This window comes from Sphingomonas bacterium, assembly GCF_028292945.1.
Taxonomy (GTDB): Bacteria; Pseudomonadota; Alphaproteobacteria; order Sphingomonadales; family Sphingomonadaceae; genus Sphingomonas.
This window is the reverse complement of the sequence record NZ_JAQGLJ010000044.1, coordinates 1-50,845: the sequence shown is the minus strand read 5'-3', so window position 1 is coordinate 50,845 and position 50,845 is coordinate 1. Positions and strand designations below refer to the sequence as shown.

The following is a 50,845-nucleotide window of genomic DNA, read 5'->3' as shown; positions in this document are numbered from 1 at the left end:
ACCACGCCCGCCTCGCCGCTGCGGCCGCCGGCGTTCAAGCCGTCTTCCATCTCGCCGCGCAGGTCGCCGTCACCACGTCCATGTCCGATCCGGCGGAGGACTTCGCGATCAACATCGGCGGCACCTTTGCGCTGCTCGAAGCCTTGCGCGCCGGGGGCGGCGGGACCCCGTTGATCTTCGCCTCGACCAACAAGGTTTATGGCGACCTTGCCGACCTCGATTTCGCGCTTGAGGACGAAGCGTATGTCCCGACCGATCCCGCCATCCGCGCGCATGGTATCGGCGAGGCGCGACCGCTTGACTTCCACACCCCCTATGGAGTGTCGAAGGGCGCGGCCGACCAGTATGTCCTTGATTATGCGCGCAGCTTCGGCGTGCCGACCTGCGTGCTGCGGATGAGCTGCATCTACGGCCAGCGTCAGATGGGCACCGAGGACCAGGGCTGGGTCGCGCACTTTCTCATCCGCGCGCTCGAGGGCAAGCCGATCACGCTTTTCGGCGACGGCTATCAGGTCCGCGACATCCTCGACGTGTCCGACGCGGTGGAGGCATATCTCGCGGCGTGGCGGCGCATCGACGCGGTGAGCGGCCGGGCGTTCAATCTGGGCGGCGGTCCCGACAACGCGGTTTCGCTGCGGCAGCTGATCGCGGAGATGGAGACGCTGGTCGGCCACGACGTCGACATCGACTGGAGCGACTGGCGCGCAGGCGACCAACGCTATTTCGTCGCCGACACGCGCGCCGCCGAGACCGCGCTCGGACTCGGACCCAAACTGCCGTGGCGCGAAGGCGTCGCGACCCTGGCGAAGTGGCTGGCCGCCGAACGCCGCCTCAACCTGCTGATCGCCCCCGAAGGCCCGGCCGAATTGGAGCGGCTGGCGTCATGAAGGTCCTGATGACCTGCGACGCGGTCGGCGGCGTGTGGCAATACGCCAGCGACTTGGCCGGCGCGCTGATGGGGCAGGGCGTCGAGGTCGTGCTAGTGGTGCTGGGGCCGTTTGACGAAGCCCGTCATCCGGGCCTTGAGCCGGGGTCCAGCGTGGTTCCGAGCGACGAGCTCGGCAACGAAGTACCGCGCTCCGGTCGGGCCTGGATGCCGGCTCAGGGCCGGCATGACGGTATACAGCTGATCCGCACCAATCTCCCCCTCGATTGGCTCGCCACCGGCCCCGACGACGTCCTCAACGCCGGTCGCGCCATCGCGGCGCTCGCCGCCGACCATCGCGTCGATCTCGTCCACCTCAACGCCCCCGCGCTGGCCGCCGGCGGGCCGTTTCCCGCGCCCGTCGTCGCGGTCGCGCATGGCTGCGTCGGCACCTGGTTCGCCGCCACCGACGGCAGCGCGCCGCCCGCGGAGCTGGCTTGGCACCGGCAGTTGATGCTCGCGGGCCTGCTCGCCGCTGACGCGGTGATCGCCCCCAGCGCCAGCTACGCCGCCGCCGTTCAACGCCACTACGACCTGCCCGCCACCCCGGTAACCGTTCACAACGGCCGGGCATTGGCGATGGCACCGTCCGGAGCGTCGGCCGACCATGTCTTCACCGCCGGGCGCTTGTGGGATCGGGCGAAGAACGCAAGCCTGCTCGACGCCGTCGCCGCGCGGCTGCCCGCGCCGCTGCGCGCCGCCGGTCCGGTCACCGGACCCCATGGCGAGAGCATCGCGCCCGAGCATCTCCACCTGGTCGGTACGCTCGACGTCGATGCGTTGGCCGGCGAATATGCGGCCGGGCCGATCTTCGTCTCCGCCGCCCGGTTCGAGCCATTCGGACTTGCGGTGCTGGAAGCTGCGCAGGCCGGCTGCCCGCTAATCCTGTCCGACATCGACACGTTCCGCGAGCTGTGGACGGGCGCGGCGCTGTTCGTTGGCGGCGACGATCCCACCGCCTGGGTCGCCGCGATCGAGCGCGTACGCGCCGATCCCGGCCTGCGCGCGCATCTCGGCGAGGCCGCCCGCACCCGTGCTGCGCGCTACACGGTCGAGGCGATGGCGGCGGGAACGCTCGCGATCTACCGCGCGCTGCTCGCTGAGCCGGTCAGGGCGGCGGCATGAGGATCACCTACCTCACTCACTCGCTGCGCTCGTGCTGGAACCACGGAAACGCGCATTTTCTGCGCGGTGTGCTCCGCGAGTTGCAGGCGATGGGGCATCAGGTCCGCGCCCTTGAACCGGAGACGAACTGGAGTCTCGACAATCTCTTCGCCGATGCCGGTGAGGCAGGTCTGGTCGCATTCCGTAACGCTTACCCGGATCTTGTGCCGGAAACCTACGCCGCGGACGCCGATGCGGCCGCGTTGGTGGAAGGTGCCGATCTCGTCATCGTTCACGAATGGAACGAACCCGCGCTGGTTGCGGCGCTCGGCGGTTTGCGAAAGCGCGGCGGCGGGTTCCGCCTCCTGTTCCACGACACGCACCATCGTGCCGTCAGCGCCCCGCACGAGATGAAGGCCTTTGATCTCAGCGGTTATGACGGCGTGCTCGCCTTCGGTGAGACGTTGTCAGAGGTGTATCGCGGCTGGGGGTGGGGTGGCCGGGTCTGGACCTGGCACGAAGCGGCCGACACTCGCCTGTTCCAGCCGCCTGTTGTCGAACAGACGCGGGAAGGCGTCGTCTGGATCGGCAACTGGGGCGATGGCGAACGCACCGCGGAGCTCGAGCAATTTCTGCTGAACCCGGCACAAGCTGCTGGAATGCGGCTGGATGTCTACGGCGTCCGCTATCCTGACGAGGCCAAGGCGCTGCTCGCGCGCTACGGCGCAGGCTATCACGGCTGGCTCCCCAACGCCCGTGCGCCGGAGGTGTTCGCGCGCGCTTTGGCAACCGTCCACGTACCTCGCCGCTACTACGCCACCATCCTGCCCGGCATCCCCACCATCCGCGTCTTCGAGGCGCTGGCCTGCGGCATCCCGCTGATCTCTGCACCGTGGGCGGACAGCGAAGGTCTGTTCCGCCCCGGTCAGGACTATCTGGTTGCGCGCGATGGCGGCCAAGTTCGGGACGATCTTAATATGTTGCGTGAGGATACCAACTCACGCGCCGAACTAGTCGCCTCGGGTCTCGAAACAATCCTCGCTCGCCACACCTGCGCCCATCGCGCCGCCGAGCTGCTCGCCATCGCCGCCCGGCTCGATCTTCCCGAAAGAAGCGCCGCATGAACCCTTCGACAGGCTCAGGACGGCGGATTGCCTTCTACGGCTCCAGCCTCCTATCCTCCTACTGGAACGGCGCCGCCACCTATTACCGCGGCATCCTGCGCGCGCTCGCCGGACATGGCTACGACATCACTTTCTACGAGCCCGACGCCTTCGATCGCCAGCAGCACCGCGACATCGATCCGCCCGCTTACGCCAAGGTCGTCGTCTACCCCGCCACCGCCGACGGCTTGCGCTCCGTTCTGGCGGAGGCGGGCAGGGCGGACATCGTCGTCAAGGCCAGCGGCGTCGGCGTGTTCGACCGCGAGCTGCTCGAGGGCGTGCTCGACCAGGCTGCGTCCCATGCGCTGAAGATCTTCTGGGATGTCGACGCCGCCGCGACGCTCGACGAGATGCGCAGCGATCCCGGACACCCGGTGCTGGGCGCGCTCGACGAGCTCGACATGGTGCTGACCTATGGCGGCGGTCCGCCGGTGATCGACGCCTATCTCGGCTTCGGCGCCAAGCAGTGCATCCCGGTCTACAACGCACTCGACCCGCAGACCCACCACCCAGTCGCCCCGGACGAGCGCTTCGCCTGCGACCTCGCGTTCCTCGGCAACCGTCTCCCCGATCGCGAGGCGCGCGTCGAGGAGTTCTTCCTCCGCGCCGCCGCCGCGCTGCCAGACCGGCGCTTCCTGATCGGCGGGAATGGCTGGGAAACCAAGGCGATGCCGGCCAACGTTCGCCACCGGGGTCATGTCTACACCGCCGAGCACAACGCCTTCAACTGCACGCCGGCCGCCGTGCTCAACGTCGCGCGCGACTCGATGGCGCATATCGGCTTCTCGCCAGCGACGCGCGTGTTCGAAGCCGCCGGTGCCGCGGCCTGCCTGATCACCGATGCCTGGGAGGGCATCGAGCAGTTCCTTATCCCGGATCAGGAGGTGCTGGTCGCGCGCGACGGTCAGGATGTCGCCGAACACCTGCAACGGCTTACGCCCGAGCGCGCCCGCAGCATCGGCCAGGCGGCGCTCAAGCGCGTCTTGGCCGAGCACACCTACGATCTGCGCGGCGTCCAGGTCGACAAGCTGTTCCGTGAGCATGTCGCCCGAGCGCGGGAGGCCGCATGAAGCTCGTCGTCCTTGGTCTTTCGCTGAGCTCGTCCTGGGGCAACGGCCACGCGACCACGTTCCGCGCGCTGCTCAAGGCGTTCGCGGCGCGGGAACATGACGTGCTGTTCCTCGAGCGCGACGTGCCCTGGTACGCGCCGCATCGCGACCTGCCCGATCCCGATTGGTGCCGGCTGGAGCTGTACCGCGACCTCGACGAGCTACAGTGCTGGAAGAGCGAGATCGCGCGCGCCGATGCGGTGATCGTCGGCTCCTACGTGCCCGATGGCGTCGCGGTCGGTCGCTTCGTGCAACGTACCGCGACCGGCGCGATTGCGTTCTACGACATCGATACCCCCGTCACGCTGGCCAAGCTGGCGCGTGGCGACGCCGAATATCTCTCGGCCGATCTCATCCCCGGCTATGACCTGTATCTCTCGTTCACCGGCGGTCCCACGCTGGCGCACCTGGAGTCGCAATACGGTTCGCCCGTCGCGCGCGCGCTTTACTGCTCGGTCGATCCCGCCGAGTACCGGCCGACCGGCGCGGCCAAGCGCTGGGATCTATCCTATCTCGGCACCTACAGCGACGATCGCCAGCCGACGCTGACCCGGCTACTGATCGACGTCGCCCGCCTGGCCCCGCACAAGCGCTTCGTGGTCGCCGGGCCGCAATATCCTGCCGACATAGACTGGCCCGTCAACGTCGAGCGCATCGACCATCTCCCCCCGGCCGAGCACGCCGCCTTCTATTCCGCGTCGCGCTGGACGCTCAACGTCACCCGCGCGGACATGATCGCGCGCGGCTGGTCGCCATCGGTGCGGTTATTCGAAGCCGCCGCCTGCGCGACGCCGATCGTCTCCGACCGGTGGGACGGTCTCGACCGGCTGTTCGAACCGGGTCGCGAGATCGTGCTGGCCGACACGACGGCCGACGTGCTCGCCGCGCTCGATCGCCCCGATGCCGCCGCCGTCGGCGAAGCAGGGAGAGCTCGCGTACTGGCCGAGCACACCGCGATGCACCGGGCGGCCGAGCTCGACGATCACCTCACCGCCGCTACGGCGCGGCCGCGTCGCACGCTCGTGCGCGCGGCATGAACAGCAAACAGGGGAACGCTCGCTTGTCCAATCCACTCACGCTGGTTGCCGGTGGCGCCGGGTTCATCGGCTCGCACCTGGTCCTGCGGCTGCTCGATCAGGACCACGAGGTCATCTGCCTCGACAACCTCCAGACCTCGCGCCCGTCGAACCTCAGTCTGCTGCAGGGGCGGCCGGGGTTCCGCTTCGTCGAGGCGGACATCGTCAACCCGCTGCCGACCGCCGTCACGGGAGAGGCAGGGCGCCTCACCCGCATCTACAATCTCGCCTGCGCCGCCTCGCCACCGCAATATCAGGCCGATCCCGAGCACACGATGCTGACCAACGTCGTCGGCACCAACCACCTGCTCCGCCTGGCGGAGAAGAGCGGCGCGCGGCTGCTGCTCACCTCGACGAGCGAAGTCTATGGCGACCCGGAGGTGCATCCCCAGCAGGAGGACTATCGCGGCGCGGTCAACTGCACCGGCCCGCGCGCCTGCTATGACGAGGGCAAGCGCGCCGCGGAGGCGCTTGCGTTCGACTATGCGCGCATGGGCCGGGCGGAAGTGCGCGTCGCGCGCATCTTCAATACCTATGGCCCGCACATGAACCCCGACGATGGCCGCGTGGTATCCAATCTGATCTGCCAGGCACTCTCGGACGAGGACATCACACTGTACGGCGACGGATCGCAGACGCGGTCGTTCTGCTACGTCTCCGACATGGTCGACGCGCTGACCGCGCTGATGGAGAGCGACGGCGACGGCTTGGCGCCGGTCAATGTCGGCAACCCGGTCGAGTTGACCGTCGCCGAACTCGCGGAGCGGGTCGTGGCGATGACGGGCACCCGCAACCGCATCGTCTATCGCCCTCTGCCGCAGGACGACCCCCGCCGCCGTCGCCCGGACATCACCCGTGCCCGGGCGTTGCTCGGCTGGGAACCGCGCGTCGGACTCGCCGAGGGGCTGGAGAAGACCTGCGCCTGGTTTGCGCGCGAACTGGCGCGGGAACCCGAATCGCTCGCGGCGGAGTAAGCTTCAGCCGAGCTGAGCCACCAGCGCCAGCACCCTTGCCGCCAGCTCCGGTCGGCAGATCAGCAGATCCGGCAGCAACGGGTCTTCGCGGTTATAACGCAGCGGCGTGCCGTCGATACGCGACGCATGCAGCCCCGCCGCCAGCGCCACCGCGACGGGAGCGCAACTGTCCCACTCATATTGCCCGCCGGCATGCAGGTAGATGTCGGCGCGCCCGTCCAGCACCGCCATCGCTTTGGCGCCCGCCGACCCCATGCTGATCACCTCCGCGTCGAGCGCGTTCGCGACGCCATGAACGACCGGAGGACAGCGCGTGCGGCTGGCCACCATGCGCAGTCGGTCTGTAAGCGGCGCAAGACCAGGCTGAGGATCGTCGGACGCGAACACGCGGCCCAGCGTCGGCAACGCCACGGCGCCGATGCGCGGCTCGCCGTCGATCGCCAGGCCGACATGGACCGCCCAGTCGTCCAGCCCGTCGGCATAGTCGCGCGTTCCGTCGAGCGGATCGATCACCCACACCCGGCTCGCCGAACAGCGCCTGCGATCGTCGGTGGTTTCCTCCGACAAGATGAAGTCGTCCGGCCGCGCCACGCGCAGTGCCGCTAAAATCAGATCGTCCGCCTCACGGTCGCCCCGCGCGCCCAGCGCAGCGCCGGTCACGCCTCCGCGCGTACGGATCGCGAGCAACAGCGCGCCAGCCTGCACCGCGAGCTCCCGCGCCAGGGCAGCATCGCCTAAAGGTCGTAGCTCCATATCCCGATCACCTGCTCCACGATCCGCGCCGCCGCCGCTTCCGCGCTCTCACGCGTGGTGTCCACCCGGATGTCGGGGCTGTGCGGCGCTTCATACGGACTGGAGATGCCGGTGAACTCCGCAATCTCGCCGGAGCGCGCCTTGGCGTACAGCCCCTTGGCGTCACGAGCTTCCGCCACCTCCAGCGGCGCGTCGACGAAGATCTCGATGAACGCGCCCGGCGGCAGCAGCTGGCGCACCGCGTCGCGTTCGGCCCGGAACGGCGAGATCAGCGCGGTCAGTACGATCAGCCCGGCCTCGGTCATCAGCTTGGCCACCTCGCCCACCCGGCGGATGTTCTCTGCGCGATCCGCGGGGGAAAAGCCCAGATCGCGGCTGAGGCCGTGGCGAAGGTTGTCGCCGTCGAGCAGGAAGCTGTGCCGACCCAGCGCGTGCAGCCGCTGTTCGACCAGGTTCGCGATGGTCGACTTGCCCGCGCCGGACAGCCCCGTGAACCACAGCACCTTCGCGACCTGGCCCTTCTGCCGGGCATGCGCCTCGCGTGTCACCTGCGCCGCTTCCCAATGCACATTCGTCGCGCGGCGATGCGCGTGGCGGATCATGCCGGCGGCGGCGGTCGCGTTGGTATCGCGGTCGATGAGGATGAACCCGCCCAGGTCAGCGCCCTCGGCATAAGGCGTGAACGCGATCGGCTGGTCGGTACGCACGTCGGCGATGCCGATGTCGTTGAGGCGCAGCGTCGTCGCGGGCAGCTCGGCTTGCGTGTTGACGTCTACCACGTAAGCGGGCGGCGCGATCGTCGCGCCCACCGTCTGTGTACCGAGCTTCAGCAGATAGCCGCGTGCCGGCACCAGCGGCGCATCGTCCATCCACACCAGCGTCGCGGAGAAATGGTGCCCCGATTCCGGCGCGTCGTCGGCGGCGGCGATGACGTCGCCGCGCGAACAATCAACCTCGTCGGCAAGCAGCAGCGTCACCGACTCGCCCGCGCGAGCAAACTCCCGGTCGCCGTCGAAGCCAGCGATCCTCGCCACCGTGCTCATCCGTCCGGAAGGCACCACCCGAATTGCATCGCCCGGCCGCACGGTGCCGCTCGCAATCATCCCGGCGAACCCGCGAAATTCGGGGCCAGGTCGGTTCACCCATTGCACGGGCATCCGGAACGGCCCGGCGGCGGCGCGGTCGGTGTCCACCGGCACCGTTTCCAGATGCGCCAGCAGCGTCGGCCCGGTGTACCAGGCCAGTTCCGGAGAGGGCGCGATCACATTGGCGCCCGTCAGCCCCGATACCGGGATCGCGGTCACCGCCGCGATCCCGATCGAGTCCGCAAAGGCGCGGTAATCGGCTACGATCCCGTCGAAGCGCGCCTGATCGTGGCCGATCAGGTCCATCTTGTTGACCGCCAGCACCAGGCTGCGGACGCCGATCAGATGCGCCAGCCAGCTGTGCCGCCGCGTCTGCGTCAGCACCCCCTTGCGTGCGTCGATCAGGATGATCGCCAGGTCGGCGGTCGATGCGCCCGTCACCATGTTGCGTGTATATTGCTCGTGTCCGGGCGTATCGGCGACGATGAAGCTGCGGCGCTCTGTGGAGAAGTACCGGTAGGCGACGTCGATCGTGATGCCCTGCTCGCGCTCGGCCGCAAGCCCGTCGACCAGCAGCGCCAGGTCGAGCGCGTCACCCTGCGTACCGACCCTGCGCGAGTCGGTCGCCAGCTGCGCCATCTGGTCCGACGCGATCGCGCGCGTATCGTGCAGCAATCGCCCGATCAGCGTCGACTTCCCGTCGTCCACCGAGCCACAGGTGATGAAGCGGAGGAGAGTGCCAGCCGTCCCCCTGTCGCTTGAGGGAGCAGGTAGGTCGGCCTTCCTCGCGAGCGGGAGGGGAGCAATCATCAGAAATACCCCTCGCGCTTCTTCTTCTCCATACTCGCGGCCTGATCACGATCAATCGCCCGCCCCTGACGTTCGGACGTGGTGGAGGCGCGCATCTCGGCGATGATGGCGGGCAGGTCCGCGGCCTCGCTCTCCACCGCGCCGGTCAGCGGATAGCAACCCAGCGTCCGAAAGCGGATCGAGCGCTCGACCGGCACCTCGCCGGGGCGCAGACGAAACCGATCGTCGTCGACCATCAGGATCATGCCGTCACGTTCCACCGTCGGGCGCGGCGCGGCGAGGTATAACGGCACGATCTCGATGCCCTCGGCCGCGATATACTGCCACACGTCCAGCTCGGTCCAGTTCGACAGCGGAAACACACGCATGCTCTCGCCCGGATTGATGCGCGCGTTGTAGAGCCGCCACAGCTCGGGCCGTTGCGCCTTCGGGTTCCACGCATGCGCGGCCGAGCGGAACGAGAAGATGCGCTCCTTGGCGCGGCTCGCCTCCTCGTCGCGCCGCGCACCACCGAACGCCGCGTCGTAGCGGCCCGCCGTCAGTGCCTGCTTCAACCCTTCGGTCTTCCACAGATCGGTGTGGCGCGAGCCGTGGTCGAAGGGATTGATGCCATCGGCCTCGGCCTGCGGGTTGCGATGGACGATCAGCTCCATCCCCGCACTCGCCGCCGCGCGATCGCGCAGCGCGTACATCGCGCGGAACTTCCAGGTCGTATCGACATGCAACAGTGGAAAGGGCGGGCGGGCGGGGAAAAACGCCTTCTTGGCCAGGTGCAGCATGACCGCGGAGTCCTTGCCGACCGAGTACAGCATCACCGGCCGCTCGGCCTCCGCCACCACCTCGCGCAGGATGTGGATGCTCTCCGCCTCGAGGCGCTGGAGGTGGGTCAGGGCGGTCATCGCGGTGGGACATAAGGCGGGTGGCCGCGGGGACCACGAACTTATCCTGTCGCCCGCGATAGCTCAGCCCTCGCGCGATACCTCGACCGAGTGGAGGATGCGCGTGCCGGCCATGAAAACTGCCACCGGACACAGCAGGAACAGCAGCTTGCCGCCGACACCGGGGTATTGCTGCATGTAATGCACGCCGCGTTCAACCGCGCCCACGCCAAGGCCATAGATGATCAGGAAGGCCTCGAACTTGGTTTTGATAGTAAACAGGCGGGCGATGCGGGCGAACATGCTTCGTGATTAGCAAGGAAGGGGCCACCCGCGGTTTTCCGCCGATCCGGTGTTAACGAACGTGGTTACGTGTAAGTTAATTCGACAAGGTCCAGCGCCTCCAGCAGCGCTCGCCGGGCGTTTTCCGCCGCCGGCCACGCGCCCAGCGTGCGATGCTCCTCCGGCCCGACACGCTCCGGCCAATGCGCCTCGATCACGCGGGAAATCACGTCCAGTCGCACTCCGTCGACCAGGAACCGCCGGTCCACCGTCGCCGGATCGCACACGACGCGCAGCCTCAGGCACGCCGGCCCGCCACCATTCGCCATCGACTCGCGCACATTGACGGGAACAAGTCGCCGGATCGGCCCATTGCCTGCCACCAGCGCCTCCAGCCACCGCCAGACGCGGTTGTTCTCCTGAGCTTCGGAAGGCAGGATCAGCGCCATGCCCCCGGACGGCAGCGTGACTAACTGCGCGTTGAACAGATAGCTCGCCACGGCATCGGCCAGGCTGAGGGCGCTCGCGGGCACCTCGATGATCTCCACACATGGCAGCCGCGCCCGCAGCGCGTCGTAGAACTGCACCTTGTCCGCGAACGCCTGTTCGTGCGCGAACAGTACGCGCTCGTTGGCGACCGCGACCACATCATTGTGGAACGCGCCGGCGGCGATCGCCTCGTCCGATTGGCGGACGAACAGCGCATCGACACCATGACGTCGCGCGACCGCCGCACTCGCCTGACGATGCTGACGGGCAGGGAAGGGGCCGCCGCTCTCGCCATAGACGAACACCTCGACGCCCGTCTCACCATGCCGCTCGCTCAGCCGCATGTGGTTCGCCGCCCCCTCGTCGCCAAAGGGCGGCGGCACGGGTCCATGCACCGCGAACGCTGGGTGCGCGAAGGCCAGCCGCAACTGCGCGAGCGTCTCGGGCCATTCATGACTGCGATGCGGCATGGTGACGAGGTTCGCGACCGAAAGGTGACAGCGCCCGTCCGCGGTATCGGGCGCGGGCGAGACCGTCGCCGCATTGGCCGCCCACATCGCGGATGCCGAGGCCGACGCGGCCCACAGCGACTGCGCCTCGCCGGCGTCGGTGCCCAGCTCGGCCAGCCACACATCGTTGGGTCGTCGATGCGGCAGCAGCACGCCCTGCACCAGGCCGAGCCGGACATTCGCGCGCATCTTGGCGAGTCCCTCCAGCGCGGCCGCGCGCGGAAAGGAGGGTCGGCCGGCGTTCGCCGTCGCCGCCAGATTGCCCAGGCTCAGCCCGGCATAGTTATGCGTCGGCCCGACGATGCCGTCGAGGTTGACCTCGACGAGGGTCACAAGCGAGGAACGTGGCGCACCTGGTCACCGGCGGCCAGGCCGAGCGCCTGAGCACAAGTGGCCGATACCGAAACGCCACCAGTTTGCGCGTGGATCCTGCCGAAGGCGCAGCGGAAGTCCGCGAGTCGACCGGTCGCCACCAGCTGCTCGTCACCATCGCCCGCGTCCGTTGCGATGACGGGGGCAACCTGTGACTGCGCCACCGATCGCACCCGATCGGTATGGGCGGTCATCGTCGGGCCGCCGTCGAAGATGTCGACATAGCGTTCGTAAGCGAACCCCTCATTCTCCAGCATCCGCATCGCCGCGCGACCCGACGGGTGCGGCAGGCCGATCGCAGCGCGCGCGGTCTCGCTCAGCATCGCGGTATAGATCGGGTGCTTGGGCATCAGATCGGCGATGAATTGGTGCCCGTGGATGGCGTTGAACTGGTCGGCGTCCTGGAAATTCATCCCGAAGAACCGCCCTGCCAGCCCGTCCCAGAACGGTGAACCGCCCGCCTCGTCGATCACGCCACGCAGTTCCGCCAGGATGCGACCGGCGAACCGCGAACGATGCGCGGCGATGAACAGGTAGCGAGCGCGGGCGAGCAGCAGCCCGAGTCCGCCTGCACGTTCACCGGGGTGGAGAAAAAGACCGCCGACCTCGCAGCTGCCCTCAAGATCGGTCGTCAAGCTCAGCATCTCGGCGCGAAATGTACGCCCCAGCCGGTCGCTATGCTGCGTCAGCGTGCCCAGCCGATAGGAATAGAAGGGCAGCTTGCGTCCGACTTCGGTGAACAGCTGGCACGTCCCGCGAACTTCTCCGGTCTCGGTGTTCTCCAGCACCAGCACGAACAGCTCGTCATCGATCGTATCCGCATCGCGCGCGAATGCGGCGCGGCTGCGGTCCAGCTTGGTCTGCAACGCACGGCGATCAGGCGGCAGGTTGGTGAACCCGCCGCCGGTCAGCTTTGCCATCTCGTATAGCGGCTGGAGGTCGCGATCGGTTGCTGCCCGGACGACGAAGCTCACAGATGCGCCTGGAAGGCGGCGAGCACGTCGCAATACAGCTGCTGCTTGAACCGCACGATCAGCGCCGGCACCTCGGCCGGATCCACCCAGCGCCACGCCCGGAACTCGGGTTCGGCGGTGGCGATGTCCACGTCGCTGTCCTCACCGATGAAGCGGAAGAGGAACCATCGCTGACGTTGACCGCGCCAGCGGCCTTTCCAGATCGTCTTCGCCAGCTCGGGCGGCAGGTCGTAGAAGAACTCCCCCTCCGCCTCGGCGATCAGCTGGAGGTGCTCGGGCGCGATGCCGGTTTCTTCGCCGATTTCGCGCACGGCGGCGGCCAGCGCATCCTCACCGGGGTCGATCCCGCCCTGCGGCATCTGCCACGCCTCCACCACCGAATCGAGACGCTGGCCGACGAACACCTGACCGTCGCGATTGAGCAGCATGACGCCCGCGCAGGGGCGATAGGGCAGGGCGCTAATGTCCGTCACCCCGCCGCCTGCGCCATGACCCGAGCGCCCTCGACCTCGGTCACCGCTGCGCGCACGGCGGCCAGGTAGCCCGCCACGTCGCCCGCCGCCGACGGGATTGCCCGACGAAGCGTGATGAAGCCATGCACCGTGCCCACCGCTTCGCGATAGGTCACGGGCACTCCCGCCGCGATCAGCGCACCGGCATAGGCGCGGCCCTGATCACGGATCGGATCGAGGCTGGCGGTGACGATCACGGCGGGCGGCATGCCCGCCAGGTCCGCGTTCAACGGCGAGCCCCGCTGATGCTGCAGGTCGGCGGCATAGCAGTCTGCAAACCAGTCCATCGACTCAGCCGTCAGCAGGTGCCCGGTGCCGAACTGTTCGTAGGATGGGTAATCGCCGCCGAGGTCCGCGGCCGGATAGATCGGCGCCTGCACCAGCACCGGCACCGCCGCGGGCCGATCGCGCAGGTCGAGCGCGGCGACGATCGTCAGCGTGCCGCCCGCGCTGTCGCCCATCAGCACCAGCCCCGTCACCTTGCGCCCCAGTTCCGCCGGGCTGTCCGCCACCCAGCGTGCCGCAGCCTCCGCATCATCGGGTGCGGCGGGCCACTTCGCCTCCGGCGAGAGGCGATAATCCACGGCGATCACGGGCAGATCCAGCTGCCGCGATGCCTCCGCGCAGAAGCCGGCATGGGTGTCGAGGTCGCCGATGACGAAGCCGCCGCCATGAAAGAACACGACCGCCGGCCCCGGTGGTCGTGCTGGGCGATGGTCGAACAGCCGCGCCGGGATCGCACCGGCAGGGCCGGGGATGGACAGGTCGGAGATCGTCGCCAGCTCGCCCAGCGGCAGGTCGGCGACGTCCTTCATCGCCCGATACATCGCCCGCGCCCCGGCCGCGCCCACTTCATGGGTTTTCGGCCCCGGCAGCGCGTTGAGGTAATCCAGGAACCCGCGCACGTCGGGCCGGACATAGGGCTGCACGTCGGCTTGCGATCCTGCCACATCTGTTCTCCCGACATCCACGCCTGTCCGTGCCTAGCGAACGGAAGTTGGTTCTGTCTCTCGGCAGCCTACCTATGCGCGGTGATCCCGGTCGTCCACCACCCCGCCTATGTGGCCGGTCCCGATCCCGGCGCGCCGCCCGGCGCCAGGATGGCACAGTCGAGCAAGAACGGGCTGATCCGTGACCTGCTGCTGGGCAGCGGCGCAGCGATCGACTGGCACATGCCAGAGCCCATGCCGCGCCGCTGGCTGGAGGAGGTGCACGACCCGGACTATGTCGCGCAGGTGCTCGCCGCCGCCGTGCCACGCGACAAGGAGCGCCGTATCGGGTTTCCGGTGACGCCTGCCGTCGCATCCCGCGCCCGCGCGGTGCCCGGCGGCACCTGGCTCGCCGCCCGCATGGCTTTACGCCACGGGTTCGCGGCGAACAGCGCGGGTGGAAGTCACCACGCGCTGGCGGAGACGGGGGCGGGCTATTGCGTCTTCAACGATCTGGCGGTGGCAGCGGTGCGGCTGATCGAGGAGGGCACGGTCGAGCGGCTGCTGGTGGTCGACGTCGACGTGCATCAAGGCGACGGCACCGCTGCGTTGACCGCAGGCCGGCCGGGCATCGCCACCTATTCGATTCACGCCGCCAAGAACTTCCCCGTGCGCAAGGCGCGGTCGACGCTCGATGTCGAACTCGCCGACGGAGTCGGGGACAACGAGTACCTCCACACGCTCGAGACCACGCTGACGCCGTTGCTCGACGAGATGCGACCACGGCTCATCCTCTACCAGGCGGGCGTCGATCCTTTCGAGGGCGACCAGCTCGGCCGCCTGGCGCTGACCGACGCCGGACTGCTTGCACGCGAGGGCCTCGTCGCGCGGCTGGCGAGAGCGCGTGGCATCGCGCTGGCGAGCACCGTGGGCGGCGGTTACGGTCCCGACAAGCCCGCGATCGCGCGGCGACACGTCGCGGCGATTTTGACGCTGGGCGAGGCGTTCGGGTTGAATGCTACTGCCGGGGGCGTGCTGAGGTAAGCGCACGTAAAGCCTTTCTTCTTGGCCCCGCCCCCTCGACGGGCCTAGAGAGCGTGGAGGAAAGAGGAACATCCATGGCGACAGCCGCCCACCAAGTTACGCCCGCCGAGGCGGCCGCCCACCCCGCGCCCGAGTCGGTCGTGGTCCGCTTTGCCGGCGACAGCGGCGACGGCATGCAGCTGACGGGCGGACAGTTCACATTGTCCACCGCGCTTGCGGGCAATGATCTGGCCACCTTTCCCGATTTTCCTGCCGAGATCCGCGCGCCGCTCGGCACGCTGTTCGGCGTCTCTGCGTTCCAGATCAACTTCGGCTCCACCGACATCGAGACGGCCGGCGACGAGCTGGACGTGTTGGTCGCGATGAATCCCGCCGCGCTCAAGACCAATCTCGACGCGCTGCGCCCGGGCGGTCTTATCATCGCCGACGCGGGCGAGTTCAACGCGCGTAATCTCGCCAAGGCGAAGTACGACGCGGATCCGCTGACCGACGACAGCCTCGACAAGTGGCAGCTGCTGGCCTTCGACATCTCACAGCTGACGCTGGATGCGGTGAAGCCGTTCGGGATGGGCAACAAGGACGCGCTGCGCTGCAAGAACATGTGGACGCTGGGGCTGGCGCTGTGGATGTTCGACCGCGATCGCGCGCCGATCGTCGACTGGCTACAGACCAAGTTCGCCAAGATGCCGACGCTGGCGGAGGCGAACATAGCCGCGCTCAACGCCGGTCATGCCTATGGCGAGACCGCCGAACTGGCGGGGCCGCTCAAGCAGCATCATATCGGCGTCGCACCGGCGGAGGCCGGCCTGTGGCGGACCGTGACGGGCGCGGACTCGATCAGCCTCGGCCTGGTCGCGGGCGCGCAGCTCGCGGGGCTGCCGATGTTCTTCGGCGGCTATCCGATCACGCCCGCGTCGGCGATCCTGCACTCGCTTTCGCGATTGAAGGAGTTCGGCGTCACCACCTTCCAGGCGGAGGACGAGATCGCCGCGATCGGCTCGGCGATTGGCGCCAGCTACGCGGGTCAGCTCGGCGTCACCTCGTCGTCGGGGCCCGGCATCGCGCTCAAGGGCGAGGCGATGGGGCTGGCGATCATGACCGAGCTGCCGCTGGTGATCATCAACTCGCAGCGCGGCGGGCCATCGACCGGACTTCCCACGAAGACCGAGCAGTCCGATCTATACCAGGCCGTTTACGGCAGGAACGGCGACGCGCCGATGCCGGTGATCGCCGCGCGATCGGCGGCCGATTGCTTCGATGTCGCGATCGAGGCGGTGCGAATCGCGACGCAGTACATGACCCCCGTCATGGTGCTGACCGACGGTTATATCGCCAATGCCGCCGAGCCATGGAAAGTGCCCGATTTCAGCAGCTACGAGCCTTTTCCTGTGACGTTCGCCGAGAAATCAGGCGAGGGGTTTCATCCCTATGCCCGCGACAACAAGCTGGCGCGACCCTGGGCAAAGCCTGGTACGCCCGGCCTGCTCCACCGCATCGGCGGGATCGAGAAGAAGCAGGGCACCGGCAACATCGACTACAGCCCTGCCAATCACCAAGAGATGACCGACACCCGACGCGCCAAGATTGATGGAGTGGTGGTGCCTGACCAAGAGGTCGAACTTGGCGAGACCAGCGGTAAGCTTGCCGTAGTCGGCTGGGGATCGACGTTCGGCCCAATCCACCAGGCCGTGCGTCGCGCGCGTCGCCGCGGGCAAGACGTGCACCACATTCACATCCGGCACATCTGGCCGATGCCAAAGAATATGGCTGTCCTACTTCGCGGCTATGAGTCCATACTCGTGCCCGAGATGAATACGGGCCAGCTCAAGACGGTGCTGCGCGACCAGTTCCTGGTCGACGCCAAGCCGCTCAACAAGGTGTCGGGACAGCCGTTCCGCATCTCGGAGATCGAGGCCGCGATCGACGCGGCGTTGCGCGGGCCCGTGGGCGGGGAGGTGCCGGCCGACAATACGCAGGTGACGAACCCCGTCGCCGGTCACGACGATGGCAGTCTTGCCGACCATCTCTCGCCACAGTCGGTGTGATTACGCCTGAACTTCCATTGAACTTCCGCCGCGTGGACGCAAAGCAATGAACGACATGACCCCCTTCCTGACAAAGCCCAAGGACTGGGAGACCGATCAGGAGGTCCGCTGGTGCCCGGGCTGCGGCGACTATGCGATCCTCAAGGCGGTGCAGCGCACCATGCCCGAGATTGGCGCGCGGCCGGAGAATACGGTGTTCGTCAGCGGGATAGGCTGCTCTTCTCGCTTTCCCTACTACATGGAGACGTACGGCTTCCACACGATCCACGGCCGCGCGCCGACGATCGCGACGGGGGTGAAGCTCGCCAATCCGGAGCTCGACGTGTGGATCATCACCGGTGACGGTGACGCGCTGTCGATCGGCGGCAACCACACGATGCACCTGCTGCGGCGGAACCTGAACTGCCAGTTCCTGCTGTTCAACAACGAGATTTATGGGCTTACCAAGGGCCAGTATTCGCCGACCTCGCGCGTCGGTACGCGCTCGCCGTCCACGCCGCTCGGTTCGGTCGATCGTCCCGCCAACCCGTGCGCCTTTGCGCTCGGCAGCGGGGCGCGGTTCGTGGCTCGGGGGATCGACGTCAGCAAGCACCTCGTCGGCGTGCTCAAGGCCGCCTATGCGCATCAGGGTGCGGCGTTCGTCGAAATCTTCCAGAACTGCATCGTGTACAATGACGACGTGTTCGCGCCCTTCACCGACAAGAAGCAGGGTGCCGACCAGAATCAGCTGTGGGTCGAGCATGGCAAGCCGTTGATCTTCGCCGGCGGGACGAAGGGGCTGGCGCTCGATGTCGCCACGCTCCAGCTCAAGGTCGTCGCCGCCGACGATCCCGCCGTCGCCGTCCACGACCAGACCAACCGCGGCCTAGCGCACATGCTGGTCGAAATGCCGTTCGGCGAGTTCCCGATGGCGCTCGGCATCCTCTACGACGATCCCGCGCCGACCTTTGACAGCGCGGTGATCGAGCAGAACGCGGCCGCGGCGGCGGGCAAGAAGCCGGACATGCAAAAGCTGTTGAGCAAGGGCCAGACCTGGATGGTCGACAAGCAGCCGCACCTGGTCTGAGCCGCGGCCGGCACGCTCGCAGCGTAGCTGCGCGCGAGACCGGCAAGGCCGGCCGGCGGGCAATGCCCGTTCGACGTCACGGGATTTACTCCCGTGACGGCCTCGCGAAGAGAGCCTGATGTTCAATCGCCTGTTCGTGCCAATGTTTCACCGCATCCTCGATACCATCGACGCAGGGCTGGACGAGGGCGGCATCGACGCGACGTTACCGGACGGCACGCACCGTGTGCTGGGCGGCCGCGCGCCTGGGCCGATCCCCATAGTCTCGGTCCACCGCTGGCGCGCGCTGACCCGGCTCGTCACCGGCGGGTCGATAGGCTGGTATCGCGGCTGGCGCGACGGCGACTGGTCCAGCCCCGACCCGGTGCCGCTATTCGACCTGTTTATGCGCAACCGCGTCCCGTTGGGCCGTACGGCACGGTCGGGTGGCCCGGCTCGCCTCGCCGCTCGTGCCTGGCACGCGATGCGCCGCAACACGCCGCGACGAGCGCAGGAGAATATCGAGGCGCATTACGACCTCGGCAACGACTTCTATCGCGAATGGCTGGACGCAAGCTTGACCTATTCCAGTGCGATGTTCGCCGGGGAGCTTGGGGGCGAGGAGACGCTGGAGGCAGGACAACAGCGCAAGCTGGCGGCGATCCTCGCGCGCACCGGCGCATCAGCCGGGGACGAGGTGCTCGAGATTGGCTGCGGCTGGGGCTCGTTCGCCGCTGTCGCTTCCGCGGCAGGCGTCCGCGTACGCGGCCTGACGCTCTCCACCGAGCAGCAGGCATTCGTCCATGCCCGTGCGCTGCCCGGCGTCACGGTCGCTCTCGCCGACTATCGCGACGAGCAGGGCCGCTACGATGCGGTCGCGTCGATCGAGATGGTGGAGGCGGTGGGGCAGGAGTATTGGCCCGCCTATCTCGACACTATCGCGCGCGTCCTGAAGCCGGGCGGCCGCGCGGCGCTGCAGTTCATCAGCATCGCCGACGACGTGTTCCCGGCCTATGCCGACAGCGTCGATTTCATCCAGCGCTACGTCTTCCCTGGCGGGATGCTGCTGTCTACCGAACGCTTCCGCGTACTCGCCGAGGAGCGTGGACTGGTCTGGACCGACCACCACGCCTTCGGCCCCAACTATGCCGAGACACTCCGCTGCTGGCGAGAGCGGTTCGACCATGCGGTGACCGAGGGCCGCCTGCCCACTCGGCTCGACGCCAGCTTCGTTCGGCTCTGGCGGTATTACCTGATGTATTGCGAAGGCGGCTTCCGCGGCGGTGGCATCGATGTCGCCCAGGTCACGCTGGTGAAGCGCTAACCCGTTCGAAGTGCCCGGCGTCGAACCCCGCCTCCGCAAGTGCTACGATCCGCTCCGCGACCACGGCGGGGCCCTTGACGGACAGCGGGTCCTCGCCCGGAAAGGCGCGCGCGCGCATCGCGGTGCGGGTCGCGCCGGGATCGACGATCGCGGTGCGGACCCGGCTGATGGCGGCCATCTCGTCGCCATAGGCACCCAGCAGCGTCTCGAACGCCGCCTTGGAGGCACCGTACAGTCCCCAATAGGCGCGTGGGGTTCGCCCGACCGATGATGTGATGCCGATCACCTTGCCCGCCGCAGCGCGCCGCAGCAGGGGATCGAACGCAGCGATCATTGCGCCTTGCGCGCTGACATTGAGGGTCAGGACGCTCGCCATCTCCTTGGGATCGATCGCCGGGACCGCACCCAGCTGACCCAGCGTGGCCGCGTTGAGCACGAGCAGGTCCAGCGCGTTCCAGCGCCCCTCCACCGCCACCGCCAGCTTGGCGATCGCATCGGTCTGCGTCAGGTCCAGCGGCGCGATCGTCGCCGATCCGCCCGCGTCGAAGATGCGCTGCTCCACCTCCTCCAGCCCCGCTGCCGTACGCGCGGTCAGCACCACATGCGCACCGCGCGCGGCCAGCGCCTCGGCGGTCGCCGCGCCGATGCCCCGGCTCGCGCCGGTCACGACCGCTACCTGTCCCTTCAGCGACGTCGTCATGCGATCAGTTCACCCGCTCCGCCAGCAGCGCGAACTGGTCGACATCCGCCGACTCGTCCTGGTCGGTCAGCGTCGTGGGATAATCGCCGGTGAAGCAGGCATCGCAATGCTTGGGCCGGATGTCGGCGCGCTTCGGCTCGCCCAATGCTTTGTAGAGCCCGTCGATCGAAACGAAGGCCAGGCTGTCGCAGTGGATGAAGTCGGTCATGCCGCCGAGATCGAGCTTGGCAGCAAGCAGCTTCGTTCGCTCGGGCGTGTCGACACCATAAAAGCAGCTGTGTCGGGTCGGCGGGCTGGCGATGCGCAGGTGGACTTCCGCCGCGCCCGCCTCGCGCATCATCTGAACGATCTTCAGGCTGGTCGTCCCGCGCACGATCGAATCGTCGATGAGCACCACCCGCTTGCCTTTGATGAGCGCGCGGTTGGCGTTGTGCTTCAGCTTGACACCGAGGTGACGGACACCGTCCCCCGGCTGGATGAACGTGCGGCCGACATAGTGCGAGCGGATGATGCCTAGCTCGAACGGGATGCCGCTTGCCTGCGCATAGCCGATCGCCGCCGGCACGCCCGAATCGGGGACCGGGATGACCAGGTCGGCGTCGACCGGCGCCTCGCGCGCCAGCTCGGCGCCGATCCGCTTGCGAACGTCGTAGATGGACCGATCGTCCACGATCGAATCGGGCCGCGAAAAATACACCCATTCGAAGATGCAGGGCCGCGGGCTCATCGGCGCGAACGGCTTGATCGAGCGCACCTCCTGACCGTTGGGCGTGTCCTGAACGATCACCAGTTCGCCCGGCAGCACCGAGCGCTCGAAGGTCGCGCCGACTACGTCCAGCGCCACCGTCTCGCTCGCGAACACGACCGCGCCGTTCAGCCGGCCAATCACCAATGGCCGGATGCCGAGTGGATCGCGACACGCGATCATTCCCTCGGGCGTCATCACGATCAGCGAATAGGCGCCTTCGATCTGCTTGAGCGCGTCGATAAAGCGGTCGAGCAGGGTGCGATAACTGGACGTGGCGACCAGATGAATGATCGTCTCGGTGTCGGACGTCGACTGAAAGATAGACCCGCGCCGGACCAGTTCCTTGCGCAGCCGCTGGGCGTTGGAGATGTTGCCGTTGTGCGAGATCGCGAACCCGCCCGACTGCAGCTCGGCATAGAGCGGCTGGACATTGCGCAACACCGCCTCGCCCGTCGTCGAGTAGCGGACGTGCCCCGCAGCGACCGACCCCGTCAGCGCACGGATGATGTCATCGCGGTCGAAATTGCCGGCGACATGACCCATCGCGCGGTGGGTATGGAACGAGCGACCATCGAACGAGGTGATCCCCGCCGCCTCCTGCCCACGATGCTGCAGCGCGTGGAGCCCAAGCGCGACCAATGCCGCCGCCGAGTCGCTGCCGGACACGCCGAAGATGCCGCACTCCTCGCGCAGCTTGTCTCCGTCTGGATCGAAGGGTTCGAAAGGATTGGTTGTCAGCATGGGCGCTCGCGTCGTGCGTGGCCCCTATAGGTCAGTCGTCCGTGAATGTCGCCCCTCACTCGGCCGCTGTTGGCGCAAGGCGCGGTTGCGCTAAGAAGGCCTATGACAAACGATCGCGAGACGGGTGACCGGCTGGACCTCCGCTGGGATGTTGCCGGGCTCGTCACCGCCGTCGTCACCGATCGCGCGGGCGCGGTGCTGATGGTGGCTCATATGGATCGTCAGGCACTGGCGGCGACGCAGGCGAGCGGCGACGCGCATTTCTGGTCGCGATCGCGCCGGCGGCTGTGGAAAAAAGGGGAGACGTCCGGGAACGTGCTGCGCGTGATCGAGATGCGCGTCGACTGCGACCAAGACGCGCTGTGGCTGATCTGCGAGCCCGCCGGACCGGCCTGTCATACCGGCGCGCGCTCCTGCTTTTATCGCAAAGTCGACGGTGATCGGCTGTGCGCGTCCTAAGGGCCATCGCCGCCGTGCTGCTGCTCGCGGCGTGTCAGCAGAGCAAGCCTTCGGCCGACACGCCGGGCGCACGTCTGGAGATCGCGGCAGTGGCGCGGGGACTGGTGCCCGACCCTGCCGGTGGCACGCTGTTCGGAATCTGGGCGAACGAGACCGATAGACTGTGCGTCGTTCCCGGCGGGCGCGCGGATCGGATCGGCGCGCGAGTCGACTATGGCGAAGGTCAGGGCTGCTCGGCCGCCGGCACGGTGGAGCGCGACGGTGCCGCGCTTCGCATCACCTTCGGCGAATGCCGATTCGAGGCTGAGTTCGACGGGGAGCGGATCGCTTTTCCGGCCGTGCTGCCGGCGGCATGTGGTCGGGTCTGCTCGGGTCGTGCGTCGCTGACCGCGCTTACGGTGGAGCGGCTGAGCGAGTCGGTTTCCGAAGCGGCGATGCTCCGGGGTGCCGACGGCAAGCCGCTCTGCGCAGGTTGATCTAGGGAGATTGCGTATCCAATTCGGTGTGCACGCGGGTCGAAGACCACGTAACGCTGCTGCCAAGCTCAACACTGTCGTCACCTTGCCCCTGAGCCGGTGACGTTCAAGACCAGGATCATCGACGATGCCCAGCTATACGCCCCCCGTCCGCGACACCCGCTTTGTGCTGGAGCACGTGGTCGGGCTCGATCGCTACCTGGACCAGCCCGGGTTCGAGGCAGCGACGCCTGATGTGGTCGACGCTGTGCTGGAGGAAGGCGGCAAGTTCGTCGCCGAGGTGTTGTTTCCGCTCAATCAATCCGGCGACCAACAGGGGTGCACGCGACATTCCGATGGCAGCGTCACCACGCCGGACGGGTTCAAGGAAGCGTACAAGCAATTCGTCGAGAGCGGCTGGGCGACGCTTGGCAATCAGCCCGAGTTCGGGGGGCAGGGCATGCCGCACGTCGTCTCGACGGCGTTTCAGGAGTACATGATCTCAGCCAACATGGCTTTCGCGATGTATCCGGGTCTGACCCACGGCGCGATCGCCGCGCTGGTCGCCAAGGGTTCGCCCGAGCAGCAGGCGATGTACGTTCCGAAGCTCGTGTCGGGTGAATGGGGTGGGACCATGAACCTGACCGAGCCGCAGTGCGGCACCGACCTTGGTCTGATCACGACGCGGGCGGAGCCGCAGGCCGACGGCAGCTATGCGATCACGGGGACGAAGATCTTCATCTCGTCGGGCGAGCATGACTTGACGGAGAACATCATCCACCTGGTGCTCGCCAAGACGCCGGGTGCGCCGAACTCGTCGAAGGGTATCTCGCTGTTCGTGGTTCCCAAGATCATGGTCCAGGCGGACGGCTCGCTGGGTGCGCGCAATGCGGTCTCGTGCGGCTCGATCGAGCACAAGATGGGCATTCACGCCAACTCGACGTGCGTGATGAACTATGATGCTGCTACCGGGTGGCTGGTGGGTGAGGAGATGAAGGGCCTCGCCGCCATGTTCATCATGATGAACGCCGCTCGGCTGGGCGTCGGCCTGCAAGGCTTGGGCATCGCGGAGACCGCGTATCAAAACGCGGTCGCCTATGCCCGCGACCGGCGGCAGGGGCGGGCGCTGACGGGCGCCAAGGAGCCGGCAGAGAAGGCGGATACGCTGTTCGTTCATGCCGACATCCGGCGCATGCTGATGGAGAGCAAGGCGCTGACCGAAGGTCTGCGCGCTATGTGCTTGTGGGCGGCGTTGCAGGTCGATCTGGAGCACCTCGCCGACACGGACGAAGCGAAGCAGCTGGCGGGCGACCTGATCGGGCTGTTGACCCCGGTCATCAAGGGTTTCGGGACCGATATGGGGTACAAGATCGCGACCGATGCGCAGCAGGTCTATGGCGGGCATGGCTACATCGCTGAGTGGGGGATGGAGCAGTATGTCCGCGATGCGCGGATCGCGATGATCTATGAGGGCACCAACGGCGTGCAGGCGATGGATCTGGTTGGGCGCAAATTGGCGCAGAATGGCGGGAGGGCCGTGCAGGCGTTCTTCAGGTTGGTGGGGGATGAAATTGCGGCGGCGAAGGGGGTCACTTCTCTTGCCGAAGTTGCGGTTGGTCTGGAAACTTCGCTGGGCGATCTGCAGGGGGCGACTATGTGGTTCATGGCTAATGGCATGAAGAACCCCGACCATGTCGGCGCGGGGGCGGTGCCCTACATGCACCTGACGGGGCTGGTCGCGGTGGGGCTGATGTGGCTGCGCATGGCGAGCGCGGCGGCGCGGCTGAAGGCGGCCGGAGAAGGCGACGCGGCGTTCCTGGACGCCAAGCTGGTGACCGCGCGTTTCTATGCCGAGCGGCTGCTGCCGCAGACCGGCTCGCTCAGGAAGCAGATCGAGGGCGGGGCGGAGTCGGTGATGGCGCTGCCGCCGGAGATGTTCCTGGCGGCCTGACCGGCGTCGGGGAGGCCGCAGGAGCCGGCGTCGCCGGGCGGCGGCGGACGCCGTCGAGCTCGGTTGGCCCTTTCGGCGCGACGACTGGCACCGGCGTCGGCTCGGGCGCGGGGGCGAGCACCTGCACCTTCATGCACTGGCGCTTGTCGGCGCGGGGAACCTGCTGACAGTTCCACAGCGTCCGTTCCACGCCGCCGGTGCGGTCGCGCAGGTACGCGAACGTCATCGTCGCGATCTGTTCGGAACGAAGCGGCAGCGCCGTCGGCGTCTCGCGCGGGTCGAGCCAGGCGTGGTAGGAGCAGCGCGTCCGCGCCCCGCAGGCGGTCTCCGCCAGGGACGGGTACAGCGCCGGCGCGGTGGTGGGTCTGAGCGTGACGAGGAAGCTGTCCGGCTCGCCCGCGGCGGCGGGGGCGGCCTCCATCTCCTCGTCGAGGGCTTCCGCGACGACCCCGGCAAGCATCTCGTCGGGCAGTCCTGCCGACGCGCGATGCACGGGGGACAAGGCGGCCATCTTCGCCAGCGCGGGCTCCGCCTGCGCGCCGGGGTTGCGGAACGCGCCTGGCGTGCCCCACCAGCCAGTCCAGCGGAAGAACAGATGCGTGCCGACCTTGGCGAGCTTGTCGAGGCTGGACTGCCAATACGGGACGACCCAGTCGGTATGGTAGTGCGTCGCCCACCCGACCTGCTTCGACACCGCGCCGTTGAGCGCCGCCGCCGCCATCGCCTGCGCGCGCAGCCAGCCGGCCGGCGACGGCGACCAGCGGGCGAGCGCGCCGTCGCAGGTGAAGGTGAACTGGCAGCCGGTGCGCCGTTCCGACCCTTCGAAAACCACGCCGCACACCGTCTTGGGGAAGGCGGGATGGCGAAGGCGGTTGAGGATGACCTGAGCGACCGGGCGCTGATCGTCGACGCTGTCGCCGGCCTCGTAGATCAGCGCGGCAGCCAGACAGTCGACGGCGCGCGCGCGGTCGATGTCGCTGCCGACGAACCGGTAGGGGCGAGCGGCCGGGTTCGGCCCGGTGACGTAGGGCACCTCGGCATTGTAGGCGCGCGCCGCATCGGTGGTCAGCGCGATCAGCGCCAGCGGCTCTACCTTGGGCAGCTCGGCGGCGGGCACGACGCGCTGCGGCGGCAGCGCGGCCGGGCGGAAGCGCGGCGCGATCGGCACGGGTGGGGCGTATCGGACCAGCAGCGCAGGTACGAGGAGGGCAAGCGCGGCGACGAGGAGGAGGATGGGGCGCAGCCACCTGCCGCCCCCGTCACCCTGAACCTGGTTCGGGGTCCATGCGATTCGCTCAGCCACGGGCGTTCCGTCCGTTACCGACGCGCGCGCATGGATGCTGAAACAAGTTCAGCATGACCAGAATCTGTAATCTCACGCTTCGGGCAGGAAGTCCGGGACCGACAGGTAGCGCTCGCCGGTGTCGTAGTTGAAGCCGAGCACGCGGACGTTTTCGGGCAGGTCGGGGAGCTTCTGCAGGATCGCCGCCAGCGTCGCGCCGGACGAAATGCCGACCAGCAGCCCTTCCTCCCGAGCCGAGCGGCGCGCCATGTCCTTGGCGACGGCCGCGTCGACGTCGATCACGCCGTCGAGCAGGTCGGCGTGCAGATTGGCTGGAATGAAGCCCGCGCCGATGCCCTGGATGGGATGCGGACCCGGCTGACCGCCAGCGATAACGGGCGAAAGTGACGGCTCGACGGCGTACACCTTCAGGTCCGGCCACTCCTTCTTGAGCACCTGTGCGACGGCAGTGATGTGCCCGCCGGTGCCGACGCCTGTGATGATCACGTCGATCGGCGTGTCGCGGAAATCCTCAAGGATCTCCTGGGCGGTGGTGCGGACATGGACGTCGATGTTCGCCGGGTTCTCGAACTGCTGGGCGAGCCATGCACCGGGGGTCGCGGCGACGATCTCCGAGGCGCGCTCGATCGCGCCCTTCATACCCTTTTCGCGCGGGGTGAGTTCGAACGTCGCACCATAGGCGAGCATCAGGCGGCGACGCTCCAGCGACATCGATTCGGGCATGACGAGGATCAGCTTGTAGCCCTTCACCGCCGCCACCATCGCCAGGCCGACGCCGGTGTTGCCGCTGGTCGGTTCGACGATCGTGCCGCCGGGCAGCAGGCGGCCGGAGACCTCCGCGTCCTCGATCATCGCCAGCGCGACGCGGTCCTTGATCGAGCCGCCGGGATTCGACCGCTCCGACTTGATCCAGACCTCCGAGTCGGGAAACAGCCGCTGGACGCGGATGTGCGGCGTGCGGCCGATCGTGTCGAGAACGGTATTCGCCTTCATGGCACGGCTCCTGGAGCAGGGTTCGGGGACGGCATGTCGGGGGGCGCGAACGTCTTGGCAAGCCTGAGTTCGGGAAACAGCCCCGACCAGGCGAGCGTCACCGCGATCGCGCCGACACCGCCGATCACCACCGCCGCCTCGGGTCCGACCAGTGCCGCCGCCAGCCCGCTCTCCGCCTCGCCAAGTTCGTTCGAGGCAGAAATTGTGAGCTGCGACACCGCACTGACGCGGCCGCGCATCGCATCGGGGGTATGGAGCTGGATCAGCGAGGTGCGGACATAGACCGACACCATGTCCGCGCCCCCGGCGACGATCAGCGCCACCAGACTGAGGATGAAGGCCGGCGCGAGCGCGAGCGCGCCGCCGCCGAGCGAACCGGGCAGGCCGATCACCGGGGTCGGCAGTCCGAGCAGATCGGCGATCGGCGTCGCGAGTCCGAACACGATCGTCGCAATGCCGAAGATGACGACCGCCCAGAGCATCTTGACGCCGACGTTGGTCTTCATCGGCCGCCAGGAGTAGAAGAAGGCGACAACCGCCGCACCGATGCCCGAGCCGGCCGCCAGCAGCCCCAGCCCGTGCGGACCGACATGGAGGATGTCGCGCGCGTAGATCGGCAGCAGTGCGGTGGCCCCGGCCAGCAGGACGGCGAACAGGTCGAGCGTGATCGTCGCCAGCACCAGCCGATTGGCGCGGACGTAGCGAAAGCCCTCCACCACGCGCGCGAACGGGCGATGATCGGGTTCACGCGGCGGCTGTGGAACGGGGCCGATCAGGAACATCGTGCCCAAGGCGAGGCCCAGCAGCGCCGCGGCGACGGCATAGGCGAGGAGGGGGGCGAACCCGAACATCAACCCGCCCAGACTGGGGCCGATGATGGAGCCGAGCTGCCAGGCGATCGCGCTAACTGCGATGGCCGTGGGCAAGCTCTCGGCGGGGACAAGGTTGGGGGCCAGCGCCGAGTAGGCCGGGCCGCCGAAGGCCCGCGCGACGCCGATCAGTACCGCGCCCGCGAACAGCGCGGGAATGGTCAGCGCCCCGGCCCAGGTCAGCAGCCCGAGCGCGACGACGGTCGCGAGCAGCAGCGCGGTGGTCGCGCGCACGATCCAGCGCCGATCGAAAGTGTCCGCGGCCAGGCCGACAACCGGGGTCAGCAGGAAGAGGGGCACGAACTGCGCCAGGCCGATCATGCCGAGCAGGAACGCGGCATCGCGGATGCTCATGCCCTCGACCCCGCGGGCGATCGAATACACCTGCCAGCCGACGAGGATGCCGAACGAGGTGGTCGCGACGGTGCCGGCGACGCGCGAGAGGAAGTAGGCGCGGAAATAGGGGATGGTGAGGGGGTGTGGAGGTTGCGCCATGTGCGGGGGGCTTTGGCGGGTGGAAAGGGCGAGGGCAACCGCTGCTCTCTTCCTCCCTTTCTCGCTCGCGCCGAAGGACAGGGGCTTGATCCTACCCAAGCTCTTCCCCGGCGAAAGCCGGGGCCCAGATGCGCGCTGCGACGGGGCATCGTGCTTGATCCCGGCGCGGCCGACCTGGCCCCGGCTTCCGCCCGGGAGGTGCGTGGAGGTGCCTGGAGGTATGTGGAAGTAGGTGGAGCAACTACACTCCCTTTCCTGCACGCGGGAGAGGGTTGGATTGCTCCCGCTCGCCGTCCGCGCCTATAGCGGAGCAAATCTCCGCAGGACGCATGCTTCCCTATGGCCAAAGCCGCCGTCGCCCGCACCGCTCCCCCGCCCGCACCCAATCGCGAGCGACCCGACGAGCCGCAGCCCTATGCGGCGTCGAAGGAGGAGCTGATCGAATTCTACCGCCAGATGCTGCTGATCCGCCGCTTCGAGGAAAAGGCCGGGCAGTTGTACGGGCTGGGGCTGATCGGCGGGTTCTGCCATCTGTATATCGGGCAGGAGGCTGTCGCGGTCGGGCTGCAATCCGCGCTGGATGGCGAGAAGGACTCGGTCATCACCGGCTATCGCGATCATGGTCACATGCTCGCCTACGGCATCGATCCCAAGGCGATCATGTCCGAGCTGACCGGGCGCGGTGCCGGCATCAGCCGCGGCAAGGGCGGGTCGATGCACATGTTCTCGACCGAGCGGAAGTTCTATGGCGGTCATGGCATCGTCGGGGCGCAGGTCTCGCTGGGCACGGGGTTGGGGTTCGCGCACAAATATCGCGGCGATGGCGGCGTGTGCATGACCTATTTCGGCGATGGCGCGTCGAACCAGGGGCAGGTGTACGAGAGCTTCAACATGGCCGAGCTGTGGAAGCTGCCGGTGATCTTCGTGATCGAGAACAACCAGTACGCGATGGGCACCAGCGTCAATCGCGCGTCGGCCGAGGACCAGCTGTATCGGCGCGGCGAGAGTTTCCGTATTCCCGGGCTGCAGGTCGACGGCATGGACGTACTCGCCTGTCGTGGAGCTGCCGAGACGGCGCTCGCCTGGGTGCGCGCGGGCAAGGGACCGATCATCCTGGAGATGAAGACCTATCGCTATCGTGGCCATTCGATGAGCGATCCGGCCAAGTACCGCAGCCGCGAGGAGGTGCAGGCGGTGCGCGAGAAATCCGACCCGATCGAATATGCCAAGAAGCTGCTGGGCGAGCAGGGGGTCAGGGAGGACGAGTTGAAGGCCGTTGAGCAGGCGATCCGCAAGCAGGTCAACGAGGCGGCCGACTTCGCCGAGAGCACGCCGGAGCCGGACGCCGCCGAACTGTACACCGACGTGCTGGTGGAGCGTTACTGATGGCCGTCGAGATCAAGATGCCGGCGCTGTCGCCGACGATGGAGGAGGGCACGCTGGCCAAGTGGCTGGTCAAGGAAGGCGACGCCGTGAAGTCCGGCGACATCCTCGCCGAGATCGAGACCGACAAGGCGACGATGGAGTTCGAGGCGGTCGACGAGGGCACCGTCGGCCGCATCCTGATCGCCGAGGGCACGGACAATGTGAAGGTCGGCACCGTCATCATGGAGATGGCGGGCGAGGACGGGGCGGAGCCAGCTGCGACCGGCGAGGGCAAGTCTGAAGCCGAGCCGCCCAAGCCCGAGCAGGGTCAATCCGCCGACCAGAAGACGGAAGCGACGCCCGAGCCCAAGCAGGTCGAGACGGGTGCGCGGCAGATGTTCGACGCGGCACGGCTCGACGCCCAGGTCGCCGATCCGGCGCTCCCGGCGGGCACCGAGATGGTCAGGACCACCGTGCGGGAGGCCCTGCGCGATGCGATGGCCGAAGAGATGCGCGCCGACGATCGCGTGTTCGTGATCGGCGAGGAGGTCGCGCAATATCAGGGCGCGTACAAGGTGACGCAGGGGCTGCTCGACGAATTCGGCGAGCGGCGCGTGATCGACACGCCGATCACCGAGTACGGATTCGCCGGCGTCGGCGCAGGCGCGGCGATGGGCGGATTGCGGCCGATCGTCGAGTTCATGACCTTCAACTTCGCGTTGCAGGCGATCGACCACATCATCAACTCGGCCGCCAAGACCAACTATATGTCGGGCGGGCAGATGCGCTGCCCGATCGTGTTCCGCGGTCCCAACGGCGCGGCGTCGCGCGTCGGCGCGCAGCATTCGCAGAACTTCGCGCCCTGGTATGCGAGCGTACCGGGGCTGATCGTGATCGCGCCCTATGATGCGGCGGACGCGAAGGGGTTGCTCAAGGCGGCGATCCGTACCGAGGACCCGGTCGTCTTCCTGGAGAACGAGCTGCTCTACGGGCGCAGCTTTGACGTGCCCAAGCTGGACGATTGGGTGCTGCCGATCGGCAAGGCGCGGATCATGCGCGAGGGCACCGACGTGACGATCGTCAGCTATTCGATCGGCGTCGGGCTGGCGCTGGAAGCCGCCGAGACGCTGGCCGGCGAGGGGATCGACGCGGAGGTGATCGACCTGCGCACGCTGCGGCCGCTGGACCGCGGCACGGTGCTCAAGAGCCTGGCCAAGACCAACCGCATCGTCGTGGTCGAGGAAGGCTGGCCGACCTGCTCGATCGCCAGCGAGGTCGCGATGTTCGTGATGGAGCAAGGGTTCGACGACCTCGACGCGCCGGTGCTGCGCGTGTGCGACGAGGACGTGCCGCTGCCCTATGCGGCCAATCTGGAGAAGGCGGCGCTGGTGAGTGCCGCCAAGGTGGTGGCGGCGGTCAAGACGATCGTCTGAGGCCTCAGCAGGTCGCGATCGGCGCGTTTTCCGTGTTGTAGATCTGGGTCAGGTCACGGCGGTCGCGGACCGCCATCGAGGCGACTTCGATCATCGTCGTGCTGGGCGCGCGCGAGAGCGCGATGATCGGCGTGTAGACATAGTAGACCTCGACGAACATCGTCGCGTTGTCGTCCTGCGCGGTGATCTGCTGGTTGGCGGGTCCGACTCCGGCCAGGTCCGTGTCGCCCGAGCTTCCGTAGCTCGAGGAATGGGTCGTCTTCGAGCCGTAGCAGCGCTGCCAGGCGATCTTGTACTTGCCCGTCGTGTTGGGGTTCGCGACCGGCTCGACGTCGGAGAGGATGACGCGGCCGTTGGCGTTGAGGTTGAGCTCGCCCGACTGCAGCTGCGCGCCGGTGAAGAGGTCGTTGATGTCGGTCTCGCTGATGACCTTGGCCGTGATCTGAGTGCCCTTGCCCATGCGCGCGGCGTTGTCGGCGATCTGCAGCGCCATCTGGCTCACGCGCATCCGCGTGGTGGTGTAGTTGAGCAGTTCCGCGCCCGTCAGGCTCAGCAGCAGCAGGATCGGCACGGAAAAGGCGAACTCCAGCAGCGCCAGGCCGCGGGTGTCGCGGGCGAGCCGGACCGCGAAGCGACGAACCCGCCTCATGGGCAATATCCCGTCGTCGCCGCGCCATAGCTGCCCTGATCATTGTAGGGCTGGTTCTGGAGGATGGTGCTGGCGGTGATCTTCGTCGTGCCGGAGCCGCCGATGAACTTGTCGAGCGGCAGCATGCGGGGATAGTTCACCGTGACGGTGTAGAGCGACCGGTCCATCGCGCCGCCCTGGCCGCTGTCGCCGCCGTCGAGATCGCGGACGCCGTTGTTGTTGCGGTCGGTGAACGGCTCGCCCGCGTCGCAGACGCCGTTGCCGTTGGTATCGACGGTCCACACCTCCGCCAGCGCGGCGGCGGCGGCGGAGAAGGTGCGATAGAAGCGCCGGCTGAAGGTGACCGCCGCGCCCTTGTGAAGCGCCAGCACCTGGTCGCGGACCCGATTGTTGAACGCGGTCTGCGCCGACGCGCTGGTGCCGGTTTCAAGACTGGAGTCCCGGGCCATCTTTTGCACGATGCCTTGCAGGACGCCGCGCATGTACAAGGTGTGCCCGATGTCGAACGCGCCGACGAGGAACAGCGCCATGACCGGTGCGACGAAGCCGAATTCGACGATCGTCGCGCCGCGGCAGTCGCGGCGCAGCCGGCGGAACGACCGGCGCATCATTGCGTGAGCCTCAATTGCGAGATCTGGTTGGCAATCGACTGGAACGTCGACTGGAGCGTGGCCGCGTTGGTCGCCGAGAAGTAGCGGCCGGGCGAGGCGCAGTTCGTCATCCGCGTGTTGGTGTTCGCATCCAGCGTGCCGAAGGTGATCACCCACAGCGTGATGTTCTTGTTCTTGATCGCGGAGCACAGGGCCTCGGTACGCGCGTTCACCTGTTGGGTGAGCGTGCCATTGGTGGTGCAGCCGTCGCTGGGGACTGCGGCCGGATCGGTTTGACGTCGATCGTAATAAGGGAAGCCATAGGCCTGGTAGTTGGCGATGCTGGTGCATGGGTCGCCGTCCGTCATGAAGATCAGGTTGCGCTCGATGGCGCCGCCCGCGGACGTAAGCGCATTCTCCGACGCGAAGATGCCGGTCGGCGACATCAGCCTGCCACCCCAGATCAGCCCGATATCGTGGTAGGTGTTGCCGCTGGGGCTCAGCGAATCGACATAGCTGTCGAAGAGGGATGCATTGGTCCAGGCCTGCAGCTTCTTGGCGGCCGTGGGGCAGGAATAGCTGGAATCGTTGGTGTATTCGGTGGCCGTGTACTGGTCGGTGAGTGTGTAGTTGCCGCTGCTGTCCTTGCGCGCGTACAGCATGCCGGGCAGCGCCGGACCCCACAGGCTGCTGGCCGTGCCGGACGTCGGGACCAGATCGATGTTGAGGTCGTAGGCGCCGCTAGGGATCGGGTTGTAGCTGCTCGCCCGCACCGTCTCGCGCTCCTCGATGCAGCCGTCCCAGCCGATGTACTTGGCTGTTCCGCTGCTGCCGATCGGCAGGGTGATACCGGAGTTCCAGGACGTGCCGTTCTTCAGCCCGGCGATGTTCTGCGCGATCTGACCGTAGTGCCAGCGGCTGAAGCTGTTGGTGGTCGTGGGCACCCCCTGCGACGAATAGTTGGTCGAGGTTGTGCTGGTATCCGTCTTCGAACTCTTCTTGATCTGACAATAATAGCGCCGGTCGGAACCGTAGCCGCTCTGCACCGAAGACGACGTATAGCGATTGTACGTTGTCGAGACAGTCGTGGTGCTGGTGTAGGTGCGCGTTGTGCCGCTTTGCGCGACCGCCGAGTTGGTCGTGCTGGAGCTTTGCGACTGGTCGTCCGCCGGCGCCGTGCAGGTCTGTGCGCTGGTCGTCTGCCCCGTGGTGGAGCTATTTGCGTAGGCGCTCCACGTTCCCGTGGTGCTCGAAGACGGACCCGGGGTGCCCGAGTACGGTGGGTAGGTGTAAGTGGTCGTCGCCGTCCATTCCGGTTCGCGCGACTGATATTTCCAGCTGTCGGCGAGCCATTCGGGCTTCAGCAGATAGCCGACGTTGACGTTGGTCGCGTAGGGCACGAACCCGAAGCGGATCTGCGTCTGCGAACCCGTGCCACCCGCGGGCGCGCCGGTGGTGCAGTTGGCTGCGGTGTCGAGCTTCGCGACGATCTCGTAGAAGCATTTCACCGCGACCTTGAGGCTCGCCATCTTGGTCTGGGTGTCGCCCGTGGGCGTCTCCGCCATCGACCCGGTAGTGTCGAGGACGAACATGATATCTGTGTTCGGCAGACGCATCTCGCTGGCGCAGGTGACGGACAGCGGCTGCGTGTCGATCGAGAAGACCCGCATCAGCGTCATCGGCAGATTGACCGATGCGGTGCCGGAAACCTTTCCTCCGGCTTCGGTGAAGCTTTTCGCCAGATCGGCGGACCCGTAGGAGCCAGCCTTGTAGTTCGCGTCAAAGAAGCGCTCGGCCGATACGCGGGGGTATTCGGCGACCCCGTTGACCGTCTGCGCCCACGTACCACCGCCCATCGCCTTGCGCCCGGCGAGGGCGCCCGCGTCGCAGGCGTGTTGCAGCCGCGTCTTGGCGATGTACATGCGGCCGACATCGATGCCGCCACCCACGACGCCGCACAGCGGAACAAGCGTCGCCGCCATGATGGCAAGCGTGTTGCCGCGCGTGTCGCGCCGCAAGCGTTGGAGGAAGGTGCCGTCGTTCATGCCGCCGATTGTCCCCGACCGTCCGCAAAGACGGGTTTCAACGTGACGCCATGCGCGTCGACGCGATAAGCGGGGGTAGCGGAATGAGGTTAACGCGGCGGTAAAATGGATCCTGAGCGCGCCCTTGCGTTGAGCTATGCGCCCGCCCATGCCCGCGACGGGCTGGCGGCGCTGTTCGCACTCGACGACCGGCTGCGCGACATCGTGCGCGCGGCGCGTGATCCGACGATCGGGCTGATGCGGCTGACCTGGTGGGGAGACGCCCTGATCCGGCTGGATACCGCGCCGTGCCCTGCCGAGCCGGTGTTGACGTCAGTCGCGTCCCTCGTGCTGCCCGCCGGGGTGGGCGGGGTGGACCTGGAGGTTGTCGTCGACGCCTGGGCGCGGTTGCTGGAGCCTGAAGAGGTGGACTTGGAGGCGTTCGCGAAGGAGCGGGGCCGGACCCTGTTCCTTGCCGCGGCGCGGGTGCTTGGCGGTCCGGTGGATGAGCGGATCGGGCAGGCGGGGGAGGGCTGGGCGCTTGCCACGCTCGCGCAGGAACGCCCGGCTTTGCTGGACGCGGCTCGCCCGTTGGCGAGCGAGCGGTTCGCTGCCGCGTTTCGACAGCCTTGGTCGCGCGAGTCGCGGGCGCTGGGTGCGCTGGCTTTGTTGGCGCGCTTCGATGTGGCGGGAATGACACGGCCGGGCAGCCCGCGCCGGGTCGGGCGGCTGCTGATGCATCGGCTCACGGGATGGTAGTCGGTTGCGTCGCGCGTTCGGGGCGTTGGCCTTTGCTCCCAGGTAGCTAAGCCAGCCCCTTCCCTGCCGAAGCCGGGACCCAGTCAGCCGCGCCGCGAACTGGCCCCGGCTTCCGCCGGCGAAGGGCTTGGTCTGGGCTGAATCAAGTTCTAGCCTTGCAGCGCGGCAACGGGGGAAAGCGGACGATGTGGCGGTATCTGGTGGGTGCGGGCGCGGCGCTGGCGCTGGCTGGCGCGGGCATGATGGCGTTCGGGGGGCAGACGACGCAGCGAGCGCTGCTGCCGCCCGCGCCCGCCGCCGCGCCGGTGGGAGAGCAGGACGTGGACGTGCAGACGCTGCCCGACCGCGTACCCGCAGCCTCCGCCAAGACGCGCGAAGAGCGGCGGTTCGGGCGGTACGACAAGGATCGCGACGGCGCGATCACGCGCGACGAGTATCTCGCGCAACGGCGCAAGGCCTATGCCAAGCTGGACACCAACGGCGACGGCCGGCTGTCGTTCGACGAATGGGCGATCAAGGCGACCACCAAGTTCGGCGGCGCGGATCGCGACAAGTCCGGCGCGATGAGCGCGACCGAGTTCGCAACCACTGCCGTCAAGCGTAAGCCGCGGGCTCGGGTGAATTGTCCGCCGGTCCAGGCTGCTCCGGCGGAGGAGGAGGGCTAAGCCATCCCGCCAACGCCGCACGGGCGCGATCGGTGTACAGGCGCTTGCGGTCGGCCTTTTTCCTGCGGCCGCCTTTTCCGGACTCGGTGATCGGCGGGAACAGCCCGAAATTGACGTTCATCGGCTGATAGGTGTCGGCCACCGCCGCGCCGGTGATGTGGTTGAGCAGCGCGCCCAGCGCGGTCTCCGGCGGCGGCGGCGCGAGGTCGCGCCCGGCCAGCTCCGCCGCCGCGAATCGCCCGGCGAGCAGGCCGATCGCGGCGCTCTCGACGTAACCCTCGCAGCCGGTGATCTGGCCGGCGAAGCGGATGTTGGGGCGGGAGCGCAGCCGCAGCGTCGGGTCGAGCAGCTCGGGCGAGCGGATGAACGTGTTGCGGTGCAGCCCACCAAGCCGCGCGAACTCGGCGTTCTGCAGGCCGGGGATGGTGCGGAACAGCCGGACCTGCTCGGCGTGCTTGAGCTTGGTCTGGAAACCGACGATGTTCCACAGCGTGCCCTGCGCGTTGTCCTGGCGCAGCTGGACGACGGCGTGGGGCCAGCGGCCGGTCTTGGGATCGTCGAGCCCGACCGGCTTCATCGGGCCGAAGCGCAGCGTGTCGAGGCCGCGCGACGCCATGACCTCGATCGGCATGCAGCCCTCGAAATAGGGAACGTTCTCCCATTCGCGGAACTCGGTCTTCTCGCCGTCGAGCAGGCCCTGGTGGAAGGTGGCGTATTGCTCCTTTGTCATCGGGCAGTTGATGTAATCCTTGCCGCCCCCCTCAGCGGTGCCCTTGTCCCAGCGCGCCGCCATCCACGCGATGTCCATGTCGATGGACTCGTGGTGGACGATGGGGGCGATGGCGTCGAAGAAGGCGAGCTGGTCGCGTCCGGTGGCGGCGCCGATCGCCTCGGCGAGACCGGGGGCGGTGAGTGGGCCGGTGGCGATGATCGTCGGGCCGTCCGGCAGCGCATCCACGCGCTCGCGGACGATCTCGACGTTCGGGTGCGCGGCGAGCGCCGCGGTGACGGCGGCGGCGAAGCCTTCGCGGTCGACGGCGAGTGCGGAACCGGCCGGAACGCGGTGCCGGTCGCCTTCGCGCAGAATCAGCGAGCCGAGCGTGCGCATCTCCTGATGGATCAGCCCCACCGCATTGCTGTCCGCGTCGTCGGAGCGGAAGGAGTTGGAGCAGACCAGCTCCGCGAGGCTGTCGGTGTGGTGCGCGGGCGTGCTCTCGCCGGAGCCGCGCATCTCAGACAGGCGGACGCGGTGACCGGCCTCGGCGAGCTGCCAGGCGGCCTCGGAGCCGGCCAGGCCACCGCCGATGATGTGGATGTCGTGCATGGGCATGGCCGGGCTATAGACGGGGAGCAGGGCGGCGTCATGCGGAAGGCGGCGTGTCGTCGCACGGGCGGACCGCAGCCGCGACGAGCGTGTCACGCCGGCAGCGCCTTCTGCTCAGCCAGCCAGCCGTTCACCTTGTGTCGGTGATCTGCTCGGCGTGCATCGGCCGCTCGGACAGGTAGAGCCGCGCATGGATCTGCGCGACCGAGCGATTGACGCCCCATTGCGTGCCCATCTCCCCCCGATGGAGAATGAAGGCCTTGGCGTCGGGACGATCGTACAGCGTCATCGACTCACCTTGTTCTGTAAGGACAGAAACCACGAAACTCGCTGACGATCATGTCCGCCTGCGGTAGAAGGTCGGAGTGCGGATATTCACGATCGGCTATGAGGCGGCGACGGTGGCCGAGGTAATTGCAGCGCTGCGGGCTGCCGGTGTGCGGCGGGTGATCGACGTCCGCGCGCTGCCGCTGTCGCGGCGACCGGGCTTTTCGAAGACCTCGCTCGCCGCGGGGCTGGCGGAGGTCGGCATCGGCTATCGGCACCTGAAGGCGCTCGGCACGCCCAAGGCGGGTCGCGATGCGGCGAAGAAGGGCGATGTCGCGACGCTACGGGCTGTTTACGCCGACCAGCTGGAGCTGCCGGAGGCGCAGGCGCAGGCGGCGATCATGATGGAGCTGGTGGCGGAACAGCCCAGCGCGCTGCTCTGCTTCGAGCGCGATCCTTGTCACTGCCACCGGACGCTGTTGCTGGCGGCGGTGGGCGAGGGGGCGGAGATCGTCGACCTTTACGCCTAGCCGGCGACCGGGAGCCTGACCGCGCCATCGTCATCGCGTGCGAGCGGCGAGTAGGCGACGATGGCGTCGAGCGGCAAGTCGCCATACAGGTGGGGGAAGTCATCGCCGCCACGTGCCCGCTCCCAGCGGATCGCTTCACCCAACGCGTCGAGATCGACCTCCGCGACGTGCAGGTCGGTCTGGCCGGCATAGTGTTTGTCGACCGTGGCGGTGAGCTGCGCCGCGGTCGAGAGGTGGACATAGCCGTCGCGCAGGTCCGCGGCCGAGCCGGCGAAGCGACCGTCGCGCTCCAGCGTTGCCAGCTCGGCGGCGGTCAGCACCTTGAAGGCGATCACGTCCCTCATTCGCCGTCATCCTCTTCCTCGACACGTTCGTCCATCGTCTGCGGGCCGGTGCCGTCGTCCAGCGTCAGTGCATCGTCGGCAGGGAGCGCGTCGCCGTCCGGCAGTTCGGCGGCGATCAGCGCCTCCGCGTCGTTGGCGGGCGCCTCGTCCTCCTCGTCGATGCGTGCGGCCGAGACGACGTGTTCGTTGTCGGCGACATTGAACAGCCGCACGCCCGCCGAGCCGCGCCCGATCACGCGCGTGTCGCCGACGGATTGGCGGATCAGCTTGGCCTGGTCGGTGACGAGCATCAGCTGTTCGCCGGCATGCGCGGGGAAGCTCGCGACGACCGGGCCGTTGCGCTCCAGATTGCCGATGTTGGTGATGCCCTGCCCACCGCGACCGATGCGGCGGTACTCGTACGCCGACGAGCGCTTGCCGTAACCGTTGGCGCAGATCGTCAGGATGAACTCCTCCGCGGCGCGGAACTGCTCGAACCGCTCGTCGGACATCTGGCGGGGCGGGGGCGGCGGGGCGTCGGCATTGCGCTCGCGCCAGGGGGCGTGGCGCAGATAATCCTCGCGCTCGTCGGGCGTGGCATGGAAGGTCCTGAGCACGGACAGTGAGATCACCTCGTCGTCCGGCCGCAGCCGCGCGCCGCGCATGCCCGTCGATGTTCGGCTCTTCACTTCGCGCACGTCTGTCGCGTTGAAGCGGATGGCGCGACCCTGCCGCGTCGCGAGCAGGACGTCGTCGGTCTCGGTCAGCAAGGACACGCCGATCAGCCGGTCGTCCGGCTCGCCATTACCGTCCTCGTCGGCGAAGCGCATCGCGATCTTGCCAGCGCGCGGGATGTTGGCGAACGCGTCCATCGAGTTGCGCCGAACGGTGCCGTTGGCGGTGGCGAACATGACGTGGAGCTCGCTCCACTTCGTCACGTCCTCGGGCAGTGGCAGGACCGTCGAGATCGTCTCCCCCGCTTCGAGCGGCAGCAGATTGACCATCGGCCGTCCGCGCGTCGCCGGCCCGCCCTCGGGCAGGCGCCAGACCTTGAGGCGATAGACCTTGCCGGCGGTAGAGAAGAACAGGACGGGCGTGTGGGTCGAGGTGACGAACAGCGAGGTGATCGCATCCTCGTCCTTGGTGGCCATCCCGGCGCGACCCTTGCCGCCGCGCTTCTGCGCGCGGAACGCCTCCAAGGGCGTGCGCTTGATATAGCCCTCGACGGTGACGGTGACGACCATCTCCTCGCGCTCGATCAGGTCCTCGTCCTCGATACCGTCCGCGGCGGCGACGATCTGCGTGCGGCGCGGGGTGGCGAACTCCGCCTTCACCGCCTCCAGCTCCTCGCGCAGCACCTCGTAGAGGCGCCCGCGATCGGCGAGGATGTGGAGCAGCGCCGCGATCGAACCGGCGAGCACCTTCAATTCGTCGCCGATCTCTTCGCGACCCAACGCGGTCAGCCGATTGAGGCGCAGCTCCAGGATCGCCTTCACCTGCAGCTCTGACAGGCGATAGACTTCCGCCTCCGCCTGCGGCTCGATCGCCTCGACCAGCATGATGTAGGGGCGGATCTCGGCGATCGGCCATTCGCGCGCGAGCAGCTTGTCGCGCGCCTCTGCGGGCGAGGCGGAGCCGCGGATGATGCGGACGACCTCGTCCATGTTGGTGACCGCGATCACCAGTCCGAGCAGGATGTGGGCGCGCTCGCGTGCACGGGCCAGCTCGAACTTGGAGCGGCGGGTGATGACCTCCTCGCGGAACTTGATAAACGCGGTCAGGATGTCGCGCAGGTTGAGCAGCTCGGGCCGCCCGCCGCGGATGGCGAGCATGTTGCACGGGAACGACCCCTGCGCGGGCGTGTGCCGCCATAGCTGGTTCAGCACCACCTCCGGCGTCGCGTCGCGCTTCAGGTCGATGACGATGCGCACGCCCTCGCGATTGGACAGGTCGCGGACGTCGGTGATCCCTTCGACGCGCTTGTCCTTGGCGGCTTCCGCGATCTTCTCGACCAGCGCGTTCTTGCCCTGCTGGAAGGGGATTTCGGTGAGGATTATCGAACGTTTGTCGCCGCGCCCTTCCTCGATCTCGTAGCGCGAGCGGACGATGACCGAGCCGCGCCCGGTCTCGTAGGCGGAGCGCGTGCCCATGCGGCCCAGGATGATGGCGCCCGACGGGAAATCCGGGCCGGGAACGATTTCGAGCAGTTCCTCGGTCGTGATCGCGCCATTGTCGATGATCGCCAGGCAGGCGTCGATCACCTCGCCCAGGTTGTGCGGCGGGATGTTCGTCGCCATGCCGACCGCGATGCCGCCCGCCCCGTTGACGAGCAGGTTGGGAAAGCGCGCTGGCAGCACCGACGGCTCACGTTCGGAGCCGTCGTAGTTGGGCTGGAAGTCGACCGTGTCCTTGTCGAGGTCGCCGAGCAGGCTGTTCGCGACCTTTGCCAGCCGTGCTTCGGTATAACGCATCGCGGCGGGGGGATCGGGGTCCATCGAGCCGAAATTGCCCTGACCGTCGATCAGCGGCACGCGCATCGACCAGTCCTGCGCCATGCGGGCGAGCGCGTCGTAGATCGAGCTGTCGCCGTGCGGATGGTATTTACCCATCACGTCACCGACCAGGCGCGCGGACTTGCGGTACGGACGGCCGGCGACGAAGCCGCTCTCCTGTGCGGAGTAGAGGATGCGACGGTGAACCGGCTTCAGTCCGTCGCGCACGTCGGGCAGTGCGCGCGCGACGATGACGGACATCGCGTAATCGAGGTAGCTCGATCGCATCTCGTCGACGATCGAGATCGTCGGGCTTTCCGCAGGAATATCGGCGGGTTCGGCGAGGATGGTCTCGTCGGCCAAGGCAGGTCTTTCGGACAGGGAATAGGTGCCGAACTTCTAGCCCGGATGGCTCGCTATGTCACGCGAACGCGATGCGCTCGCCCGAGCGGATCAGAACGGATCGCGCCCTGTTTCGGCTTCGATGCGGCACCACGAACATTGGCCAGCGGCGGGGTGAAAGCGATGTAAGGGCCGGCGCCGGCACGCAATGAGCTCGCGCTCGAATCGATCCAGACTGTCCACCCATTCGGTGGGTCGCGGCCGCAGTCCGACCCGACCCACGGGAGCAAAGGCACTCTCGAACTGAGCCGCCAGAATGGGCGACAGGTCGGCCAGCGTCAGCGTGCCCGGCGGCGGTCGTACGCCGGTGTCGCGTTTCAGACTGAAGGCGAAGCAATGCTGCTCCATCGCTGGCCGAAGCTCGAGATCACCCTTCGGTCCAATCCCGCCGAACGGAGAACGCCCCAGGAACAGCAGGTGGAAGATCAGCACCGCCAACCCGAACGCATCATGGTTGCGCGTCCGTTCGCGCTTGCCGAGCTGATCGAGTGCGAACTCGGGCGCGGTAAAATCGTCCTTGCCGACTGCGCACAAAAATCGGCGGCCGGAGGCTTCCACTTCGAAGGAGTCCGCGTCGATCATGGCGACCGTAGCTTGATCGGACACGAGCAGGCCGGACTCGTTGAGATCACCCACGACGCAGTTGGCGTAATGCACCGTGGCGACGGCACGCGCCGCCGATCATCGAGGTCGTCGGTCATACGGACGAGGTGCCGCTTGGCTCGGGCCGGAGCAATCTCGATCGCACGCTGATCCCGTGGTTGCGCGGCGGGGCGGTCGAGCCGACAGTCGGCGACAACGTTGGCCTGGGCATGGCCCGCGCCGTCGCCGTGGCGCGCGCGTTGAGAAAGGCCGGTGTTGGCGAAGCCTATGTGATCATACCAATGTCGGCCGGGCCGCTGGTGCGGCCTGGCGATCGGGTCACCGACGGCGCGCGCGCGGCCGACGAGCAGAACCGCCGCCGCATCGAGCTGCGGCTACGGCGTCCCAGTACGCAATAGCCGCTCGCGGCGGTCGAGCGCGCGATCGATGACAGCGCAGCGACGTCGACGCTCGGCACGCACGGCGTCATCCAGCTCGGGGCGCTCCGGGTGGTGCTGCCAGCGCAGCGCGCGCCACTCCCGAAGCGCCTCGGGCCAGGCGGTGGCCGCATCCAGCGCGGCGGTGTCTACCGGCGTGACCGGCCCGGATCCGGCCGTGCCGCTCGCGCGCGCCGCCAGTGCTTCGAGGTCCATGTTGGCGGCCTGCATGGTGATCAGCGCGGTCTTGCCATCCCGCCCGTCGGTCAACGACGCGAGCGCGGTCACCTCGGCGGCCTCGAACGCCGCGATCGCCGCGCATACCTGATCGCCCTCGGTCCTGGAGGTCCAGGCATCGGGCCAGTGAGCGAGCAGTGCGGCGCGATGATCCTTGTGGTCGCCGAGCGCGGATGCGAGGTCATCGGCGAGATGGGCCTGCTCGGGTCGCGACGCTGGGATCAGGTCGGCGGGCCAGTGCTCGTCCAGACGCGACCGCGTCACGCGACGCGCGGATGCCGCCGCCGCCGTGAACCTGGCCGGATCGCCGGACAGCAGATCGGCCAACCACGCCGACCGCTCGCCCGCCGCAGCGCGACGCAGGCCCGGTTCCGCCCGCAACAGGTCGTCGAGCCGGCTCGGCTCGCGGTCCGTGCCGGTGACCCGCAGGAAGGACTCCACGCCACGCCCGACATCGTCGCTGGCGATGAAGGACCATAGGAGCAGGGGAGGTGGGCCCAGCCCGGCTCGGTCGAACAGATGGAACACGGCATTGCGCCGCAGCGCCGTGCGACGGTCCGTCACCGGTTCGGGATCGAGCATCACCGCAGGTGACACGCCGACGCTGGCAGCCGGGAGTAATGGCGCCAGCGGGGGCAGCGTCACCGGCGCGCCCCTGATCGTCCCCATGCCGGCCGAGTGGGGGGGACCAGGGGTGAAGGAGGGCGCAACCGGGGCCGGCTGGGCAGGAACCGCCTTGCCGCGCCAGATCCACCCGCCGGCGCGGCGCACGGCAGACCAGATCGTGCGCAGCCTCACCGGCCTGTCCGAACCGGTAACCGGCGGCATGCCGGTAGCATGGACTTCATGGCGCGATCTCCGCCCCGTCCCAGGACCATAGCTTGCCGCTATCGGCCGGACGCAGGCCGTCGAGCACGTCGAGCAGCTGCACGGCGGCGCGGTCCGGCGCGAACAGCTGGTCGGTGGCGACGGCGGACTGGAACGGCCGCGACAATGCGGTGTCGACGGTGCCGGGGTGCAGGCCGACGACGATCGAGCGGTCGTTGCGGCGGCGCTGTTCCACACTGAGCGTGCGAATGAACTGGTTCAGTGCGGCCTTGCTGGCGCGGTAGCCATACCAGCCACCCAGTCGATTGTCGCCGATGCTCGCCACGCGCGCCGACAGCGCCGCGAAGACGGTGCGGCCGGTGCGCGGCTGCGCGGGCAGGAAGTGCTTGGCGACCAGGGCCGGGCCGATCGCGTTGACCGCATATTGGCGCGCGAGCCAGATTGGATCGAGCCCGGCCATCGCCTTTTCCGGGCCAGCGTCGCCGTCGTGGAGGAGGCCGGTGGCGACGACCACCAGCGAAGGCGCGACGCCCAAGCCAGCAGCCGCTGCGGCGATGCTGGCTTCATTGGCGAGATCGATATGATCCGCCCCGCCGAAGGACCGCGCGAAGCCGCGCACCTGAACACCCTCTTCGGACAGCGCCGCGATCAGCGCGGCACCGATCCCGCCCGATGCGCCGATCACAACGGCCGATCCGATTTCATCTGCCATGATGCCGCTTAGCGGGGTGATCCGGGAGCGCAACGGCCGGCAGCGGCGTTGGGCCTTAATGACAGTCACCACCCCCGCCGGCTCGACCGCCAGCCCGACCACCACGCATGCCGCCAGTCCATGGGCCATGTCGCTGGCCGGGTGGAAGGAGGTCCTCATCCGCAGCTGGAAAGAGGCGGGCGATGACAATGTCGGACTGATCGCGGCCGGTGTCGCGTTTTACGCGTTCCTGGCCATGGTGCCGCTGCTGGGCGCGATCGTGCTCAGCTATGGCCTGGTCGCGGAGCCGGCGACGGTGATGAGCCATGTCCAGGAACTGACCACCGTGATGCCGGCGGACGCGGCCAAGCTGGTGGGGGAGCAGCTGCTAAATGTGGTCACTACCTCAGGGGACAAGAAGGGTTTCGGCTTGCTGCTGGCGCTCGGCGTCGCGCTGTTCGGTGCGCGGCAGGGGGCAGGCGCGATCATCACCGCGCTGAACATCGCTTACGAGGAAAAGGAGAAGCGCGGCTTCATCAAGCTGAACCTGCTGGCGCTCGCGATGACTGTCGTGGCGGTCGTCGTGGCGATCGTGGCGACAATCGCGATCGGTGCGATGGGGCATCTGGACACGCTGTTTCCGGCGCTGCCTGGCTGGGGCGAGGTGCTGGGCAAGATCGTGAGCTACGCCGCGCTCGGCGCCGCTGGCGCGGCGGGCGCTGCCTCGCTCTACCGTTGGGGGCCGTCGCGGGACTCGGCCAAATGGGTGTGGTTGACGCCGGGGTCGCTGCTCACGGCGGTGCTGTGGCTGCTGCTGACGATCGGGTTCGGGATCTATGTGTCGAAGTTCGGCAATTACAACGCGACCTATGGCTCGCTGGCGACCGTGGTGGTGCTGCTGACCTGGCTGTACCTGTCTGCTTATGTGCTGCTGTTCGGGGCCGAGCTGAACTCTGAACTGGAGCATCAGACTGCCGCCGACACGACGGTGGGCGCGGACAAGCCGCTGGGTGAGCGGGGGGCTTGGTCGGCGGATCATGTCGCGGGGGGGGCGGCGGCAGGCGAACCGGGGGCGTCGGTAGCTGGGGTTTCGCCCGTGCCTAGTCCTGTGCGACGGAGCCGGGCGTGGCTGGCGGGCGCGGGGGTGCTGGGTCTGTGGCTGGGGCGCAAGCTGGGCGTACGAAAGGGCAGGCGGATCGCGGCGCAGAAGGCGGCGAAGGTCGCGCGCCGCTCCAAGGTGGGATGACAGAAGGGGGCGTCGCGGCGAAGCCGCGCCGTGGCGTCGGACGCATTCGGGCATCGGACGGGTTCGGGCATCGGACGGGTTCGGCTTAGCCGACCCGCCGGCCGTGCCTGCCGGTCTCGCTCGCAGCTACGCTGCGGGCGTGCCGGCTACGCAATGGTCGGGGCGAGAGGATTCGAACCTCCGACCCCTGGACCCCGAGACCAGTGCGCTACCAGACTGCGCCACGCCCCGACACATTGCGGCACCGCGCCTAGCGAGGCGGTCCCGGTTGTTCAAGTCGGAAGTGGGTCAGCTCCGCGCCGCCAGCATGGCATCCACCGCGACGAACTTCTCGCGCGGTGATCCCGCGCGGGCGGCGGCGATCTCCGCCTGCTCGATCCTCTGCCAATCGCGAAAGGTGACGACGTCGACGCCACGGCTGGTCAACAGCTGATCGAGTCCGGCACGGCCGGTCTTCCCACTGTCGGCGAGCGTGTCCGCAGCGACGTGATCGGCGATCAGGAACCCGTCGGGGCGGTTGGTGCCGATCGTCCCGGTCGGTCCACGCCGCGCCCAGCCGACCGCATACAGCCCCGGCCCGATCCGCCCGTCGGTGTTGGCGAACCGGCCGAGCTTCGCGTCATAGGGCACCCCCTCGATGGGTGGCGTGCGATAACCGATACACGCGACGACCAGCCCGGCGGGAACGGCATAGGTCTCGCCCGTGCCCGACGCGCGGCCTTCGGCATCGATCCCGGTGCGCTCGACGATGACCCGCTCGACCCGACCATCACCTTCGATCGCGATCGGCATGGCGTAGAAGTCGAAGTCGAGCGTGATCGGCTTGGCCGCCGCGCCGGTCGCAAAGGATCGCAGGTGGGCGACCGACTTGCGCACGCCCGGCTCCAGCGTGGCGTCCGCTTCGATCGGCGGCAGGTCGGCGGGATCGACGCGCGGCGTCGCACGGGTCAGATGACCCAGCTCGCCGAGCTCCTTGGGCGTCATGGCGATCTGATGCGGGCCGCGCCGGGCGAGGATGGAGATATGATCCAGCGCCGCACCGCCGAGGTGATCGAGCGCGTGCCCGACGATGTCCGACCCGCCGAATTCGTCGCCCGTCTTCGCCAAGATGCGGGCGACATCGAGCGCGACGTTGCCCGCGCCGACGATCACCGCGCCAGGCCCATGCAAGGGGGGCTGCAGGCCCGAGAAGTCGGGGTGCCCGTTGTACCAACCGACGAATGCCGCCGAGCCGATCACGCCCGGCAGGTCGTCGCCGGGGATGCCGAGCGGCCGGTCGGCCGGCGCGCCGGTGGCGAGCACGACGGCATCGTAGAGGTCGAGCAACTCGGCGATCGTGACATGGATGCCGACCGTGACATTGCCGACGAAGCGCACGTTGTCGCCCAGCGCGGTGGCCTCGTAGCGGCGCGACACCGCCTTGATCGATTGGTGATCGGGCGCGACGCCGGTGCGGATCAGGCCATACGGAACGGGCATCCGATCGACGATGTCGACGCGGACCTGATCGCCGAACAGCTTCGCGCACCCTTCGGCGGTGTAATAGCCAGCGGGTCCCGACCCGATCACCGCGACATGACGCATCGAAGACCTCTCCGTTTCGCGCAAGCCTAGCGGACTGGCGAGGCGGGGCAAGCACCGCTAAGTCGGCGCGATGACGGGCGACGGCACCGGCTACGGCTTTGTTCTGGGCAAATTCATGCCGCCGCATGCCGGGCATCAGCTGCTTTGCGACATCTCTGCGGCGCGGCACCGGCGTCTGCTGCCCGAACCGGTGCGCGACTGGTACACCGGGCGCGGTGTCGTGGCGGGCGTGTCGTGAACGGATTGGAGGTGCTTGCCAGCCTGTTCGGGCTGATCAACGTGACGCTGGTCGTGCGCCGCAGCATCTGGAACTATCCGTTCGGCCTGGCGATGGTGACGCTCTACGCGGTCGTGTTCTACCGGGCCAAACTGTACAGCGACGCGTCGCTGCAGCTCTTCTTCTTCGCCATCCAGGTCTATGGCTGGGTCGCCTGGTCCCGGGTCCGCGCGGTGGCCGGGGAGGTGGTGATTGGCGAGATGTCGGCTCGGGCGCGGATCGGATGGGCGGCAGGGACGGGACTGGCCATCGCCGTCTGGGGCGGGCTGATGCACCGTTTCACCGACGCCGCGTTCCCGTGGTGGGATGCGGCCGTTGCCATCCTCAGCGTCGCCGCGCAGCTCCTGATGATCAAGCGACGTTTCGAAAGCTGGTGGGTCTGGATCCTCGTGGACGTGCTGTCGATCGGCCTTTATGCCGCCAATCGGTTGTGGCCGACGATGATCCTTTACATCCTGTTTCTGGTGCTGGCGATCTGGGGTTTGCGGCAATGGAGCAGGGCTCGTGACGTGACGAGCCAGGTTGCCGTATGAAGCTGCGAACCATCTGCCTGCACGGGCCGGAGAGCACGGGCAAGTCGACCATGGCGCCCCGGCTCGCGCGCCACTTCGACAGCCAGTGCATCGCCGAGTTCGGCCGTACCTATTGCGAGACGTTCGGGACCGACCTGACGATGGCGGACCTTCTGGTGATCGCCCAAGCGCACGACGCGAAGACGCAGGCGGCGGTCGCGCAACAACGGTTGCCGGTCATCCTCGACACCGACCCGCTGATGACGGCGGTATGGGCGGAGATGCTGTTCGGCCGGCGCGATCCGTGGTTCGATCGCTGGACCAACACCGCCGACCTGTACCTGCTGTTCGACATCGACCTGCCCTGGGAAGACGACGGAACACGCATGTTCGGCAGCGAGGACGCGCGATGGCGGTTCTTCGAGCTGTCGAAGCGCGAACTGATCCGGCGTGGCGTCCGCTGGGCGCTGGTGAGCGGCGAGGGGTCGCGCCGCTATCTCAATGCGCTCGCCGCGATCGAGGCGGCGCAGGCGATCCGCTAGCGCCGGCCGGTCACCAGTTTCCGGTGAGCCGTTGCAGGAAGATGTCCGGCGCTGACGATGCGGGTCCGACCACTGGGACGCTCGATCAGCCCGGGCGCGGCGTTGACGTTCTTCGACACCTTCGACCACGGCTTAAGCTGTGCGGTCTCGGCGGGGCCGTGCACCGTCAGCCCCTGCGCCTGCAGCCCGGCGACCCCGCGTGCATAGAGCCGGTCGGCGATCGCCTCCTGCTTGGCCGGCGGCGGCGGCGCGATGCGATGGGCGACCGAGACACAGTCCTGCCGCTTCTCCTCCTGCGTGCTGGGCCTGTAGACGATTTCTTGTGCCGCGCAGCGCATCGAGGTTGGGGACCTTTACCGCCGTCGCGGTCTCGGAGGCAGGATCGCCGCGGAACTCGACGCGGCGCGTGAGCTGCGCCGTCGCCGGGTGGGCGAGGACGAGCGTGATCGCGACAAGCGTGCCGTGCGTGATGAGCTTCATGGTGCGGTTCCGCCGTCGTTGCATAAGCCGACAGACCGGCGAAGCGCGCCCGCGATCACTTACAAGTGCCGCAAGGTGGTGCTGCGCTTTGGCTTGGGCGCAGGCGGTGCTAACGGCGCGCGGGTATGACCCACGCCACTCCGCTCGACCGCATCCGCAATTTCTCGATCATCGCGCACATCGACCATGGCAAGTCGACGCTGGCCGACCGGCTGATCCAGGCGACCGGCGGGCTGACGGATCGCGAGATGTCGGAGCAGGTGCTCGACAACATGGACATCGAGCGCGAGCGGGGGATCACGATCAAGGCGCAGACCGTCAGGCTCGATTACAAGGGCTATCAGCTCAACCTGATGGACACGCCCGGGCATGTCGACTTCGCCTACGAGGTCTCGCGCTCGCTCGCCGCGTGCGAGGGCGCGCTGCTGGTGGTGGACGCGGCGCAGGGGGTGGAGGCGCAGACGCTCGCCAACGTGTACCAGTCAATCGAGCACAACCACGAGATCGTGCCCGTCATCAACAAGATCGACCTGCCCGCCGCCGAGCCCGAAAAGGTGCGCGCCGAGATCGAGGACGTGATCGGCATCGATGCGTCCGAAGCGGTGCTCGCGTCGGCCAAGTCGGGGATCGGCATCACCGAGATCCTGGAAGCGATCGTCGCCAAGATCCCAGCCCCCAAGGGCGACGCGGCCGCGCCGCTGAAGGCGATGCTGGTCGACAGCTGGTACGACCCGTATCTGGGCGTCGTCATCCTGGTGCGCGTGATCGACGGGGTGATGCGCAAGGGGGCGCAAATCAAGTTCATGCAGGCGGGCACCGTCCATCTGGTCGACCGCGTGGGGTGCTTTCGCCCCAAGATCGAGCAGCTGACCGAGCTGGGGCCGGGCGAGATCGGCTTCATCACCGCGCAGATCAAGGACGTGGCGCAGGCGCGCGTCGGCGACACGCTGACCGATGCCAAGCGGCCCGCGCTGGTGGCCCTGCCGGGCTTCAAGGAGGTGCAGCCGGTGGTGTTCTGCGGGCTGTTCCCGGTTGACGCCAACGACTTCGAGCGGCTGCGCGAGAGTATTTCGCGGCTGCGGCTGAACGACGCCAGCTTCTCGTTCGAGATGGAGACAAGCGCCGCGTTGGGGTTCGGGTATCGCGCCGGGTTCCTGGGGCTGCTGCATCTGGAGATCATCCAGGAGCGGCTGACGCGCGAATACGACCTGGACCTGATCACCACCGCGCCCAGCGTGGTCTACCAGATCGAGCTGTCGCATGGGGCTGGGCATATCGAGCTGCACAACCCCGCCGACATGCCCGAGCCCAACAAGATCGACACGATCGCCGAGCCGTGGATCGAGGCGACGCTGTATGTGCCCGACGAGTATCTCGGCTCGATCCTGAAGCTGTGCCAGGACCGGCGCGGCATCCAGAAGAACCTGACCTATGTCGGCGGCCGCGCGCAGGTGACCTACGAGCTGCCGCTGAACGAGGTGGTGTTCGACTTCTACGATCGGCTGAAGTCGCTGTCGAAGGGCTATGCCAGCTTCGACTATCACCAGATCGGCTATCGCACCGGCGACCTGGTGAAGATGGGCATCCTGGTCAACGAGGAGCCGGTCGACGCGCTGTCGATGATCGTCCACCGCGGCACCGCGGAAGTGCGCGGGCGCGGCATGGTGGAGCGGCTGAAGGAGCTGATCCCGCGCCACCTGTTCAAGATCCCGATCCAGGCCGCGATCGGCGGCAAGGTGATCGCGCGCGAGACGATCAGCGCGATGCGCAAGGACGTGACCGCGAAATGCTATGGCGGCGACGCGACCCGCAAGCGCAAGCTGCTCGACAAGCAGAAGAAGGGCAAGCTGAAGATGCGCGAGTACGGGAGTGTGAGCATCCCGCAGGAGGCGTTCATCGCGGCGTTGCGGATGGGGGATGATGGTTAGCGCAGAGAGGCCAGGGAGCGGATTGCGTCAGCAATCCGGGAGCTAGCCGAGCGTCTCGGCGCGAGCACGGCCGGCGTGCGGGCGAGGCGGCGGGGTGGCGGCGCAGCTGGTAGGCGTTCTCGGGCGTCATGTTGACCTGCCGCGCGGCGCTGGTGACGGAGCCGGTGTCGGCGAGCGCCTCGATCAAGGCGAGCTGGCGTTCGGAGGTCGAGGGCACCCAGCAAAGTATTACTTTGCTGAGACCCGCCTGCCGTCGTGGCCCGCGGTGGCGCGTGGCACGGGGGCGAAGGGGGGCAGGGCGGAGCGCTGGCCGCGCGGGACCGGGGTGCGGTTGATCATGGCGCGGGGCGCTAACCGATACGATTCGTTGTCGGACAGCTCCATTTTCGCGGGCGTCGCGGTGGGCGGCTGGGTAGAAGCAGGGCCGTGGATCGTCTCGCCCTCCTGTCCCGCGCCTATTGCCTGTCGCCGCGGCTGCTCGCGCTGGCGGATGCGCTGGCGGCGACGGGCGCGTTGCCGCGCGCGGCGAAGCGGGCGGGGGTGTCGTACGCGGCGGCGCGCA

The 50,845-nt window shown here is 67.9% G+C and carries 47 protein-coding genes, 1 tRNA gene and 1 pseudogene; 23 read left to right on the top strand and 26 right to left on the bottom strand.

Annotation, left to right across the window (positions count from 1 at the left end):
- From JWN21_RS05635 to JWN21_RS05610, 6 genes are all read left to right on the top strand, one after another.
- Positions 1–887, top strand: an 887-nt coding sequence (locus tag JWN21_RS05635) for an NAD-dependent epimerase/dehydratase family protein (RefSeq protein WP_299647120.1), incomplete at its 5' end; no start/stop codon positions are given.
- A complete protein-coding gene (locus JWN21_RS05630; RefSeq protein ID WP_299647119.1) occupies positions 884–2,050 on the top strand; it encodes a glycosyltransferase family 4 protein in 1,167 nt (388 codons plus the stop codon). The genes JWN21_RS05635 and JWN21_RS05630, both read left to right, overlap by 4 nt.
- Positions 2,047–3,153, top strand: coding sequence for a glycosyltransferase (locus JWN21_RS05625; RefSeq protein WP_299647118.1), 1,107 nt, complete (start codon positions 2,047–2,049; stop codon positions 3,151–3,153). The genes JWN21_RS05630 and JWN21_RS05625 overlap by 4 nt, the downstream gene beginning before the upstream one ends.
- Entirely contained in the window at positions 3,150–4,262 is a 1,113-nt protein-coding gene (locus JWN21_RS05620; protein ID WP_299647117.1) for a glycosyltransferase, read from the top strand. Before JWN21_RS05625 ends, JWN21_RS05620 begins: the two co-directional genes overlap by 4 nt.
- The gene (locus JWN21_RS05615) at positions 4,259–5,338 is read left to right on the top strand and encodes a glycosyltransferase (RefSeq protein ID WP_299647115.1); all 1,080 of its coding nucleotides are present in this window, start codon (positions 4,259–4,261) and stop codon (positions 5,336–5,338) included. Before JWN21_RS05620 ends, JWN21_RS05615 begins: the two co-directional genes overlap by 4 nt.
- Before the next feature lie 23 nt (positions 5,339–5,361).
- Positions 5,362–6,351, top strand: coding sequence for a UDP-glucuronic acid decarboxylase family protein (locus JWN21_RS05610; RefSeq protein ID WP_299647113.1), 990 nt, complete (start codon positions 5,362–5,364; stop codon positions 6,349–6,351).
- A gap of 3 nt (positions 6,352–6,354) precedes the next feature.
- On the opposite strand, the gene JWN21_RS05605 is transcribed toward JWN21_RS05610, so the two are convergent.
- The 8 genes and pseudogenes from JWN21_RS05605 to JWN21_RS05570 form a co-directional block, all read right to left on the bottom strand.
- Positions 6,355–7,104, bottom strand: coding sequence for a 3'(2'),5'-bisphosphate nucleotidase CysQ (locus tag JWN21_RS05605; protein WP_299647111.1), 750 nt, complete (start codon positions 7,102–7,104; stop codon positions 6,355–6,357).
- Positions 7,086–8,927, bottom strand: a pseudogene (cysN, locus tag JWN21_RS05600) (sulfate adenylyltransferase subunit CysN); the annotation flags it as partial. The gene JWN21_RS05605 and the pseudogene cysN, both read right to left, overlap by 19 nt.
- Positions 8,928–8,998: 71 nt before the next feature.
- Positions 8,999–9,898, bottom strand: coding sequence for a sulfate adenylyltransferase subunit CysD (gene cysD, locus JWN21_RS05595; RefSeq protein ID WP_299647109.1), 900 nt, complete (start codon positions 9,896–9,898; stop codon positions 8,999–9,001).
- A 63-nt stretch (positions 9,899–9,961) separates the two neighbouring features.
- A complete protein-coding gene (locus JWN21_RS05590; RefSeq protein WP_299647107.1) occupies positions 9,962–10,180 on the bottom strand; it encodes a hypothetical protein in 219 nt (72 codons plus the stop codon).
- A gap of 65 nt (positions 10,181–10,245) precedes the next feature.
- Positions 10,246–11,490 carry an N-succinylarginine dihydrolase gene (locus JWN21_RS05585; RefSeq protein ID WP_299647105.1) on the bottom strand — a complete coding sequence of 415 codons (1,245 nt, stop codon included), beginning with the start codon at positions 11,488–11,490 and terminating at the stop codon, positions 10,246–10,248.
- Complete coding sequence (locus JWN21_RS05580; protein WP_299647103.1) at positions 11,487–12,503, bottom strand: arginine N-succinyltransferase; 1,017 nt, start codon at positions 12,501–12,503, stop codon at positions 11,487–11,489. The genes JWN21_RS05585 and JWN21_RS05580 overlap by 4 nt, the downstream gene beginning before the upstream one ends.
- Positions 12,500–12,976, bottom strand: a complete 477-nt coding sequence (locus JWN21_RS05575) for an RNA pyrophosphohydrolase (RefSeq protein ID WP_299647101.1) — start codon at positions 12,974–12,976, stop codon at positions 12,500–12,502. Before JWN21_RS05575 ends, JWN21_RS05580 begins: the two co-directional genes overlap by 4 nt.
- A complete protein-coding gene (locus tag JWN21_RS05570; protein ID WP_299647099.1) occupies positions 12,973–13,965 on the bottom strand; it encodes an alpha/beta hydrolase in 993 nt (330 codons plus the stop codon). Before JWN21_RS05570 ends, JWN21_RS05575 begins: the two co-directional genes overlap by 4 nt.
- Before the next feature lie 81 nt (positions 13,966–14,046).
- Between JWN21_RS05570 and JWN21_RS05565 the strand changes: the two genes are divergently transcribed.
- The 4 genes from JWN21_RS05565 (at position 14,047) to JWN21_RS05550 (ending at position 19,402) form a co-directional block, all read left to right on the top strand.
- A complete protein-coding gene (locus JWN21_RS05565) occupies positions 14,047–14,988 on the top strand; it encodes a histone deacetylase (RefSeq protein ID WP_299647097.1) in 942 nt (313 codons plus the stop codon).
- Positions 14,989–15,062: 74 nt separating this feature from the next.
- The gene (locus JWN21_RS05560) at positions 15,063–17,033 is read left to right on the top strand and encodes a 2-oxoacid:acceptor oxidoreductase subunit alpha (protein WP_299647095.1); all 1,971 of its coding nucleotides are present in this window, start codon (positions 15,063–15,065) and stop codon (positions 17,031–17,033) included.
- Positions 17,034–17,079: 46 nt separating this feature from the next.
- Complete coding sequence (locus tag JWN21_RS05555) at positions 17,080–18,099, top strand: 2-oxoacid:ferredoxin oxidoreductase subunit beta (protein WP_299647094.1); 1,020 nt, start codon at positions 17,080–17,082, stop codon at positions 18,097–18,099.
- A gap of 118 nt (positions 18,100–18,217) precedes the next feature.
- On the top strand, positions 18,218–19,402 hold the full coding sequence (locus tag JWN21_RS05550) for a cyclopropane-fatty-acyl-phospholipid synthase family protein (RefSeq protein ID WP_299647092.1): 1,185 nt from the start codon (positions 18,218–18,220) through the stop codon (positions 19,400–19,402).
- On the opposite strand, the gene JWN21_RS05545 is transcribed toward JWN21_RS05550, so the two are convergent.
- The gene (locus JWN21_RS05545) at positions 19,383–20,102 is read right to left on the bottom strand and encodes an SDR family NAD(P)-dependent oxidoreductase (RefSeq protein WP_299647090.1); all 720 of its coding nucleotides are present in this window, start codon (positions 20,100–20,102) and stop codon (positions 19,383–19,385) included. The two genes, JWN21_RS05550 and JWN21_RS05545, sit on opposite strands and share 20 nt — an antisense overlap.
- 4 nt (positions 20,103–20,106) lie before the next feature.
- A complete protein-coding gene (gene purF, locus JWN21_RS05540; protein WP_299647088.1) occupies positions 20,107–21,591 on the bottom strand; it encodes an amidophosphoribosyltransferase in 1,485 nt (494 codons plus the stop codon).
- Between the two features lie 102 nt (positions 21,592–21,693).
- Between purF and hisI the strand changes: the two genes are divergently transcribed.
- The 3 genes from hisI to JWN21_RS05525 all read left to right on the top strand — a co-directional run bounded on the left by hisI (position 21,694) and on the right by JWN21_RS05525 (position 24,456).
- Positions 21,694–22,050 (top strand): phosphoribosyl-AMP cyclohydrolase, encoded by a 357-nt coding sequence (gene hisI, locus JWN21_RS05535; protein WP_299647086.1) that lies wholly within the window; start codon positions 21,694–21,696, stop codon positions 22,048–22,050.
- On the top strand, positions 22,038–22,526 hold the full coding sequence (locus JWN21_RS05530; RefSeq protein WP_299647084.1) for a hypothetical protein: 489 nt from the start codon (positions 22,038–22,040) through the stop codon (positions 22,524–22,526). Before hisI ends, JWN21_RS05530 begins: the two co-directional genes overlap by 13 nt.
- Positions 22,527–22,653: 127 nt before the next feature.
- A complete protein-coding gene (locus JWN21_RS05525; protein WP_299647082.1) occupies positions 22,654–24,456 on the top strand; it encodes an acyl-CoA dehydrogenase C-terminal domain-containing protein in 1,803 nt (600 codons plus the stop codon).
- Here the strand turns inward: JWN21_RS05525 and JWN21_RS05520 are convergent.
- From JWN21_RS05520 to JWN21_RS05510, 3 genes are all read right to left on the bottom strand, one after another.
- Positions 24,386–25,759, bottom strand: a complete 1,374-nt coding sequence (locus JWN21_RS05520) for a cell wall hydrolase (RefSeq protein ID WP_299647080.1) — start codon at positions 25,757–25,759, stop codon at positions 24,386–24,388. The two genes, JWN21_RS05525 and JWN21_RS05520, sit on opposite strands and share 71 nt — an antisense overlap.
- Before the next feature lie 72 nt (positions 25,760–25,831).
- Complete coding sequence (gene cysK, locus JWN21_RS05515) at positions 25,832–26,752, bottom strand: cysteine synthase A (RefSeq protein WP_299647078.1); 921 nt, start codon at positions 26,750–26,752, stop codon at positions 25,832–25,834.
- Positions 26,749–28,116, bottom strand: a complete 1,368-nt coding sequence (locus JWN21_RS05510) for an MFS transporter (protein WP_299647076.1) — start codon at positions 28,114–28,116, stop codon at positions 26,749–26,751. The genes cysK and JWN21_RS05510 overlap by 4 nt, the downstream gene beginning before the upstream one ends.
- A gap of 339 nt (positions 28,117–28,455) precedes the next feature.
- On the opposite strand from JWN21_RS05510, the gene pdhA reads away from it, so the two are divergent.
- Positions 28,456–29,502 carry a pyruvate dehydrogenase (acetyl-transferring) E1 component subunit alpha gene (gene pdhA / locus JWN21_RS05505; RefSeq protein WP_299647074.1) on the top strand — a complete coding sequence of 349 codons (1,047 nt, stop codon included), beginning with the start codon at positions 28,456–28,458 and terminating at the stop codon, positions 29,500–29,502.
- On the top strand, positions 29,502–30,914 hold the full coding sequence (locus tag JWN21_RS05500; RefSeq protein ID WP_299647072.1) for a pyruvate dehydrogenase complex E1 component subunit beta: 1,413 nt from the start codon (positions 29,502–29,504) through the stop codon (positions 30,912–30,914). The genes pdhA and JWN21_RS05500 overlap by 1 nt, the downstream gene beginning before the upstream one ends.
- 4 nt (positions 30,915–30,918) lie before the next feature.
- Here the strand turns inward: JWN21_RS05500 and JWN21_RS05495 are convergent, their stop codons facing one another.
- The 3 genes from JWN21_RS05495 to JWN21_RS05485 are packed head-to-tail and all read right to left on the bottom strand — an operon-like array spanning position 30,919 to position 34,198.
- On the bottom strand, positions 30,919–31,563 hold the full coding sequence (locus JWN21_RS05495; RefSeq protein WP_299647070.1) for a pilus assembly protein: 645 nt from the start codon (positions 31,561–31,563) through the stop codon (positions 30,919–30,921).
- Positions 31,560–32,171, bottom strand: a complete 612-nt coding sequence (locus JWN21_RS05490) for a TadE/TadG family type IV pilus assembly protein (RefSeq protein WP_299647068.1) — start codon at positions 32,169–32,171, stop codon at positions 31,560–31,562. Before JWN21_RS05490 ends, JWN21_RS05495 begins: the two co-directional genes overlap by 4 nt.
- On the bottom strand, positions 32,171–34,198 hold the full coding sequence (locus JWN21_RS05485) for a pilus assembly protein TadG-related protein (protein WP_299647066.1): 2,028 nt from the start codon (positions 34,196–34,198) through the stop codon (positions 32,171–32,173). The genes JWN21_RS05490 and JWN21_RS05485 overlap by 1 nt, the downstream gene beginning before the upstream one ends.
- 105 nt (positions 34,199–34,303) lie before the next feature.
- On the opposite strand from JWN21_RS05485, the gene JWN21_RS05480 reads away from it, so the two are divergent.
- Complete coding sequence (locus tag JWN21_RS05480; RefSeq protein ID WP_299647064.1) at positions 34,304–34,936, top strand: squalene/phytoene synthase family protein; 633 nt, start codon at positions 34,304–34,306, stop codon at positions 34,934–34,936.
- A gap of 185 nt (positions 34,937–35,121) precedes the next feature.
- Complete coding sequence (locus tag JWN21_RS05475) at positions 35,122–35,601, top strand: EF-hand domain-containing protein (protein ID WP_299647062.1); 480 nt, start codon at positions 35,122–35,124, stop codon at positions 35,599–35,601.
- Here JWN21_RS05475 and trmFO read toward each other — a convergent pair.
- Complete coding sequence (trmFO, locus tag JWN21_RS05470) at positions 35,531–36,931, bottom strand: methylenetetrahydrofolate--tRNA-(uracil(54)-C(5))-methyltransferase (FADH(2)-oxidizing) TrmFO (RefSeq protein ID WP_299647060.1); 1,401 nt, start codon at positions 36,929–36,931, stop codon at positions 35,531–35,533. The two genes, JWN21_RS05475 and trmFO, sit on opposite strands and share 71 nt — an antisense overlap.
- A 124-nt stretch (positions 36,932–37,055) precedes the next feature.
- Positions 37,056–37,214 (bottom strand): hypothetical protein, encoded by a 159-nt coding sequence (locus JWN21_RS05465; protein WP_367182915.1) that lies wholly within the window; start codon positions 37,212–37,214, stop codon positions 37,056–37,058.
- 76 nt (positions 37,215–37,290) lie between these two features.
- Between JWN21_RS05465 and JWN21_RS05460 the strand changes: the two genes are divergently transcribed.
- Positions 37,291–37,722 (top strand): DUF488 family protein, encoded by a 432-nt coding sequence (locus JWN21_RS05460; RefSeq protein WP_299647058.1) that lies wholly within the window; start codon positions 37,291–37,293, stop codon positions 37,720–37,722.
- On the opposite strand, the gene JWN21_RS05455 is transcribed toward JWN21_RS05460, so the two are convergent.
- The 3 genes from JWN21_RS05455 to JWN21_RS05445 form a co-directional block, all read right to left on the bottom strand.
- Positions 37,719–38,066 carry a DUF952 domain-containing protein gene (locus tag JWN21_RS05455; RefSeq protein WP_299647056.1) on the bottom strand — a complete coding sequence of 116 codons (348 nt, stop codon included), beginning with the start codon at positions 38,064–38,066 and terminating at the stop codon, positions 37,719–37,721. The two genes, JWN21_RS05460 and JWN21_RS05455, sit on opposite strands and share 4 nt — an antisense overlap.
- A complete protein-coding gene (gene gyrA, locus JWN21_RS05450) occupies positions 38,063–40,900 on the bottom strand; it encodes a DNA gyrase subunit A (RefSeq protein ID WP_299647054.1) in 2,838 nt (945 codons plus the stop codon). The genes JWN21_RS05455 and gyrA overlap by 4 nt, the downstream gene beginning before the upstream one ends.
- A 90-nt stretch (positions 40,901–40,990) precedes the next feature.
- A complete protein-coding gene (locus tag JWN21_RS05445; protein WP_299647052.1) occupies positions 40,991–41,575 on the bottom strand; it encodes a hypothetical protein in 585 nt (194 codons plus the stop codon).
- A 74-nt stretch (positions 41,576–41,649) separates the two neighbouring features.
- On the opposite strand from JWN21_RS05445, the gene JWN21_RS05440 reads away from it, so the two are divergent.
- Positions 41,650–41,940, top strand: a complete 291-nt coding sequence (locus tag JWN21_RS05440) for a hypothetical protein (RefSeq protein WP_299647050.1) — start codon at positions 41,650–41,652, stop codon at positions 41,938–41,940.
- Here the strand turns inward: JWN21_RS05440 and JWN21_RS05435 are convergent.
- Together JWN21_RS05435 and JWN21_RS05430 are read right to left on the bottom strand one after the other, a co-directional pair.
- The gene (locus JWN21_RS05435) at positions 41,917–42,864 is read right to left on the bottom strand and encodes a hypothetical protein (protein WP_299647048.1); all 948 of its coding nucleotides are present in this window, start codon (positions 42,862–42,864) and stop codon (positions 41,917–41,919) included. The two genes, JWN21_RS05440 and JWN21_RS05435, sit on opposite strands and share 24 nt — an antisense overlap.
- A gap of 175 nt (positions 42,865–43,039) precedes the next feature.
- Positions 43,040–43,735, bottom strand: coding sequence for an SDR family NAD(P)-dependent oxidoreductase (locus JWN21_RS05430; protein ID WP_299647046.1), 696 nt, complete (start codon positions 43,733–43,735; stop codon positions 43,040–43,042).
- A 58-nt stretch (positions 43,736–43,793) separates the two neighbouring features.
- On the opposite strand from JWN21_RS05430, the gene JWN21_RS05425 reads away from it, so the two are divergent.
- On the top strand, positions 43,794–44,960 hold the full coding sequence (locus JWN21_RS05425) for a YihY/virulence factor BrkB family protein (protein ID WP_299647044.1): 1,167 nt from the start codon (positions 43,794–43,796) through the stop codon (positions 44,958–44,960).
- 154 nt (positions 44,961–45,114) lie between these two features.
- Here JWN21_RS05425 and JWN21_RS05420 read toward each other — a convergent pair.
- Positions 45,115–45,191, bottom strand: a tRNA-Pro gene (locus JWN21_RS05420).
- A gap of 57 nt (positions 45,192–45,248) precedes the next feature.
- Complete coding sequence (locus tag JWN21_RS05415; protein ID WP_299647042.1) at positions 45,249–46,544, bottom strand: FAD-dependent oxidoreductase; 1,296 nt, start codon at positions 46,542–46,544, stop codon at positions 45,249–45,251.
- Between the two features lie 234 nt (positions 46,545–46,778).
- On the opposite strand from JWN21_RS05415, the gene pnuC reads away from it, so the two are divergent.
- Both pnuC and JWN21_RS05400 read left to right on the top strand, forming a co-directional pair.
- Complete coding sequence (pnuC, locus tag JWN21_RS05405; RefSeq protein WP_299647038.1) at positions 46,779–47,354, top strand: nicotinamide riboside transporter PnuC; 576 nt, start codon at positions 46,779–46,781, stop codon at positions 47,352–47,354.
- A complete protein-coding gene (locus JWN21_RS05400; protein ID WP_299647036.1) occupies positions 47,351–47,875 on the top strand; it encodes an ATP-binding protein in 525 nt (174 codons plus the stop codon). The genes pnuC and JWN21_RS05400 overlap by 4 nt, the downstream gene beginning before the upstream one ends.
- Here the strand turns inward: JWN21_RS05400 and JWN21_RS05395 are convergent.
- Complete coding sequence (locus JWN21_RS05395) at positions 47,872–48,213, bottom strand: hypothetical protein (protein ID WP_299647034.1); 342 nt, start codon at positions 48,211–48,213, stop codon at positions 47,872–47,874. The two genes, JWN21_RS05400 and JWN21_RS05395, sit on opposite strands and share 4 nt — an antisense overlap.
- Before the next feature lie 267 nt (positions 48,214–48,480).
- On the opposite strand from JWN21_RS05395, the gene lepA reads away from it, so the two are divergent.
- On the top strand, positions 48,481–50,283 hold the full coding sequence (lepA, locus tag JWN21_RS05390) for a translation elongation factor 4 (protein ID WP_299647032.1): 1,803 nt from the start codon (positions 48,481–48,483) through the stop codon (positions 50,281–50,283).
- Positions 50,284–50,845: the final 562 nt, after the last annotated feature.

Bases quoted from the DNA above. Each gene is read 5' to 3' on its own strand.
- JWN21_RS05630 (WP_299647119.1), top strand. From the start codon at position 884: ATGAAGGTCCTGATGACCTGCGACGCGGTCGGCGGCGTGTGGCAATAC.
- JWN21_RS05625 (WP_299647118.1), top strand. From the start codon at position 2,047: ATGAGGATCACCTACCTCACTCACTCGCTGCGCTCGTGCTGGAACCAC.
- JWN21_RS05620 (WP_299647117.1), top strand. From the start codon at position 3,150: ATGAACCCTTCGACAGGCTCAGGACGGCGGATTGCCTTCTACGGCTCC.
- JWN21_RS05615 (WP_299647115.1), top strand. From the start codon at position 4,259: ATGAAGCTCGTCGTCCTTGGTCTTTCGCTGAGCTCGTCCTGGGGCAAC.
- JWN21_RS05605 (WP_299647111.1), bottom strand. From the start codon at position 7,104: ATGGAGCTACGACCTTTAGGCGATGCTGCCCTGGCGCGGGAGCTCGCG.
- cysD (WP_299647109.1), bottom strand. From the start codon at position 9,898: ATGACCGCCCTGACCCACCTCCAGCGCCTCGAGGCGGAGAGCATCCAC.
- JWN21_RS05590 (WP_299647107.1), bottom strand. From the start codon at position 10,180: ATGTTCGCCCGCATCGCCCGCCTGTTTACTATCAAAACCAAGTTCGAG.
- JWN21_RS05560 (WP_299647095.1), top strand. From the start codon at position 15,063: ATGGCGACAGCCGCCCACCAAGTTACGCCCGCCGAGGCGGCCGCCCAC.
- JWN21_RS05555 (WP_299647094.1), top strand. From the start codon at position 17,080: ATGAACGACATGACCCCCTTCCTGACAAAGCCCAAGGACTGGGAGACC.
- JWN21_RS05550 (WP_299647092.1), top strand. From the start codon at position 18,218: ATGTTCAATCGCCTGTTCGTGCCAATGTTTCACCGCATCCTCGATACC.
- JWN21_RS05545 (WP_299647090.1), bottom strand. From the start codon at position 20,102: ATGACGACGTCGCTGAAGGGACAGGTAGCGGTCGTGACCGGCGCGAGC.
- purF (WP_299647088.1), bottom strand. From the start codon at position 21,591: ATGCTGACAACCAATCCTTTCGAACCCTTCGATCCAGACGGAGACAAG.
- hisI (WP_299647086.1), top strand. From the start codon at position 21,694: ATGACAAACGATCGCGAGACGGGTGACCGGCTGGACCTCCGCTGGGAT.
- JWN21_RS05525 (WP_299647082.1), top strand. From the start codon at position 22,654: ATGCCCAGCTATACGCCCCCCGTCCGCGACACCCGCTTTGTGCTGGAG.
- cysK (WP_299647078.1), bottom strand. From the start codon at position 26,752: ATGAAGGCGAATACCGTTCTCGACACGATCGGCCGCACGCCGCACATC.
- JWN21_RS05510 (WP_299647076.1), bottom strand. From the start codon at position 28,116: ATGGCGCAACCTCCACACCCCCTCACCATCCCCTATTTCCGCGCCTAC.
- pdhA (WP_299647074.1), top strand. From the start codon at position 28,456: ATGGCCAAAGCCGCCGTCGCCCGCACCGCTCCCCCGCCCGCACCCAAT.
- JWN21_RS05500 (WP_299647072.1), top strand. From the start codon at position 29,502: ATGGCCGTCGAGATCAAGATGCCGGCGCTGTCGCCGACGATGGAGGAG.
- JWN21_RS05495 (WP_299647070.1), bottom strand. From the start codon at position 31,563: ATGAGGCGGGTTCGTCGCTTCGCGGTCCGGCTCGCCCGCGACACCCGC.
- JWN21_RS05490 (WP_299647068.1), bottom strand. From the start codon at position 32,171: ATGCGCCGGTCGTTCCGCCGGCTGCGCCGCGACTGCCGCGGCGCGACG.
- JWN21_RS05485 (WP_299647066.1), bottom strand. From the start codon at position 34,198: ATGAACGACGGCACCTTCCTCCAACGCTTGCGGCGCGACACGCGCGGC.
- JWN21_RS05480 (WP_299647064.1), top strand. From the start codon at position 34,304: ATGGATCCTGAGCGCGCCCTTGCGTTGAGCTATGCGCCCGCCCATGCC.
- JWN21_RS05475 (WP_299647062.1), top strand. From the start codon at position 35,122: ATGTGGCGGTATCTGGTGGGTGCGGGCGCGGCGCTGGCGCTGGCTGGC.
- trmFO (WP_299647060.1), bottom strand. From the start codon at position 36,931: ATGCCCATGCACGACATCCACATCATCGGCGGTGGCCTGGCCGGCTCC.
- JWN21_RS05465 (WP_367182915.1), bottom strand. From the start codon at position 37,214: ATGACGCTGTACGATCGTCCCGACGCCAAGGCCTTCATTCTCCATCGG.
- JWN21_RS05455 (WP_299647056.1), bottom strand. From the start codon at position 38,066: ATGAGGGACGTGATCGCCTTCAAGGTGCTGACCGCCGCCGAGCTGGCA.
- JWN21_RS05435 (WP_299647048.1), bottom strand. From the start codon at position 42,864: ATGGGGACGATCAGGGGCGCGCCGGTGACGCTGCCCCCGCTGGCGCCA.
- JWN21_RS05430 (WP_299647046.1), bottom strand. From the start codon at position 43,735: ATGGCAGATGAAATCGGATCGGCCGTTGTGATCGGCGCATCGGGCGGG.
- JWN21_RS05425 (WP_299647044.1), top strand. From the start codon at position 43,794: ATGACAGTCACCACCCCCGCCGGCTCGACCGCCAGCCCGACCACCACG.
- JWN21_RS05415 (WP_299647042.1), bottom strand. From the start codon at position 46,544: ATGCGTCATGTCGCGGTGATCGGGTCGGGACCCGCTGGCTATTACACC.
- JWN21_RS05400 (WP_299647036.1), top strand. From the start codon at position 47,351: ATGAAGCTGCGAACCATCTGCCTGCACGGGCCGGAGAGCACGGGCAAG.
- JWN21_RS05395 (WP_299647034.1), bottom strand. From the start codon at position 48,213: ATGCGCTGCGCGGCACAAGAAATCGTCTACAGGCCCAGCACGCAGGAG.
- lepA (WP_299647032.1), top strand. From the start codon at position 48,481: ATGACCCACGCCACTCCGCTCGACCGCATCCGCAATTTCTCGATCATC.